Origin of the sequence: Candidatus Terasakiella magnetica (assembly GCF_900093605.1) — a bacterium.
GTDB classification, from domain to species: Bacteria; Pseudomonadota; Alphaproteobacteria; order Rhodospirillales; family Terasakiellaceae; genus Terasakiella; species Terasakiella magnetica.
In genome coordinates this window covers 1-57,671 of sequence record NZ_FLYE01000003.1, presented here as the reverse complement: position 1 = coordinate 57,671, position 57,671 = coordinate 1, and the positions used below count along the sequence as shown (strand labels likewise).

Here is a 57,671-nt window from a genome sequence, read left to right as displayed (position 1 = left end):
ACGCATAGAAAGTTTAACTTTACCACGATCATCAATACCGATGAGTTTCGCCCAAACTTCGTCACCTTCAGACAAGACGTCAGATACTTGAGCAACACGTTCGTTTTTAAGTTCAGAAATGTGAACCAAACCGTCTTTTGTGCCCATGTAGTTAACGAATGCACCGAAATCCATGACTTTTACGACTTTACCGCGGTAGATCTTATTGATCTCTGGTTCAGCCACAATACCTTGGATCCAATCAATCGCTTTTTGACCAGACTCGCCATCAACAGCGGCAACGCGGATTGTACCGTCGTCTTCAATGTCGATTTTCGCACCAGTTTCTTCAGTGATCTGACGGATAACTTTACCGCCTGTACCAATAACTTCACGGATCTTGTCTTTGTTGATCTGGAAAGCTGTGATTTTTGGAGCGTTGTTAGAAACATCTTCACGACCAGATGTAATCGCAGAAGCCATCTCATCAAGGATAAACTGACGGCCACCTTTAGCTTGGTCCAGTGCAATTTCCATGATCTCAGGCGTGATAGACGTAATCTTAATGTCCATCTGCAAAGACGTGATACCCTCGCAAGTACCCGCAACTTTAAAGTCCATGTCACCAAGGTGATCTTCATCACCCAAGATGTCAGACAGAACAGCAAAGCCATCGTCTTCTTTGATCAGGCCCATTGCGATACCCGCAACAGGGCGTTTCAAAGGAACACCAGAATCCATCAAAGAAAGGGATGTACCACAAACAGTTGCCATAGAAGAAGAACCGTTAGATTCTGTAACTTCTGAAACAACACGAACTGTGTAAGGGAATTCTTCCTTAGACGGCATCAAGGGGCGAATTGCGCGCCATGCCAATTTACCATGGCCGATTTCACGACGACCCGGTGACTTCAAGAAGCTTGCTTCACCTACAGAGTATGGAGGGAAGTTATAATGCAGCATGAAGTTTTCACGGTATTCTTTGTCCAAGGCATCGATGATTTGCTCATCTTGGCCTGTACCCAAAGTCGTTACCGCCATGGCTTGTGTTTCACCACGTGTGAACAAAGCAGAACCATGTGCGCGTGGCAACAAACCAACTTGTGCATCAATCGCACGAACTGTTTTTGTGTCACGACCATCGATACGAGACTGTGTTGCAATGATATCACGACGAACGATGTCTTTTTCAAGGTTCTTCAGAACGCCAGCAACAACAACTTTATTTACTTCGCCAGCTTCAACAGCATCAGCGTAGAATTCAGTTACTTTGTCTTTTGCTTCATTTACAGCAGCAACACGTTCTTGCTTGTCTTTGATTTTGTAAGCAGCGCGCAGGCCTTCTTCAGCCAACTCAGCAGCTTTTGCTTCAACATCACCAAGGTAAGCAACTGGCTCTGCCATATCCCAAGGCTCATTTGCACAAGCTTCAGCCAAATCGATGATCGCATCGATGACTGTTTGGAATTCTTTATGACCATAAGCCACAGCGCCCAGCATGATTTCTTCAGAAAGCTCTTGAGCTTCTGATTCAACCATCAGTACACCAGCTTGCGTACCCGCAACAGCCAGATCAAGAACAGAATCTTCAAGTTCTTCTGTTGTTGGGTTGAGAACATATTCGCCTTCGATATAACCAACGCGCGCCGCACCAATTGGGCCCATGAATGGCATACCGGAAATTGTCAATGCAGCAGACGCGCCAACCATGGCAACGATATCAGGATCGTTTTCAAGGTCATGTGCCAATACTGTACAGATAACTTGTGTTTCGTTTTTGTAACCCGGCGCAAACAACGGACGGATTGGACGGTCAATCAGGCGTGATGTCAGTGTTTCTTTTTCAGAAGGGCGACCTTCACGTTTGAAAAAGCCACCCGGGATTTTACCCGCAGCAAACGCTTTTTCCTGATAGTTGACTGTCAACGGAAAGAAATCGATGTCAGTGCGGGCTTTCTTTTGACCAACGGCAGTACAAAGAACCTTTGTCTCCCCATAAGTCACCATTACGGCACCGTCAGCCTGACGTGCGATTTTACCAGTTTCAAATACAAGCGGACGACCGCCCCATTCGATTTCTTTACGGAATTCTTTAAACATATATCTTCCTTACATACGTACTTTAGACCGCTTAAGGGACCTTCCCTTAAAAATTAACCTACGGTCTTATCCGCCAATCTACACCACCTCGACCAACGGTGGTTTGACGGCTTTGTGACAAATGCCACGGGGTCGAAAACGAAGAAAGGCGCGAACACCAAAATCGGTATATCGCGCCTTGCCCCTAAAACCTGTGTCTTAGCGACGCAGACCCAAGCGTTCAATGATGCTCTGGTAACGAGCAACGTCTTTCTTCTTGGCATAATCCAAGAGACGACGACGTTGACCAACCATTTGCAACAGACCGCGACGAGAGTGGAAGTCTTTTTTATGAGTCTTCAAGTGCTCTGTCAGGTTTGCAATGCGCTTAGTGAGAATGGCTACTTGTACTTCAGGTGAACCTGTGTCGCCTTCTTTAGTAGCGTATTCTGCGATAACTTGTGCTTTTTCTTCAGCTGTAATCGACATCGGATACTCCATATATAATATTAATAATTGAAGACCCTGAAGGGTTGAACGATACCGTCTTCCACTTTCGCCAAGGCAACTACTTTACCCACAAACATCAACCGCATGGTTTCTGCATCGGGCTGGTCTTTTTTCAAAGACATGCCATTGCGAATTTTCAAGGTCTCTTCTTCGCTTAAGGCCAGTGCCAAGATGTCGTCTAGCACGGTCTCGATAGGAAGAAGGCTTTCAAAAAGCGCGTCACTATGCACAATCTCTTCTACAGAATCCAGTGAAATCGCGCCTGTTTCATCAAATGGGCCAACTTTTGTGCGCCGCAGGACAGATATATATCCAACCGTGCCCAATTTAAGCGCAATATCACGCCCTAAGGAGCGCACATAGGTACCTTTGCCACAATCAACTTCAAACACTGCCCGATTCGCATCCACACATTCCACTAGCTCAAGGCGATCGATTTGCACTGTGCGTGCAGCCATTTCAACTTCTTCATCAGCGCGTGCCAACTTATAAGCACGTTGCCCATTAATCTTAATGGCAGAATATTTCGGTGGTATTTGCTCAATCTCGCCTAAAAATGAGGGTAAGATGGCTTCAATATTCTCACGGCTTGGGCGGTGGTCTGACGTGGCATTGACTTCGCCTTCGCCATCATCTGTGGTGCGACTTTCCCCCCAGGTGACTTCAAAGCGATATGTTTTCGCCCCATCCATTGCATAAGACACAGTCTTTGTCGCCTCCCCAAAAGCAAGCGGCAAAATGCCTGTGGCTAAAGGGTCCAGCGTGCCGCCATGACCGACTTTTTGCGCCTTGGTTAACCAACGCACTTTACCAACCACATTATTTGAAGAGATTTCCAGCGGCTTATCAATGATCAGCCAGCCGTGAATGGGAATGCCTTTTTTCTTACGGGCCATGATATACACTCTTGTCACTCTGGACTTGTTGCAGAGTCCATGGATGCTGGATCAACTCCAGCATGACGACTTAAAGGTCTTCTTCCTCATCTTCTTGCAGATCCGCCTGAACTTTGGGGTCCTGCAATAAACGATTGATTTTCAAAGCCTCATCCAAGGCATCGTCGCGCTTGAATTTAAACTTGGGAATATATTTTGTTGTGGAAACACGAGAATATTCATGGCGCACATGACCGCTTGCCCGGTTAAGCCCATCCACAACCGCATCGGTATTATCCCCACCAAGGTCAGAGACAAACACAGTTGCGTTGCGCAAATCGGGACTGACGCGTACTTCTGAAACTGAAATAGAGGCATCAATTAAATCGGGGTCACGAAAATCAGCACGGGCGACAATTTCAGCCAATGCATGACGAATTTCCTCACCCACACGCAATTGGCGCTGAGTTGGGGCTTTACCTGAACGTCTGGTCATTTTAACTCATCCTCCACACGTATTATCCCAAAAGAGGGATTTGGTGGAATAGGCCCCTGCTTTCACAGGGGCGCTGATTATTTAAAGTTCTTGTTCGATCTGTTCCATTTCAAAGCATTCGATCATATCGCCCACTTTGATATCGTTGTAATTTTCGAACGACATACCACATTCGAAACCAGACTTCACATCTTTCACATCATCTTTGAAACGCTTGAGCTGGCCAAGGCTGCCTTCATGAACAACAACGTTGTCACGTAGCAAGCGCACTTTAGCACCGCGTTTCACGACGCCTTCAGTAACCATACAACCCGCAATCGTACCGATTTTGGAGATATTGAAGGTTTCACGGATTTCAGCGTAACCGATGAATTTCTCTTGATAGACTGGATCAAGCAGACCAGACATCATACGTTTCACATCGTCCGCTGCATCATAGATGATGGAGTAATAACGAATATCCACACCGTCACGTTTTGCCATCTCACGCGCTTGCGGGTTGGCACGAACGTTAAAGCCGATGATCAAGGCGTTAGATGCACGTGCCAGCGTAATATCTGACTCGTTAATCGCACCAACTGCGCCGTGAAGGACTTTCACTTTCACATCATCACGCCCAAGTTTATCAAACGTACCGGACAAGGCCTCAATAGAACCCTGCACATCACCTTTAATAAGAACAGGCAGTTCCTTAACTTCACCAGCAGCGATCTGGCTAAACAGTTCTTCCAACGTCCCGCGACCAGAAGCGGCTGCTTTTGCTGCTTTGGATTTATTGGTACGATATTCAGAAACTTCACGTGCTTTGGCTTCGGTTTCAACCACAACCATCTGATCACCTGCAGAAGGCGTCCCTTGTAGACCAAGCACCTCAACAGGTGTTGCCGGACCGGATGATTTCACATGGTGACCATGATCATCAACCAAGGCACGTACACGACCCCATTCAGAACCAACAACAAAGATATCACCAATGTTCAATGTACCGCGTTGAACCATCACAGTTGCGATGTTACCACGACCACGTTCTTGACGGGCTTCAACAACCACACCTTCAGCAGCCCGGTTAGGATTGGCTTTCAGTTCAAGAACTTCAGCTTGCAGCAAGATTGTTTCTTCAAGGTTTTCAAGGTTGAGACGTTTCTTTGCGGAAACTTCCACATCCATTACGTCACCGCCCATGCTTTCAACCTGAATTTCATGTTGCAGCAATTCTGTACGCACACGCATCGGGTCTGCACCCGGCTTATCAATTTTGTTGATCGCAACGATGATCGGCACTTCTGCCGCTTTAGCGTGGCGAATGGCCTCAATCGTTTGTGGCATAACGCCATCATCGGCAGCCACAACCAGAATAACGATATCTGTCAGCTCAGCACCACGTGCACGCATGGCGGTAAAGGCCTCGTGACCCGGTGTATCAACAAAGGAGATTTTCGCACCGCTTGCCATGGTCACCTGATAGGCACCAATATGCTGGGTGATACCACCGGCTTCTTTATCCACAACATCTGTTTCACGCAATGCATCAAGCAGAGATGTTTTACCATGATCAACGTGACCCATCACAGTCACGATCGGCGCGCGAGAAACCATATCGGCGGCGTCATCTTTTGGACCTGTCAGATCAACTTCCACATCCGCATCAGAAACGCGTTTTACAGTATGACCAAATTCTTCCACAACAACTTGTGCTGTATCAGCGTCAATTGTTTGGTTGATGGTCACCATTGTACCCATTGTCATCAATGTTTTTACAACAGCTGCAGCACGTTCTGCCATACGGTTAGCAAGTTCCTGAACCGTAATGTGATCAGGCAATGTCACTTCACGTTTTTGCTTGGCTTGTTCTTGTTGGGCACCGCTGTCTTGACGCTTTTGTTTTTGACGCGCACGTTTCACTGAAGCCAGTGAGCGTTGGCGCTGTTCATTACCAAAGCTGTCCACAGACAGTTTACCCTTGCCACGGCGACGGTCATTGCCGCGTTTGTTGTTATCTTGTTTTTTAACTTCTTTTTTCTTCGGCTTTGGAGCAGGTTTTGCTTCAGGCTTTTTCGTTGGTGCCGCAGCACCTTTTTCAGCACGCTGTGCAGCAAGCGAGGCTTCTTCAGCCTGACGGCGTGCATCTGCTTCAACACGTTTCTTTTCTTCAGCATCCGCTTTTGCCTTAGCTTTGGCTTCAGCTTTTGCTTTGCGATCGGCATCGGCTTTTTCTTCAGCACGACGGTCCGCATCTGCTTTCTCGCGCTTGGCGCGTGCTTCAGCATCTTTCAAGGCTTCTTTTGCCGCTTCTTCTTCAGCTTTCTTGGCGTTTTGAAGAACTTGCGCGCGCTTGGCGATCTCACCATTTGTCAGGTTCTGATCTACATCAGAAGGTGCTGCGACAGGTGCTTCCGGCTTCTTAAAGGCTGCTTCAGCCTGTTCTTTAGCCGCTTTTTCCTGAGCGCTTACTTCAGACATGCGTCCTGAAGTTCCCTGAACGAATGTTCGTTTCTTACGCACCTCGACAGCCACAGACTTACTGCGCCCATGGGAGAAGCTTTGCTTAACCTGACCTGCTTCTACAGTCTTCTTCAGTTCAAGTTTGCCGGGTCGATTGAGGCTGAGCTTGTTGCTGTCATCGCCTTTTTTATCTGTCATATCCGAACTGTGCCTGTCTTTCGTACGTTCGCATCTATCAATGTGATAAATGCCTCATTCAATCACTCTTTATGTCGCGAAAACCTTGCAAGCGCAAAGCCTCCACTTGAAAACGCTTAGCCATTCGGCCAGACGCGAATCCCATATGGACCACATGGTCCCGACCTACCGTGCCACCTAATTCCCCAGAATCGAATAATTCGATCAAAGGAAGGTCACCACTTAAGGCCTTAATCTTTGCCCGCCCATCATCAGCGCCATCACTGGCGGCTAACACAACGGTGCATTTACCGTCTCTGAGCCAGCCCCGGGTCTTCTCAAACCCGAAAATCACACCGTTGGTTCTGCGCATCATCCCAATTAAGGAAAGGCAGCGCTGCGCCAACAGGGCTTCAATTCGATCCGCCAAACCTTCCATAGGTTTGACGTTTTGGCGAGCTGCGCGCGAAAATGCGTTCTTCGCACATGCGGTATTTACCACATCTCGCGCCGCAGACAACCACAAACCGCGTCCTGGCAGTTTTTCTCCCACATCCGGTACAACAATACCATCAGGAGAAACCACGCAACGGATCAGTTTTTCTTTAGGTAAAACCGATCCCGTTACGATACAGCGGCGTTCAGGGGTATCCCCCTTATTCGTCTTCATCTTCGAACCAATGTGCACGCGCCGCCATGATAATGTCATTAGCAGCCGTTTCACTGAGGTTCTTCTCGCCAACGTATTCACGCAGCTCGTCACCAGCCAAATCGGCCAGATCGTCAAGTGTCTTCACGTCGTTTTCACCAAGGGCAACAACCATGGCTGCATTTAGGCCTTCAACGTTAAACAACTCGTCACTGACGCCCAGCTCAACACGCTTAGCATCAAGAACTTTGTCTTGTTCTTCAAGATAGGCCAAGGCACGTGCACGTAGCTCTTCAGCCACATCCATATCGAACCCTTCGATCTCAGCCAATTCTGCACGCGGTACATAAGCTACTTCTTCAAGAGAAGAGAAGCCTTCTGTCACCAAGAGGTGCGCAATCACATCATCCACATCCAATGCTTCGATGAATTGAGCCGAACGGGCTTTAAATTCTTCTTGGCGACGCTCTGACTCATCAGCTTCTGTCAGGATATCAATGTCCCAAGTTGTCAGCTGTGACGCAAGGCGTACGTTTTGACCACGACGACCAATCGCTAGTGAAAGCTGATCATCTGGTACAACAACCTCAATACGGTTTGTTTCTTCATCCAAAACGACTTTGGCCACTTCTGCAGGCGCTAAGGCATTTACGATGAAGGTTGCCGGGTCCATGGACCACTGGATGATATCGATTTTCTCGCCTTGCAGCTCAGAAACAACGGCTTGAACGCGTGAGCCACGCATACCCACACATGCCCCAACCGGGTCAATGGAATGGTCCGTTGATTGAACAGCGATCTTGGCACGAGAACCAGCATCACGGGCAACAGATTTAATTTCGATAATACCGTCATAAATTTCCGGTACTTCCTGTGTAAAGAGCTTCGCCATAAATTGTGGGTGAGAGCGTGACAGGAAGATTTGCGGGCCACGGTTTTCACGACGTACATCAAAAATGTATGCGCGGATACGGTCGCCATTTTTCACATGTTCGCGTGGAATACATTCGTCACGGCGCAACAGGGCTTCTGTGCGGCCAAGGTCAACGATAACATTACCAAACTCAACGCGTTTAACCAGACCGTTAACAACTTCGCCGATACGGTCTTTATATTCGTCAAACTGGCGATCACGTTCTGCATCACGAACTTTTTGAACAATAACCTGTTTGGCTGTTTGTGCAGCAATGCGACCAAAATCAATTGGTGGCAGCGGATCGACAAGAAATTCACCGAGTTCAGCATCGGCTTTGCGCCCACGTGCCTGATCAACGGTCATTTGCATATGTTCGTCTTCGACCTCTTCCACGACTTCGATGTAGCGTGCCAGTTTAATCTCACCGGTTTTACGGTCGATATTGGCACGGATATCGTGTTCTTGACCATATTTGGAACGACCAGCCTTTTGAATGGCTTGTTCCATGGCTTCAAAAACCTGATCGCGTTCAATCCCTTTATCACGTGCAACAACATCTGCAACTTGTAGCAACTCAGGGCGAGGCATTCCGCTAGATTGTTCCATCTTTCCTTACAATCCTTGTTCTTTCGACGCTGCAGCAAGCAGGTCATCGGTGAGGACCAATTTGGCTTTTACAACATCTTCAAAAGGAAGATCTTGAGCCACACCGTCCACCAGAATTTGTACATTTCCATCCACAAGCCCCACAAGGCGGCCTGTGAAACGTTTGCGTCCATCGATCAAGTAAGACATTTCTACTTTGGCTTCGAAACCGGCAAAACGTTCAAAATCTTCTGCCCGCACAAGCGGACGATCTACACCTGGAGAACTCACTTCCAAAGAGTAGGGGTCTTCAATGGGATCATCCACATCCAAAAGAGGCGAAATGGCACGGCTGATTTTTGCACAATCATCGACATCCATTATTTTACGATCTAGGCGTTCCGCCATAATCTGCAAAGTCTGGTGACGATCCCCCTGCATTTGCAGACGTACAATAGCGTATCCCAGATCTGTCAGGGTTGGCGCAATGATTTCTTCAATGCGTTTAATCTCTGAAGACATATGGCTTTCCCTTTCCTAACTTTCGAATCCCTTGGACCCATTAACAAAAAAAGCGGGCCAGCGGCCCACTTCAATCAAATCCACATAAGTGGCTATGTATTGAGTTCGCCCTCTTTATACGCTGATTTATTCCAATTGCAAGAAAAAATAATCAGCCGCATTTTCTACAGAGACGACTAAAAAGTCCACTGGCGCAAGATACCGTTTTTCTCAAGCAAGCGATGAAACCGATCGGTATGTTTAATACCTGATAATATCTTTTCAAAATTCTCTACACTGATGGGACCATTTTTGCGCAAAACTGCCTTTAAGTGATAAATTTGTGCAAAGTTTTGCGACACTAGATAGGCGGCAATCTCGTTTGGATTGTCCTTAAAATAGCGCCTTAAAAACGCAAGAGTAATCACCCCTACATCTACTTTTCCCTGTTTTACCCAATCCATGATGATCCTGTGACGATTGGCTAAATCAATATCAAAGTTCGCCTTTAACCATGCTTCATCAGAATTATAGTCAGCAAACTTATAGTGATAGCCTTCATAAGCGCCAATATGCTTATCTTTGATCTGATCAAAATAGCTTTGGTCACGGTCTTTGGTGCGTTTGGTGATATAGACCTCACCGCCCTTCATCAAAAGACGTGAAAACATGACATGATCTGTCTTGTCCTGCCAATCCCACTGCGGCATCTCAAAAAGGATCATATCCTGCTTTGCCGACACTATATTTTCGTATCGTTGCTGTGGTTCAACAACGTGAAGAACAAAGTTATAGTCATTTTGATAATGATTAAGCAAAGACAAGACATCCGGTGTTAAACCGGTTTTCATATCTTCATTCAAATAAGGCGGAAAAGGATAGGCAAGAACGCGCACGCTCTGTGATCCAGCAAGCAAGCTTACCTGACTTAACAGTACAAAACATAAAAACAGCCATACGGCAAAGCTGTTAACGCGGCGCATTTTCAAGAGCTTTCGAAATTATTCTTTTTATGAGTTTACGCCCTTATCTTAACAGAAACTCAATATTATTTTCACAATTATTTGCGTTTAAATCTCAAATATACGCAGGCTTTTCCCTGACGAATGGCTTTTTGCTCATAACGGGTTGGTGGCCAGTCAGCCGGGCGTTCGCGCCAATCTTTTGGACCTTCGCAAATCCATTCAAAATCAGCATGGCGAGTCAAATGCTCCAACGTCCAATCAATATAAGGCATATGGTCACTGCCAACGCGAAACTCCCCACCACTTTTCAGCACGCGCGAGACCAGCTTGAGGTTTTCTTCCCCCACAAAACGGCGCTTGGCGTGACGGCGTTTGCGCCATGGGTCAGGAAACAATAAAAACAAGCGCTCCACACTGTCATCAGGCATCACATCCAGCATTGAGCGCGCATCATCCCCATAAATGCGAATGCGGTCTTGCAAATTACGATCATCCACATGCGTGAGTAAACTCCCCACACCATTAAGGAAGGGCTCGCAACCGATCAAACCGATATCCGGATTATTCTCAACCTGGGCTGCGGCATGCTCACCGCCCCCAAAACCGACTTCAAACCAGACCTGCTTAACAGGCACCTTAAACATCTTGGAAGGATCAAGATAGGAGCCGTCTTGTGAGGGTTCAATCTGCAGCTCTGGCAGTAAATTATCCACCAGCCTTTGCTGACGTGGCTTAAGCTTATAGCCTTGACGCCGCCCAAAGGTTCTTAGGCGCGTTGTATAAAGTTCCGGTTTTTCAGTCATCTTTTATGCCTTACAAAAGAAATGAGCCCCTGCTTGAAAACAGGGGCCCATCAATACCTGTGTTCAACAGGCATCTCAATCGTTTTATTGATTTAGAACTGGCGTTTCAGTTCATCAACAAGGTCTGTTTTCTCCCAAGAGAAGTGACCTTCTGCTGTTGGCGTGCGACCAAAGTGACCATAAGCAGATGTCTCTTTATAGATCGGACGGTTCAGTTGCAGATGTTCACGAATGCCACGTGGGGACAGGTCCATGATCTCAGCAGCAATTTGAGATATTTTTTCCTCATCAACTTTGTTTGTACCCGCTGTATCCACATAAACAGACAATGGCTTGGAAATACCAATGGCGTAAGAAAGCTGGATTGTACATTTATCAGACAGACCAGCCGCCACAATGTTTTTCGCAAGGTAGCGCGCAGCATAAGCGGCAGAACGGTCAACCTTTGTTGGATCTTTACCAGAAAAAGCACCACCACCGTGAGGGGCTGCCCCACCGTATGTATCCACGATGATTTTACGACCCGTCAGGCCCGCGTCCCCATCAGGACCGCCAATAACAAAACGCCCTGTTGGGTTTACATAGATGTTTTCATCAGATGGCAACCAGCCTTCTGGCAAAACTTCTTCAAAATACGGCAGAACAAGTTCACGCACATTATCCAAAGACAGGCTTTCGTCATGCTGTGTTGAAACAACCAGCGAGGTTGCACGAACAGGCTTGCCATTTTCATAAGCCAAAGTCACCTGTGATTTACTGTCAGGACCAAAGCCCTTAACTTTACCAGAGTGACGGTCTTCAGCCATGCGACGCAGGATTTGGTGCGAATACATGATCGGCGCAGGCATCAGCTCAGGTGTTTCGTTGGTTGCGTAACCAAACATGATACCTTGGTCGCCAGCGCCTTCTTCTGTATCGGTGCCGCTACCTTCATCTACGCCTTGCGCGATATCAGCAGACTGGGAGTGGATTTGTGAAGTGATTTCACAATCTTTCCAGTGAAAACCACGTTGCTCATAACCAATATCCTTAATGGCTTGGCGTGTGATTTCTTTGAATTTTTCATGGTTCATTTCATCTGGACCACGAACTTCACCAGCCAGAGCGACAAAGTTTGTTGTAACCATTGTTTCAACAGCAACGCGTGAAACCGGGTCCAGTTCAAGAAATGCATCGATGATAGAATCGGAAATACGGTCAGCAACCTTATCAGGGTGACCTTCAGAAACAGATTCAGATGTAAAAAGATATTTATCGAGAGCCATTTATAGCGCCTTTCGATCAAAGAGTTAAACCAATGGATCAAGGGCACTATATATTAAGCCCACTTAGCGACATTTTTTATCATGGGTGCGCAAGCGATCCAAATCCCCCCATGTTTTCTGCGGATATTGCGCAGAAAATCTAGGCTTCTTCTATCAGATAAAACCTATAGGTCAAGTTTTAAGTTACAAGAGACTTATGCAGATTTGATATCGCAAGCCAAAACTTTGGCCAGCTCAAATAAACGACGGCGCACTGTTGGGTTTGTCACTTTATAATAATTGCGCACCAGCTCTAATGTCTCACGGCGCGTCATGTCATCAACCTCAAACGCACTCACATTGGTGCTGAGTTCCTGACTTACCCCTTTGTATCGGTCTTCACTGATTTCCGCAGGCATATCCTCAAAGAAATAGGCAATCGACACATCTAAAACGCGACTTAGATCATAAAGACGACTCGCGCCAATGCGGTTAGCGCCACGCTCGTATTTTTGGATTTGTTGAAAGGTCAATCCAACCGTGTCACCAAGCTTGCCTTGGCTCATTCCCAACAGGGTTCTGCGCTGGCGCAAACGTGTGCCAACATAGATATCAATTGGGTTTGCTTCTCCCGGCTTCTTCTTTGGTAAGCCTTGAAGTTTTGCAACTTTATCCATTTTTCCGCTTTTCCTTTATGCGTCCCAGCTGAATTTCAGCTCGGCCCGAATCTGAAAAAGACTATAGCAAACTTCGCACCCTAAACACAACTACAGGACTGCTCAAAATGCAAAAAATAACTCGCAGTAGAACATTATCTTTTCCGATAAGTAATAAAGATCCATTGCGCAATCATCATGTAAACAAGAAGTAAACAGATATTTACAAGACCCTGCCAAGTGGCAGCCATTGGTGCTTTCACCAAAGGTTTAGGTAGCTCAACGTCAATGAAACCCTCATTCCCATAAGCTATTTGGTGGCGGATACGTCCAAACCCATCGGTTACAACTGTTATGCCAGTATTGGCACTGCGCACCAAGGGTAAGCCTTCTTCAACGCTTCGCATGCGTGCACTTATTAAGTGTTGATAGGGGCCCGGACTATTTCCATACCAACCGTCATTTGTGACATTGAGCAGCCATTGTGGGCGATTTTCTTCATCTTTAACCGCCCCTGGAAAGATAATTTCATAACAAATCAAAGGGCTAAAAGAAGGTAATCCACCGACCTTGATTGTTTGAGGTCCCGGCCCTGCTGAAAAGTCTACACCGCCTGCCGTTAACTTCTGAAGAGGTAAGATTTTTCGAAACGGGATATATTCCCCAAACGGTACAAGATGGGACTTGTCATAATTTGCAACCACCTGCCCGACTTCATTCACCACCATCAAGGAATTCCAAACCTGAAAAGGCGTCTCGCCCCTTTGTGTCATGCGTGGTGTACCTGTAATCACCGCCCCACCCGTTGGCGCAACCGAGCCCACAGCCCGCCTAACCCGCTCATCCCGATTAAGCGGGAAAGTTACCGCTGTTTCCGGCCAAATCACATGGGTGGGGCTGGCAGCCCCCTCTTTGCGCGCCGCACTTAAATCAAGAAGCTTTTGGAAGTTCTGAATTTTAAGATCTTTTTTCCATTTATCAGCTTGGGCAATATTGGGTTGAACAAGGCGCAGCAGCACCCCGTCATAGGTTTCAACCACTGCATCAGAAAGTCGAACATAACCAAGGGTAAACATTACAATCGGGATTAGCCCAACAAGGAAAGCCGCACCCATTTTCTTGCGTTTTTCCACATAGAAAAAGCCCACAGGCAACACAGCAGCCAAAACCGTAAACAGACTTAAACCATAAGCCCCCATATAAGCTGCAGGTTGAATCATCTCATCACTGAAAGCCCAAATCGTGCCCATCAGATTCCAAGGAAATCCGGTAAATATCCAACTGCGCACCCATTCCAGAACAGTCCATGCCAATGCAAAGAGGATAAGCCGTCCATAAACCTGAGACTGCGCCCTATGCTCACGCCATAAGATAACGCTGAGGACGCAAGTCAGCCCGATAAAGAGCCCCATGGCCGCAGCCAAAGCAGGTACTGCAATAGGTACAAGCCAGCCATGTTTATCAGCATGAACAAAAAATGCGTTGGTCAGCCAGTAAAGCCCGCCACCAAAAAAACCTGCCCCAAAAAGCCAGCCTGTAAAAAAGGCCTGTTTCTTGGTTTCTGTTTTATCCAGATATAAAAAGAGCCCCGACAGGCCGACAAAAGCTAAGGGCCAGATATGAAACGGGGGCAAAGCTGCCACCACACATAAGCCCAATAAAATAAGAAACAGCCTGCGTTTCCATTTGGCCTTATCCATCAACAGACTCTCTTTTGGCAAAATAATCTTCCGCAACGTCCAGCCCTTCAGGGGTGCCCACATGCAACCAGTCCCCGTCATGAACAATGGCTTTGACGCGACCTTGTGCAATGGCTTGCTCATATACTTCGCGCAAAGACCATTTCCCCATTTCACGTCCTTCAAACACACGGCGCGACAGTACTTGCGTGCCGCTAAAAACATAAGGGGCCGTATCTAATTCACCGCGAAAGGCGGGTATCCCATCTGAACTTAAGGTAAAATCCCCCTGCCCCTCATAACCCGTTGCCTTATGGCTGGGTAAAAGCAGCAGCAAGACATCAATCTCATCTTCCCGCGCCCATTTTGCCGCGAGTCGTTCCAAGGCTGGCGTCGGGCCGTTTAACAAAATGGCATCCCCATTCATCACAAAAAAAGCATCACCTTTTAATAGGGGCAAAGCCTTTTGCACCCCGCCACCTGTTTCTAAGGGCTCGTCTTCTTCTGAGAGAGAAATTGCAAGATCACTGCGCTCTTCAAAATGTTTGGCTATCTGGTCACCTAGATAGCTGATATTAAGCACCGCGTTTTGCACACCCGCTTCTAAAAAACGATCCAAGGCACGGTCCGCCATAGTGCGCCCGGCAACCTTTATCAACGGCTTTGGCGTATAAAGCGTTAAAGGGCGCATACGTGTACCCAGACCAGCGGCGAGCACCATACCGAAAGTTATTGCATCAGACATGGTGGTGTTCCTCTTTTTTCTTGAGCGATATGGGTATCGACCCACTCTTTCACGTCTTTTAAAATAGGATGTTCAAGGGAGCGTTCAAACAAACGCCAGACCCGTGGGATATGTTCCAGATAAATCGGCTTGCCATCGCGCATACACAACCGCGCAAAGATCCCGATCACCTTGGCATGGCGTTGCGCGCCCAAAATGGCAAACACCGCCTCAAACTCTTCGCGCTCCATCTCTTTAAAAGCGGCAAGATAGCGTTGTTTCATCTTTTCAATAAGTGCGGGCTCAATATCGCGCCGCGCATCTTCTAACAAACTCATTAAATCATAAAGGGCTGAACCCGCCACCGCGTCTTGAAAGTCCAGCAGCCCGCAAGTTTTCCAGCCTTCACGACCTTTCAGCACCAGCAGATTATCCACATGATAATCGCGCAAGACCAACACATTGGGCTGTTTTTGCACAAATTCAAAAGCAGGTTTCCATGCCGCCAGATATGAGGCGGTCATCCCTTCACTGACATAATCTTCATCAAAGGCCGCCTGCATCCACCATTGTGGCAACAACAAACATTCCCGATTAAGCAAGGCCACATCATAGGCAGGTAAATCGTCTGCCAGGCCAATTTTTTCTTGATGGAGTTCAATCAACACATCGGTTGCCAGTTGATAAAGCGCTTCTTCATCTGCGCCCTGTGCTAAAAGCTGCGTGTAGGTATCATCGCCGAGGTCTTCAATGAGCAAAAAACCGTTTTCCACATCCTGCGCATAAATTTCAGGCGCACTAAAGCCGTGGCCTGTAAGAAATTTGGCAATCTTGATAAAGGGGCGCACATCTTCTTGGGGGGGCGGTGCATCCATCAACACAACGCATTTTCCCCCACGGCTTAATCGATAATATTTACGAAAAGATGCATCTCCGGCCAAAAGCGGACAATCCACATCCCCCCAGCCGTTTTCTTTTAAAAACCCATCGCGCAACTCTATACGATCAACCAAGTGATAACTCCTTTATGCGGACATCCCAATTGCCTTGTGTACTCAGCTCAACATGGCGGCTCATCTCACCAGACTCGCCATGGCTGATTTTAATATTCAAACAATCCCAAGGCAGGTAATTGCCAATTTTGCCCGGCCATTCAATTAAAGACACCCCTTCACTAAAGGCCTCTTCAATACCAAGCTCTAAACAATCATCGGGCTGGTCTAGGCGATACATATCAAAATGATAAAGCTCGCCAAATTCAGCGTCATAAATTTGCACAAGGGTGAAGGTGGGGCTCGGCACTTCTTCATCAGGGGTGGTTAAAGCGCGCACAAAGGCACGGGCAAAAACCGATTTGCCCACACCTAAATTACCATGCAGGGCAATCACATCACCGGGCATAGCCTTGTATGCAAGCTTGCGCGCGAGCTCTTCAGTTTCTAATTGGGAGTGAATTTCTATAATCATGAAAACTTAATACTAGACTTCAAAGGCTTTTTCATCGCATTTTATGCACAATTGGTTTACCGAATACTTAAAGGTTTAAGAGAAATGAGCGAAATACAAAAAACCGACGTTGTCGTTATTGGTGCAGGTCCAACTGGCCTTTTTGCCGTTTTTGAATGCGGCATGTTGAAAATGCAATGCCATGTCATTGATGCACTGGATATGATCGGCGGTCAATGTACAGCGCTTTATCCTGAAAAACCAATCTATGATATTCCGGCCCACCCTTCCATCACCGGTGGTGAGCTGATTAATAAGCTGGAAGAACAGGCCGCCCCGTTTGATCCGGTCTATCATCTTTCCCAGCAAGTGACAAAACTTGAAAAACAAGACGATGGTTCTTTTGAACTTGAAACCAACAAAGGCACCAAGATCAACGCCAAGGCCGTAATTATTGCCGCTGGTGTGGGTGCATTTGGTCCAAACCGCCCACCGCTTGAAGGCTTGCTGCAATATGAAGGCACGTCTGTTTTCTATATGGTGCGCAAACGCGAAGATTTCCGCGACAAGCGTGTGGTCATTGCTGGTGGTGGTGACAGTGCGGTCGATTGGGCTCTCTCCCTTGCCGATGTGGCAAAATCCGTTCAGGTGGTTCACCGCCGTCCAAAATTCCGCGCTGCCCCTGAAAGCGTTTCTCAGATGAAACAGCTGGATGAAGACGGCAAGATCGAACTGGTGGTGCCTTATCAGCTTGAAGGACTTAAAGGCGAAGGCGATCAGATCAGCGCCGTTGTGGTCAAAGATTTTGATGGCAACACACGTGATCTGGAAGCCGATATTTTGCTGCCGTTTTACGGCCTGTCGCAAAACCTCGGCCCGATTGCCGATTGGGGCCTTGAGCTTGAGAAAAAACACCTCAATGTTGACCCGACAACCATGCAAACCTCTGAAGAAGGTGTCTTTGCTGTTGGCGATATCATCACCTATCAAAATAAGCTCAAGCTTATCCTATGTGGTTTTTCAGAAGCCGCAATGGCTGCACGCGCAGCCCATGCCTATGCCCATCCGGGTGAAGAACTCCACTTTGAATATTCCACCTCCATGGGTGTACCAAGCGAGTAAGACCTAAAAAACAAAAAAGCCCCGCACGTTTTAACGGCGGGGCTTTTTTGTGTTTGTTTTTTTATTAAGCAACCAGCGATTTTTCAATGGCAGCACGATCAAGGCCGTGTTTGCCAATGATCACCAATTGGCTGGAGCGCGCTTCATCTTGAGCCCAAGGGCGATCAAAATAACGTTGGAAACGCGGGCCGACGCCTTGCACCACATGGCGCATGGGTTTGCCGGGGATATCCAAGAAGCCTTTTACGCGCAAAATATCGTGGGTATCGACCACTTCTAAAAGCTTGCTTTCTAAAGCCACCGGATCGTTAATCGGACCAAGGGATAAAGAGAAACTTTCAAACTCGTCATGGCTATGATCATGCTCATGATGGTGGTCATGCTCATGGTCGTGATCATGCCCATGTTCATGATGAGAATCACGCCCTGCCAAATCATCTTCAGCTGCGGCATCAAGGCCGAGCAAAATCGCCGGGTCCACTTGACCATGGTCTGTTTTGATAAATTTCACATGGTCGCGCACACGCGATTTTAGATCAGACTGAATGGTGGCAAAACGCGCTTCTTCTACCAGATCGGACTTATTCATCAAAACCATGTCTGCACATTGCAGTTGGTCTTCAAATAATTCTTCAAGCGGGTTGTCGTGATCAAGGTTTTCATCGCTTTCGCGCACTTTTTGAATGGTCGCTTCATCATCGGCAAAACGCCCCATTTCAACGGCGTGGGTATCAATCACGGTGACTACACCATCAACGGTGACGCGGGTTTTAATCTCAGGCCAGTTAAAGGCTTTTACCAAGGGTTTGGGCAGGGCCAGACCGGAAGTTTCAATCACAATATGATCAGGTGGGGTTTCGCGTTCCAGCAAGGCTTCCATGGTGGGCAGGAATTCATCTGCGACCGTGCAACAGATACAGCCGTTTGCCAGCTCAATCACATTGTCATCACCATTTTCATCTTCGCAGCCTTCAATGCCGCAGCCTTTGACCATTTCACGGTCCACGCCAAGATCGCCAAATTCATTAATCACCAAGGCGATACGTTTACCACCGGCATTTTCAAGCATATGGCGGATCAAGGTTGTTTTGCCGGCACCTAAAAAGCCGGTAATGACAGTTGCTGGAATTTTCATCGCTTGTTCTATTCTTTCAAGGTTAGGGGGAGACCTGCGGCGATAAATAGCACACGATCAGCTGTTTGCGCTACTGCTTGATTAAGCCGTCCAGCATGATCGCGAAATTTTCGCGCCAAGGCATTATCAGGCACAATGCCCAGACCCACTTCATTTGAAACCAGCACCACATCATGCTCAGCGCCCCTCAAAGAGGTGCATAATTTTTGCGTTTCCTGATCAATATCAGCCTCTTCATCCATCAGGTTTGACAGCCATAATGTCAAGCAATCCACCAACATGGGCTTATCGGTCTTGGCAATATGATCATGGATATGGACAGGCTCTTCAATGGTGGTCCAAAGCTCGTTTCGGCGATCTTGATGGGTTTGCACCCTCTCTGCCATTTCTGCATCCCACACACGCGAGGTTGCCAGATACATGCCCCCGCCAGCCTCTTCAATAATCTTTTCCGCATAGGCTGATTTACCAGAGCGCGCCCCGCCCAGAACCAACGTAATTTTTGCCATTTTTTATTCTCCTCACAAGAGAAACATTATCCCACACGTACCGCATCAAAATAAAAGCTGGGGTGAAGATATTCAGCCTGTGCATCAATAAGGCGAAGTTCATCACTATCATGACGCACCGTATCATCAATGATACCGAAAATGGTTGAGGTTGCCAGCTCCAATGCCGATCGGGTTCGCTCCCCACGCAACAGATGGGCAAGAAACAGGGCGGCAAACACATCACCCGTTCCTTTGGCGCGAAGCGGGCATTGCGGCACAGTCACGCGCCACGCCCCCTTATCACTGACCACCACATTGGAAACCGTTGGGGTACTGCCTTTGCGCCCTTTAACAGAGGTAACCAAAACCGTTTTGGGACCACGGCTGCGCAACATATCTGCTGCAAATAAGGTATCATCCAAAGTTTCTTGTTTGCGCCCAGTCAGATATTCCAGCTCAAAAATATTAGGTGCAATAATATCAGCCAGGGGCAACAGCTCATCGCGCACATATTCAGCCGCGGCATTTTCCACATAAAGCTGGCGGGTCATATCACCCACCACCGGATCACAAAAATAAACTGTCTCTTTATTGCTGTTTTTCACCCGCTTGACGGTTTCCACCACAAATTGTCCGGCCTCTACAGTGCCAAGGTAGCCAGAAAGAACCGCATTACAATGATCAAAATGATCGAGCTTATCAATGCCATCGACCATGGCGCGCATGGTCTCAATCGGGACAGGGGCCCCGCCATGAGAATCGTAGCCCGGATGGTTTGAAAATAGCATGCTCGGCACGGCCCAAACCTCAAAACCAAGGCGCTGCATGGGAAACATGGCCGCAGAATTACCCACATGCCCAACAGCTACAGATGATTGAATCGACAGAATACTCATGGTTTTACACTCTTCATGGCGTCTCAAACCACTTATAAACCATCATGCAGGCTTGCCAATGAGAAACTTTTGTTTATATTTTGCCGCAAATGCGAAACAAATTAATTCTGACTTAAACATAAGGAAATTGTCCAATGGCTGCCACAGCACGTCCTCGCCGTAGTGTACTTTATATGCCGGGTTCTAATGCGCGCGCTCTTGAAAAGGGCCGCAACCTCCCTGCTGACGGTTTGATCCTTGATTTGGAAGACGCCGTAGCCCCAGACGCCAAAGAACTGGCGCGCCAACAAATTGTCGATGCCGTGAAAGAAGGCGGTTACGGCATGCGTGAAATCCTCATCCGCACCAATGGTCTGAACACCCCATGGGGCTATGACGATATTGTTGCAGCTTCCACATCCGGTGCAGATGCGATCCTTTTACCAAAAGTGGAAAGCGCAGATACGGTTCGCCAAGTCGAAGCGATCATGGATGCCTCTGGTGCGCCTGCTGAGATGAAAATCTGGTGCATGATGGAAACACCACGCGGCATGTTGCGCGCAGAAGAAATCGCCGATTCTACCGATCGTATGGGCGGTTTTGTTATGGGCACGTCTGATCTGGCAAAAGAGCTGCGTTGTTCACACACCATGATGCGCCTGCCGTTTATGATGTCTTTAAACATCTGTGTCTTGGCCGCGCGCGCTGCCAACATCGCCATTTTGGACGGTGTTTATCTTGACCTGTCTGATGACGAAGGTTTTGTTGAACATTGCCAACAAGGCTTTGAGCTTGGCTTTGATGGTAAAACACTGATCCACCCAAAAACTGTGGGTAAAGCCAACGAGATTTTCGGCCCATCTGAAAAAGAAGTCGATTGGTCTAAAAAAATCATCGCCGCCCACGCTGAAGCCGAAGCCGAAGGTAAAGGCGTTGTGGTTGTGGATGGCAAGCTGATTGAAAACCTGCATGTGGTTACAGCCAAACAAGTTGTTGCCCAAGCTGAAGCCATTACAAAAATGGAAGCTGAAGCCTAAGTCCGGCTTTTTAAATTCCATCTATGTGACTATCTTAAAAGAGTCCCTGTTTATGCAGGGGCTCTTTTTGTTATGATAAACATACAAATATTTTAGTTAGGGCAAATGATGCAAAAGACATTCACGCAAGATCAGGCTGTTGATTTTGCATTAAGCCGTTTGCGCCATCAAAAAATTGGGGAAGCACAAAAAATCCTTGAAAGCCTTGAAGCCAGCTCAAGCAAAGTGATCTTGGCACAAGCGCGTCTTGACTATGCTTTAAAGAATAACCAACAGGCCTTTGAAAAAGCCTCCGGCCTGCTCAAAAGCAATCCGGGTAATGATGAAGCCATTGCCTTTTTATGTATGATCTGGGCGCGCAGTGGCGAGATTGAAAAAACCAAGCCCCATCTCTTTCGCCTTGAAGGTGTTGAAATTGCCTCGCCACATTTCTGGCATGATCTGGCCCATGTGTTTTATGCCGGCAAAAACCAGATCGCTGCGCAAAGCTGTAGCGACAAGGCCCTACAATATGATGCTGAATGGGTGGCGAGCTGGATGTTAAAGGGCCGTATTGAACATGACCAAGGCACACCTGATAAGGCCATTCATTCGTTTTTGCGCGCCCTTTCCATCACGCCCAATGACGGGCAGATTTATCTCCACCTCCATGTGTGTTTTTATCAAATCGCCCAATATGAAAAAGCCCTGCATTTTTTAAAACTGGCAAAATCCTGTGGGCTGGATAGTCCCTCACTTCAACTGGGGGAGGCTCATTGCTTACTAAAGCAAGGATTCTTGCAAAAAGGTTTTCGAAAATATAAAGCCCGCTATGCTGAAAATAATGTCTCTCTCACCAAACCCGACAGCACCTTGCCTTTTTGGAAAGGCCAGCCCGTAAAGGGCCGCAAAATTCTGGTTTATTGTGAGCAGGGCTATGGCGATGTCATCCAGTTCTCGCGCTTTCTGCTTGAGCTCGCTGACAAAGGCGCAGAAGTGACATTTGTCTGTCGCAAGGCCCTGATTGACCTGCTCGCCCATAGCCTGCCGCAAATCAATGTGTGTGATAAAGTTAGCGATAGCTCAGCCTTTGATTTTCAATCCTACCTGATCGATCTTGCCGCTTATCTGGAGGTGAGCATTGACAATATGCCCCATCGCGAGGCCTACCTCACACCACCAGCGCCCTTTGCCCACAGCTTTCCAGAAGATGGCAAACCCAAGATCGGGCTGGTTTGGGAAGGCTCAAACCTTCACATGCGCAATCACTTGCGCTCTTTACAGCTTGATCAACTAAAGCCCTTATTAGAACAGGAAAAATTTGATTGGGTATCTTTACAGCTTTCACCCAGCCAAGAACTCCCAAACGCAAACCATATCTTTATCTACACCAACGAGATTGTCAGTTTTGCCGATACAGCTGCCCTTATTGACCAGCTTGATCTCATCATCACCATTGATACCAGCGTAGCCCATTTGGCAGCAGCCATGGGCAAGCCTGTATGGATTATGGTGGATAAAAGTGCCGATTGGCGATGGATGGATGAGCGCACAGATTCTTATTGGTATCAGTCCGTGCGCCTGTTTCGGCAAAAAACATTTGGCGATTGGGACGGGGTGATTACGGATATCACCCAGACTTTGCGTCACTATTTCCCAACGTGAAAAAGCTCTTTAAGCTTTCACTGTCACTTTCTTTTTCTTCTCATGCCCACTGAGTTTGCGAAATTCAAGTTCAACTTCAGGAGAGGCAAAAGCGCCAAAGCGTTCATAGAACTCTTCACGCACCTCAACCTTTCGCCGCATAAAGCCTTCCACCAACACCCCCATGGACATAAAGACCTGCGGGCGGTTCTCACCAGCACTCATCATCTGAGTTGAGTAATCATTTAAGGCCTCTGCCTGCACATCCAAATCTTGAAAATCACCTAGGTTCTGCTGAAGCCCTTTTAAGGATTTCACCAAAGCTGTGACTTGTTCGCTTGGATAAAGCGAGACAAAAAACTCTAATAAATAACGCAGTTTTTTGCAGGTCTTGCGCATATCATGTAAGGCCTCAGCAGGTGTTTGAGGGCCAATGGCTTTGCCTTCCGTCATGACACGGCGATAGGTCTTCCATATCCGTTTATCCGCCACACCTCCCACAGGAAGGATTGCCGCAAGGGCCGTTGGGCGTTGAGGAACTGGTTTTTCAAGGTAAGTGCGCCATTTGACTAAAAAGTCTTTAAACCGACGGCTCTCAATCTCTTTAATCAATTGCGTGCGCGCCATTTTATGTTGGCTACAAAGAAACTCATAAAGCGGCTGGAGGTTTTCTTGTTGTTCAACCGATAACTGCGCGCGGTATTTTGGAAAATCCAGCATATAAACATCAAGGTCGCGCACCGGGGTGGTAATGGAGCCAATCCATTGTAGCTCTTGTGAAAAACGATCCTGCATTGTTTGGGGCAAGACCCCTTTCATGCGGCTTAGCGCACTGCGTGAGCGACGCACTGCCACGCGCAAATCATGCAAAAATTCCGTATCAATATTCTTCATTGTGCCCTCAAGCGTGCACTCAATCTTGATTAATTGATCTAACAAGATGGTTTTCAGCGCCTCATCACTGCGCATATCGCGCTCAAGCTTGATATTAAGCTTGCTGGTATAATCTTTGGGCGTTTTGCCCGCATTGCTCATAATCAGGTTAAAATGCTCTTGCTGACTAGAAGCCGTTAAGCCTTCAAAGATGGGCCATGTCTTGGCAAAATCTTTCTCGTACCCTGCCAGACATTCAATGCGCAAACGACAGCCCAATTCAATCATCTTGCGCCGTGGGGCGGGGCGTTGAAAATTACATTCCACAATCAGGCGCACACGCACGCGGCCCTTTTTATCTTCCACCGCTAAGATAATCTGTTCAGACTTTACCTGTGCCAAGGCCATAAAACTGCGTAAACCTGCAAGCTTTGCCAACTTATTTTGCATTTTTCCAGCAGGGATGTCACTGGGCCAAACAGGGGTTTTCTCAACAGGCAAGCAATTGGGGTATTTCCCGCGCTTGCCATCTTCCATAAGATGCAGGCTTAACGCCCCATCATTTTCAGTAATGATAGTGATGCCCGCGCGACATGCCGCCCAGTCAAAGGTATCAAGATAGGTCTGTTCAACAACGCGTTCACCCATTTTGCGCCCATGGGCCAAGGTCGCAACAATGCTGCCCCATTCCTGTGCACTATGTTCATCCCCGAGTTTATAAAACTTGGTTTGAGCAACCATTGTTTCTTTACCTATCTTTTAGCGACGCCTCAAAACTATCCTATTCTAGGGTTAATCAGCAAAAAGTCATGTTACAAAATTAGGCAGATAAACCTATTGGGCGCGTTTCTCGCGCAACTGCTGCTCTTTTTGCTCATCTAACCACCAAAAATCCCATGCGCTATAGCCCGGGCTGTATTTCGGATAGGTCGCAGGCCTGCCGAATCGATCCCACGCCACAATGCGGGCTACTTTAAGATGCCAGTTTGGAATGACATAATGGCCCCATAACAAAACACGATCCAGCGCGCGGGTTCTCATCACCAGTTCTTCACGGCTTGGTGCATTGACTACCATTTGAGTAAGTTCGTCAATTATATCATTACTGATACCGATGTAATTGCGGCTTCCTTGGCGTTTTGCGGCATCACTGCTCCAATAATTCAGCTGTTCATTACCCGGTGACTGGCTTTGCCCAAAGACACTGACAATCATGTCATAATCAAACGTGTCCACACGTTGTTTATATTGTGCGCTATCAATGATGCGCACTGAAACCTCAATACCAAGGCGAGATAGGTTTTTCTTAAAGGGCAGCACAATGCGCTCCCATGCAGGTGAGGTATTGATGATGATTTCAAAATCAAGATTGGCCCCTGTTTTTGCATGGACCAGCTTTTTGTTTTTAATGACGTAGCCCGCTTTTTTTAACAACATAACGGCCTGTTTCAGGTTCTGCCTGATCTTGCCGCTGCCATCGGTTTTTGGCGCCATATAGCTTTTGCTAAAGACTTCTTCGGGGATTTGCCCGCGGTATTTTTCCAAAATCTCCAGCTCGCGCCCAACAGGCAACCCGCTTGAAGCCAGTTCTGAATTTGAGAAATAACTATTGGTGCGGCTATATTCATTATGAAACAGGTTTTTATTGGCCCAATCAAAATCAAAACCATAGGCCAAGGCTTGGCGTACCAACGGGTCTTTGAACTTGTCTTTGCGCAGGTTAAAGACAAAGCCCTGCATGCCTGTACCAACCTCATGTTTAATGCGCAGTTTATTGATCAAGCCGTTTTTAACTTCTGGGATTTCATAAGCTGTCGCCCAGTTTTTTGCGACATTTTCATAGCGATAATCAAACGCCCAGCCTTTAAAGGCCTCCACCGCCACGGTCGCATCGCGATAATAATCAAAGCGGATTTCATCAAAGTTATTCTGGCCTTTATTAACCGCTAAATCCTTCCCCCAATAGTCTTTCACCCGCTCATAAACCACATTGCGCCCAGACTCATACGACTTCACCCGATAGGGCCCACTGCCAAGCGGCGCTTCAAGTGTGGTTTTGGAAAAGTCTTTTCCCTGCCAATAATGTTTTGGCAAGATCGGGATTTGCCCCATGATCAAGGCGAGCTCCCTGTTTTCACCATTCTTAAACGTGAATTTGACAGAACGCTTATCTAACACCTCAGCCTTAACCACATCAGCGTAATAAAAACGATAACGCGGATGACCTTTTTCCATCAAAGTATTAAAGCTAAAAACCACATCCTCAGCCGTAACCGGCTTGCCATCATGCCATTTAGCTTCGCTACGGAGATGAAACGCGACCCAAGAGCGATCCTCTGGCATTTCAATGGTTTCTGCCAACAAACCATAGGCCGTGAACGGCTCGTCAAGAGATTGAGTGGTGAGGCTTTCAAAAGCCCGTCCTGCCCCCTCAGCCGTAATGCCTTTTAAGGTAAAGGGGTTAAAGGTATCAAAGGTGGAACCCAAAGCAGAAAGGCGGATTTTGCCGCCTTTGGGCGCGCTTGGGTTGGCGTAGTCAAAATGGTTAAAACCAGCGCTATATTTAATATCCTCATGCATGGAAACCGCATGTTTTTTCTCTGCGGCAAAAGCTGCAAAAGACACACTTACGGTGAGTAATCCACCAAGAAGTAGCTGTTTAAAACCCATTTTTATGATCCTGTTCTTAATAAATGATCCTTGTATCGCCAAGGATGACGTTTACTTGATATTGGCGGGGATGTATGGTTTGCGCAAGAGGTTCAGGTCCATGCATTTCGTTTTTTTCATTTTTACCCTTCTTTTCATCCCGTCTGCCCATGCCGCCATGGAAGATGCCATTCGCGCCGTGCAAGAAGGGCGCAATGAAGATGCTTTGCGCGAATTTCACCAATATGCACGCCATGGCAACCCGCTGGCTGATTATTGGATTGCCACCATGTATATGCAGGGCCGAGGCGTTGAAAAAAGCATGGAAAAAGCCATGGTCTTTCTCCATAAATCCGCCAAACAAGAACATGCCCCCGCCATGGTGGTTTTGGGCAACATCCATCTTGAGGGACGAAACGGCAAAGTAAATGTGAATTTGGCGCGCGGCTGGTTTAACAAAGCAGCCAAATTGGGCGATCATTACGCCATGATGCGCATGGGGGAGATGTATATTTCCGGCATTGGCATAAAGGCCAACCCCGTTATTGGCATTCGCTATATCCGCCAAGCAGCAAAAACAGGCTCACTCAAAGCCAAACATATCTTGGGGCTGACCTATCTTCAGGGCATTGGTGTGAAAGTGGATGAACAAAAAGGCCTATTCTGGCTTAAAAGCGCCGCCCAAGCAGGTTTTGGCCCAGCCCTGGAAACCTTACAGAATATAAAATAAGCCTCGAGGCTTTAAGCATGGCCTGCTTCATCAAGAAGCAATCTTGGATCAATACCAAGCTGACCAAGCGCGCGTTCCCACTTGGTATCAAGCACATCATCATAAACAATGGCATCATTGGCAGGCACATTAAGCCAGCCATTTTCCAATATTTCCTGATCAAGCTGCCCCGGCCCCCATCCGGCATAGCCAAGGGCGAGCATGGTTCTATTAGGGCCAATCCCGCTTGCCATATCGCGCAAAATATCCACCGTGGCGGTTAAGGCATAGTTAGAACCAACAATGACGGTGGAATCTTTCATATAATCGGGACTATGCAGCACAAAACCACGTTCTTCATCAACAGGCCCACCCACATGCACGCGGATTTGGTCTTCCATGCCATAGCTTTCAATATCAAGCTGATTAAGCAAATCGGGAAAGCTTAACGATTGCACAAGGCGGTTCACCACCAGCCCCATGGCGCCTTCTTCAGAATGTGAGCACACATAAATCACCGCTTTTGAAAAGCGCGGATCAGGCATATTGGGCATGGCCACCAGCAGCTGGCCTGTCAGGTCATTGGATATGGTATTGTTATCATTCATCTCTATCACATATGGCCCAATTCACGTTTGTGCAAGTCTTGTCCCTAATTCTGACATATTTTTCACCGATACCAAAGGTCGAAAGGTCACAATATGTATCAACTCGCTAAATATATCACATTCGTGTTTCTCTTTACCGTCTTCACATGGGGGCAGGCCGCCTTTGCCCAATCCAGTGAATGGAAAGGTATTGATAAAACCCAAGTGCGCCTGATCTCCGCCATGAGTGCTGTGGGCGAAAGCGATCAGATTATTCTTGGCCTTCACTTTAAAATGCAAAAGGGCTGGAAAGTTTATTGGCGCAGCCCCGGTGATGCGGGCTATCCCCCTGAAGTGGATTGGAAAGACACCCCTGCCATTACCAATGCTGAAATGCGTTGGCCTTTGCCGGAGCGTTTCGTCGTTCTTGGTCTTGAAACTGTGGGCTATAAAAAGGAAGTGGTTTACCCCCTTCACCTTAAAATCAACCCGACAGACCAGCCCCTTGATATCAACGCCAAGGTGCGTTTTCTCACCTGTGCTGAGGTCTGCATTCCCGTTGAAACCGATCTTTCACTTACCCTGCCAACAGGTCCGGCCCAAGCCAGCGAACATGCCCAGCTGATTAATAAGTTTGAAAGTCTGGTCCCAACGAAAACCACCACATACGGTGTTGAACTCCATTCTGCAGTTCTTTATAGCGATGCGGACCAAAAAAATGGCACCCTGCGCGTTAAGCTGACGTCGCCCACACCGTTAAGCGCGCCTGATGCCTTAATTGAAGGCCCCATTGAGCTTGCCTTTTTCAAACCAGAGCTCAAACTTTCCAAAGATCAAAAAACCGCCCTGATTGATACGCCTCTTGATGGCTTGCAGTTTTTAGAAAATGGGTTTGAGACAGCGGATTTCACCCTAACCTTTAATGACGGGCAAAAAGCTTTTGAAACAACCACTAAGGTAAGCGCAGGTGCAGGCCTTCTTCCGACCACAAAAGGCTTTGCTCCTTTAGGTGAAACGGCCTTAAACAACTTACCGCTTATCACGGTCTTGTTGCTTGCTGTGCTGGGCGGCTTGATCCTCAATCTCATGCCCTGTGTCTTGCCTGTTCTTTCCCTTAAGGTCCTTGGCCTTGTCAGCCATGGTGGGGGCAACCCAACGACTGTGCGCCTAAGCTTTCTTGCATCCACTGGCGGCATCCTCTTTTCTTTTTGGGTCTTAGCAGGCGTGTTGATCGCCATGAAAGCGGGCGGGGCCTCAATTGGTTGGGGGATACAGTTTCAACAACCACTTTTCCTCATCGCGCTTAGCCTGATTGTTATTCTCTTTGCCTGCAACATGTGGGGACTGTTTGAAATCAACCTGCCAAGCTGGCTGTCAAACGTAGGTGAACGCTCCTCCCACGTCCATGGTTTGGGTGGACATTTCATGACAGGTGCCTTTGCCACCTTGCTCGCAACCCCGTGCTCAGCCCCTTTTTTAGGCACCGCTGTGGGCTTTGCTCTGTCCCAAGGCACCGTGGAAATCCTGCTGGTTTTTAGCGCCTTAGGTTTGGGCCTTGCGCTACCTTATATCCTCATTGCCCTGTTCCCCGCCCTTGCCACGCGCTTGCCCAAACCCGGTCAATGGATGGTAATTTTGCGCAAAATTCTTGGTCTTGCCTTACTCGCCACGGCCCTTTGGCTGCTCACTGTGTTATGGGCGCAAGTGGGGCTAAATGCTGCATTGGTGCTCTTGGCGCTTATGGGTAGCGTGATCTTTGTGCTACTCTTTAAAGCCCAGCTTAAAACCCTCACCACCCCGATTGTCTTAACCCTCTTTATCGCGGCATTTGCCGTGCCAAGCTTTGCGCAAAAAGAAGCGATTGATCAAGAGGTCGCCGAAAAACTCTGGACAAAGTTTGATCTTGCCAAAATTGATGAGCTTGTGGCCCAAGGCCATGTGGTGTTTGTAGATGTAACCGCTGAATGGTGCATCACCTGTCAGGTCAATAAGAACCTTGTGCTTTATCAAGGTGAGGCTTTTGAAACATTATCAACAGAAAACGTCATTGCCATGAAAGCCGATTGGACCAATCCAGACCAAGTGATTGCGGATTACCTGGCAAGTTTTAAACGCTACGCCATTCCTTTTAACGCGGTTTACGGGCCAGCTGCACCAAATGGCATTGTTTTGCCAGAATTGCTTAGTGAAGATGATGTTTTAGGGGCAATTAACAAGGCAAAGGGTTGAAACCCGTCTAAACCATCCCCATCTCTATTCTTACAAACCCCACTGAGGACAAAAATGTCTTTAGTGAGAAAATAAAAAAGCCCTCAAAAGGGGGCTTTTTTCTTGGGATACATGTCATATTGGACCTGAACCAATATCCATAGATACAAGCCTTACATGATCAGGCTATTCTTGATCTTTTCCACACCTTCGCGCGCTAAATCATCTGCGCGTTCATTACCTTCATGACCATCATGGCCTTTGACCCAATGCCATTCCACCTCGTGGGGCTTAAGGGCGGCTTCGAGTTCCTGCCAAAGATCAGCATTTTTCACAGGCTTTTTCGCCGCTGTTTTCCAACCGTTTTTCTTCCAATTAAAAATCCACTTGGTGATGCCGTCTTTCACATAGGTGCTGTCGGTATAAAGCGCGACTTTTACCGGACGTTTTAAATTGCGCAACCCACTAATCGCTGCCATCAATTCCATGCGGTTATTGGTGGTCTCTTCTTCCCCGCCGCAAAATTCTTTTTCCACACCCTTAAAGCGCATCAACACCCCCCAGCCTCCAGGGCCGGGATTACCACTACAGGCACCATCGGTGTACATTTCAACAACGTCATTGCTCATTTATTGTAATCCATATTCAGCAGCGGAACGAACCGACTGGTGGAATTTGAGAATTTTAAAATATTCCATAGGGTCTTTAGGTTTTACCAACGCATCCTTGGGCGTATTGACCCAATCATAAAGACGTGTGAGCAAAAACCGCGTAGCCGCCCCACGTGCAACCATGGGCAAAGCATCCACTTCTTCAGTGCTAAAATCACGCACCTTGCGATAGTTTGATAATAACAAACGTGCCTTGGTGACATTAAAATCACCATCTTTTTCAAAACACCATGCATTCATACAAATCGCCAAGTCATAGGCAAAAATATCATGACAGGCGAAATAAAAATCAATCAGCCCGCTGCATTTCTCGCCGCGAAAAAACACATTATCGGGAAATGCATCGGCGTGGATAATGCCTTTGGGCAAACCAATGGGCCAGCGCGGCTCCAGATAATCCAGCTCGGCACTTAACTTTTCACCAAGGCCGACTTGCACATCATCTGCATGTTCCAAACATTGGTTTAAAAGTCCGCGCCAATCCATCACGCCCAAATCATTGGCCCGCTTCATGGGGAAATCACGCCCTGCCACATGGAGTTCTGCCAAAGCGCGGCCCAGCTCCCCACAATGAACTGGCTTAATCTTGCGCGGCCACATGCCTGAAAGGAAGGTGAAAATTGCAGCCGGGCGACCTGCCAAAGTGCCCAAAGCTTGTCCCTTATCATCTTTAAGCGGGACCGGACAGGTAATCTCGCGCTCACTAAGATGTTCCAGCAAATTTAAGAAGAAGGGTAAATCCGCTTCATTCACGCGCTTTTCATAAAGGGTGAGGATAAAGGGGCCTTGTTCGGTCTGGATAATATAGTTGGAATTTTCCACCCCTTCAGCAATGCCTTTATATGACAGCAAAGCCCCAATGGAAAACCGCTCCACAAAGGTTGAAAGTTCGTCATCACTGACTTCTGTATAAACAGCCATTTCTTTTATGTACTCAAACTGGCGGGAAGTTTGAAAATCACGTCTTCTTTCGTGAAGGTTTCAAACTTGACGCTTACATCAAACTTTTCTTTACAGGCAGTGACCACTTCTTCAACCAACACTTCGGGTGCAGAAGCCCCGGCGGTGATGCCAAGGGTTGTTACCCCGTCAAACTGGTCAAAATCAATCTCGCTTGCGCGTTGGACCAACATGGATTTGGGACAACCATTTAATTTTGCCACTTCTACAAGGCGCTTTGAATTAGATGAATTTGGCGCACCAATTACCATGACCATATCGGCTTTATCCGCGATCAGTTTTACCGCTGTCTGGCGGTTTGTCGTGGCATAACAGATATCTTCTTTTTTAGGCATTTCCAAATTGGGATAACGCTCTTTTAAAATAGCCAGAATGTCTTTGGTATCATCAACAGACAAGGTGGTTTGCGTCACCAAGCCTAAGGGCACATCGCTTGGCAGTTCAACCGTTTTTGCCTGATCAACACTTTCCACCAGCTTAACTGCGCCGTCCGGTAATTGCCCCATGGTACCAATTACTTCAGGGTGGCCTTCATGACCGATTAAAACCACCGGATGGTCTTTATCATAATAGCGCTCAGCTGCACGGTGGACTTTGCTCACCAACGGGCAGGTGGCATCCACATAGGTCATTTCACGGCGTTCGGCCTCTTTTGGTACCGTCTTTGCCACCCCATGGGCGGAAAAGATCACAGGCTTATCATCAGGCACTTCATCAAGTTCATCCACAAAGATTGCGCCCTGATCGCGCAAATTATCCACGACAAATTTGTTATGCACAATTTCATGGCGCACATAGACGGGCTTGCCAAATTTTTCAAGCGCACGTTCTACAATATGAATAGCGCGGTCCACACCAGCACAAAAACCGCGCGGCCCCGCAAGTAATATGGTCAAAGAAGGTTTCATGCCCTCAATATAGAAAGCCTCAACAAAGAGTAAAGCCAATCCTGAATAATCATGCTAGAATTTTTTCATGATGCACGTTTTGACCATATTTATCTGTATGTTGCTCAGCTTTACAGCTTTTGCAGCCAAGCCCAGTGGCCTGTCTAAACCGGGGGCCACACCTGAAGTCTATCGCCTGAAAAACCCGATTCAGCAAGTCCAAGAACTTTTAAAAGCCCAAGGGCTCTATATCGGTACCATTGATGGGCTGATGGGGGCAGACCTTGAAAATGCCATTAAACAGTATCAAAAAAACCATGGGGTCAAACAAACAGGGAAGGTCAATTCAGACCTGATTAAACATATTGAAAATATCGGGCGTGTGCGCGCATTGATCAATCGTCTTGATCAAGTCCGACAGGCCCGGCGCGAAGAAGCCCGCCAAGCTTTGCTGGCAGACCCACGCACACGCAAATTGCTGGAAGATAAAGAGACAAAAACCGCTGATCCAACCCGCGATGTTAGCGCATGTTTTAAAAGCCCCACGTCAAACTGCCTGTTGCAAGAAGCCGTTGAAAGTTCGCGCGCCGTTTTTGAAGATGATATGCGCGATTGGGCCTTGGGTGAGATACTGGCAGCCCAAGTGCGCGTCGGGCTTGAAGGTGACGCGATGAAGACAGCTGCACGCATTAAAGACAGCCGTTTGGTCATTGCGGCCCTGACCAATATTGCCAAGGCCCATGTGCGTGAAGGCAAGGTCAGAGAAGCCATTACCAGCCTATCTCTCATTCCTGTGGCAGAACGTCGCTTGGCTGTTTTGCTTAAAATCGCTGAATTTTATCTTCATGACAAACAGAACGACCGATTGGTCAATACGGTTAATAAAATCCTTGCTGGCGCCCAAGCTATTGAAGCTATTGAAGACAGCCTGCCCATTCAGGTAAAGGCAGTTGAGCTCCTTTCCCATGTGGATAAAAAACGCGCGCTTGGGCTCTTAGATGAGCTTGCTGAGCAAGTACGTAACTCTGCACGCAATGGCTCTGCCATCACCTTGCTGCGCCAAAGTGCCAGTGCCATGGCAAAAATCGGATATCCGGAATGGGCTTTAAAAGCGGTTGAAGACCTCCCCGATGATGAAACCCGCATTCCCATTTTAATGGAGGCCAGCCGTGCCTTTTTAAAGATGAAACGTTTTGAAGCGGCCCGCACGACCATTGAGCGAATTTCAGCCAAACGCTATCGCAGTGTCATCCTTTCTGATATGGCGCGCGCCTTGTGGCTTGCGGGCCAATCAGCCCAAACCTTTCAGGTCTTGGATGAAGCTTTCATCATTGCCAAGGCCGTTAAACTGCCTTTTGCCAAAAACTATGCACTGTCTAATATTGCCCAGACCTACATTCAGATTGTGAGTGATACACGCCAAAGCAAACATGCTGATCAAGCCTATCAAATCCTTGATATGATCAGTGATGATCGTATCAAGGCGCGCAATCTGTGGGATTTGGCCTATGCCTCAAAGCAACATGATTTTGCCTCTTCTTCTGCAGATTTACAACGCGAGGCCGATGAGGCTATGGAAGAGATCAAAAGCGTTTTTTCACGGGTCTGGGTATTAGGCGATCTGGTCAAATTCCACCAAAAGGCCGGAGATATAAAACAAGCCCAAAAAGCCTTTATGATCGGGCTACAATCCGCCAAGAGCTTGACCAACCCATGGGCAAGATCGCGCGCCTTGGCAAAATTTGGTGCATTAGCCCATAGCTTGGATTGATTGATCGATCTTTTATGGGTATGTTGCCCTGAAAGAATAGTTACTTCATGGAGTCTTTAAGTCGATGAAATTTGCAAAATTCACGCTAGTGGCATCAATCCTGTGCCTTGGCCTTACAGCCTGTGACTCCATGAAAATCTGGCGCGCAGAAAAACCAGAACCCTGCCCGCGTGTCACCGTCTTAAAAAATGCAGCTGAGCTGACTAAATTTAAAGAAGGGCCGGGTCGTGATTTGATCGACGTTCTTTTTGAAGCCAAAGTCACCAATGTGCTGAGCCAATGTTATTATGATGTGGATTATGACACCCGCGCCGGTGCCATCACCGCCCAAGTTGCCCCTGTCATTGCCGCAAAACGCGGGCCTGCTGATCAGTCACGCTCAGCTGAGCTCAGCTATTTCATTGCCGTGATTGATGATAATAAAAAAGTCCTGCAAAAAAGCACCTTCCCCATGAAACTAGCCTTTCCCGGTAACCTGACCCAAAACGAAGTGCGCGATGAACCTGTTGATCTGACCATCGTTACCAACGGCGCAACCGATGGATCGAACTACGAAATCTATATCGGTTTTCAGCTCAGCCGTGAAGAAATGGCCTATAACCATCGCCAAACACAACGCTAAATGGGTTTGCAATAATTCATTAATTGACCCTTGCCCTGCCCGTCTGTAGAATAAGCCCACATCATATGACCCCATGCGGGAGAGAGGCGACAAGATATGGTCGCCCGCCGAAGGAGCAAGCGCCCCTGCTAAACTCTCAGGCATTTGGACCGCTGGGCGATGAGACTCTGGAAAGTGGATTGCACGTTTATATGCCATCCCACCGACGAGGAAACCCTACACGCATAGGCTCGTGTATTTGAGCCAAGCTGTGGGGGAATCTTTCAGGTTCCATGACAGAGAGGGGCCAAGTGCTGGCGCATTTTTGCCAGTGTGAATTGGTCTCGTCTCTTCAAGAAAGGAACCTCCCTTGAGCGATGATTTAAAAACAACTCCTTTGCACGCGCTTCATATTGAGCTTGGCGGCAAGATGGTGGCTTTTGCAGGTTATGATATGCCTGTGCAATATCCCCTTGGCGTTAAGAATGAACATCTCCATACCCGCAAGGCTTGCGGCCTTTTTGATGTCTCCCACATGGGTCAAGCCCTCTTAAAAGGCGATGATGTTCAAAGCGCGATTGAAACACTCACGCCTAGTGAGATTAAAGCCCTGCCTGTTAATGGTATTCGCTATTCATTACTGATGAATGATGAGGGTGGCATTCGTGATGATTTCATGGTGACCAATCGCGGTGATCACCTTTATTTAGTGGTTAATGCCGCCTGTAAAGAAGCCGATTTCGCCCATATTGAAAAAAGCCTGCCCAACCATAGCCTTGAGCTTTTAGAAGACCGTGCGCTCTTGGCCTTACAAGGACCAAAAGCGGCTGAAGTGCTTAACCGTTTTGCTCCCGGTATTGATCAATTGATCTTTATGAATATGGCGGAAGTTGAGGTTGCAGGCATCCCGTGCTTGGTGTCTCGTTCCGGCTATACGGGTGAAGATGGGTATGAAATTTCCGTACCTGAAGCACAATGTGAAGAACTGGCGCGCAAACTCTTAGGGGAAGATGAAGTCGAAGCCATCGGCCTTGGTGCGCGTGATTCCTTGCGCCTTGAAGTGGGCTTATGCCTCTATGGCTCAGACATTGATACCACGACCTCCCCCATTGAAGGGTCCCTTAACTGGGCCGTGGGTAAACGCCGCCGTGAAGAAGGCGGTTTTCCCGGTCATGACGTGGTGATGAAACATCTGAATGAAGGTGTTTCGCGCAAACGTGTGGGTATCAAACCATTGGGTCGTGCGCCTGCACGTGCACATACCGAAATTGCGGATCAAGACGGTAACATCATTGGTGAGATCACCTCAGGCGGCTTTGGGCCGAGCTTTGAAGGGCCGATCGCCATGGGGTATGTCAAAAAAGAATTCTCAAAAATTGGAACAGAAATTAATCTGATCATCCGCGGCAAATCTGTGCCTGCAGAGATCGCAAAGCTGCCGTTTGTGCCGCAGCGTTACTTTAAGGGGTAATCCCATTTGTGTCCCTGCGATAGTAAGGGATCTTTTACATCAATCGACTTCCTGCTTTTTGTAGGAACACACATAGGAAAGAATATTATGGCTGTTAAATATACTGAAGATCACGAATGGGTCCTTGTTGAAGGTGACACGGCAACTGTCGGCATTACGGAATATGCTCAAAACGCGCTTGGCGATATTGTTTTTGTTGAAACACCAGAAGTCGGCCGCGCTGTTGATAAGGGCGAAGATTGCGCCGTTGTTGAATCTGTTAAAACTGCCTCTGACATCTATGCGCCGATCACAGGTGAAATCACTGAAGGTAACGAAGCCCTTGAAGATGCACCTGAGCTTGTCAACTCTTCGCCTGAAGGTGACGGCTGGTTCTTTAAAATGACCATTGGTGATGCGTCTGAGCTTGATGAGCTATTGGACGAAGCAGCTTATAAAAAGTTCTGTGAAGACCTTGATTAAGGGCTCTCTTTCGCAAGCTTGAATAATGTTAGAACGCCCGTTGATGAAATATCGGCGGGCGTTTTTATTGCCCTATATCTCCCCCCAAAAGTCAGCCAAAGAACTGTATCAAGCACAGCCCAATGGCCAACCTTGGTCCCGGAGTTTACGCCATAATGGAAATAAAACTTCCATTTTGGGTATGACCGGACTCCGTCCACTTTTGTGTCATTTCATTAAGCGTATTAGCGTTCATTTCTTGACCCTGATACTGCTCAAGTAAATCCAGAAAAGCATCAACTGTTTCTTCGCTATCAGCTTCTTGAGGGGGCGGTGGTGGTGGAGGATTTCCACCGCGTTGCCCACCCTTAGACCTGAGATCTTCGGCCTTGAAACCAGCGGCTTCAACTGCGGCCTTAAGATCAGCGGAAGGAACAATTCCTGCCTCTCTAAAAGTGTCGTTGATCTCCTGTATATCCGCTTGCTTTAACGCATTGGCGTTATAGCCAGACAAGACAGATTGAACGAGTTCATTCTGACTTGGTGACAAGCGTTGAGGATCATACAGTTGCCCAACATTGGAGTATGAACTAGAAACAGGACCAATCATGATAATTCTCCCTTCCTCTAGTTTGGAGTATGGCCGACAGCCATAAGAGGAAGTAAAGCAAAGAACAGGCCAGAATCAAAAACAACTAACTTGTTGATTTTATTGAGATTGATTCATTATAAAGCCCGGCAACGATTGCCTGAATGGGAAAAAAATACCCCGTGAAACATTTTTTAACAAATATCTCACAGGGTGTTTGTAGAGGAACTGAATTTCTTATGGGTCTTAATCGTATGTGCGAATATCGTCGATGACTTTACCGTCATTTGCCAGTGTGCCCGGCTCAACAAATTCAATAAACCCGCGCAATTTACAAATGGTCTGAACAGACTCGCCAATCGCTTTTGCCAAATCATCAGAGCCCGCACTCACTTCACACTGAAGTGTCATGGCATCACGGTTATCATCATTACTGACAACAAGGCGGCCTTTTTCAATTTGATCAAACTGCTTCACCACTTGGTTCACCTGAGCGGGGTGGACAAACATGCCTTTGACCTTTGTGGTCTGGTCTGCACGGCCCATCCAGCCTTTGATGCGCATATTATTGCGCCCACAGGGGCTTGCGCCTTCTAAAACCGCAGAAAGATCACCTGTGCCAAAACGGATCAAGGGATAGGCTTGGGAGTTCAGGTTTGTCACAACAACTTCACCGACTTCACCTTCTGGTAGCGGATCGTTCGTGCCCGGGCGCACAATCTCAACCAAAACGCCTTCATCCACAATCAGGCCTTCTTTAGCTGATGATTCATAGGCAATAGAGCCCAGATCAGCCGTGGCATAGACTTGACCCACATTAATTCCACGCTCAACAAACCAGTCGCGCACAGAAGGGGGCAAAGCCTCACCTGTCACCAATGCTTTTTCAAAACAGCTTGTCTCAATGCCTGCATCATCCGCTTTTTCCAACAAGATGCGCAAGAAAGACGGCGTGCCGCAATATCCGTTTGGCTTAAGATCACGGATGATTTCAAGCTGTTGTTCCGTATTGCCCGGGCCTGCCGGGATCACGCTACAGCCAAGGGCGTGCGCGCCACCATCAAGGATAAAACCACCCGGTGTCATATGATAAGACAAGGTATTCAACACCACATCACCACTGCGAAAACCTGCGGCATGAAAGGCACGGCTTGTACGCCAGTAATCAGCTTCTCGGCCTTCTGGATCATAAATCGGACCCGGTGATTGGAACAAACGCCCCATCAAACCGTTTGCAGAAACGCTCATACCGCCAAAAGGAGGAACCTCGCGTTGCTGGGTGACAAGATCAGACTTGCGTGTCACAGGGATAGAGGCCAACAGATCACGATCAACTTTTACTGGATCAATTTCTTTTAACAGATCACTAAAATAAGCCGCATTGCTTTTGGCATGCGCAAGCTGACTGGCCAACTGCGAAAGCTGTTCTTCTTCGCGTTGCGCCTGCCCGCGTGTTTCCAATGGATCGAAATATTGTTGGTCGCTCATGGCTCTACCCTGTTCTTTAATCTTGTTTTATTTTTTGGCTCAAACTTCTTACAACCAACGCTTACGACGTTTGTAAGATTTCAGGTTTTTGAACGACTTACGTTCTTCACCACCGCCACCAAGATAGAATTCTTTCACATCTTCGTTGCTCAGCAGCTCTTCACGGGTACCATCAAGCACGACCTTGCCTGACTCCATGATGTAACCGTAATCACAATGTTTTAGGGCCATGTTGGCGTTTTGCTCAACCAGCAGCATTGTAATACCGAGTTCTTTATTCAAGGTGCGGATGATTTCAAACACTTCTTTCACCAAAAGCGGCGACAGACCCATTGAAGGCTCATCCAGCAAAATCATATCCGGCTTAGACATAATCGCACGACCAATCGCCAGCATCTGCTGCTCACCACCAGAAAGGTAGCCCGCAAGACCTGTGCGTTCTTTAAGACGTGGGAAATAGTGGAAAACCTTTTCGATATCAGCCTTGATCTCGCTTTGGCTATCGGTACGTGTATATGCACCAAGACGCAGGTTTTCGATCACTGTCATATCTTCAATGATACGACGACCTTCCATCACCTGAAACAAACCGTCTTTTACGGTTTTGTCTGGGCTTCCGTTTGCAATGTTTTGGCCTTTATAAACCACATCACCACGGGTAACTTCACCGTCTTCTGTACCCAAAAGACCGGAGATGGCTTTCAAGGTTGTTGATTTACCGGCACCGTTTGGACCGAGCAAAGTGACAAGCGCTCCTTTTGGCACATCCAAAGACACGCCGCGAAGTACCAAAATAACCTCGTTATAAACAACTTCGATGTTGTTTACGCTTAGCATCAGGTCTGCGTTTTCTTGCGCTAAAGCTGCCTCTGCCATTGGTATTTTCCTTTTCCCTGTGCCCTGAAAAAAAGGGCGGATTGTTTCTTTAAAAAATGGATAAATAAATAATTTTTAATGAAGGGGGCTGGAGGCCCAATCGTTCGTCTGATCGGGTCCCCAACACGCCTCAGGAAGGTGATCCTTAGAGGCCAAGCCACTCAGCTTTACGCTCGAGCTTCGCATCAAACAGTTTAGTCATGCCAATTGTGCCGTCTTTCAGCAATTCTGGAACAGACTTAGATGGATCTGGGTTACCTTTTACGTTTGCTTGGTAAACATAAACATCCATGTGACCGCGGTGGTCAGTGTTTGTCCATGTCCCAGCTGGGCATACGCCTTCAAGGCCAGCAGGGATCCAGTCTTTTTTCTGGTACATGCCTTCCTTGATGTTTGGACCTTTAATGCCACCATTTGCATTAGCCCATTCCATTGCTTCTTTCATGTAGAAGAATGAACATACGCCACGTACATAGTGAACATTGTGGTGTGCTTGGTTAGAACCAGCAGCGTTAATCGCTTTAACCATTTTCATGCCAGGTACGTCTGCGTTAAAGGCAGCAGCGCCCATTGGGAAGACAACGCCATTGGCTGCAGAACCGGCAGCTTTCATTACGTTTTCGTCCATACCCCAAACGTTTGTGATGAACTGAACTTCAGCACCAACAGACTTACATGATTTAAGCAAAGAAATGCCTGAACCACCCGTGTTTGCAAGGTAAGCATACTGAGCGCCAGACTCTTTAAGTGTCAGACACTGTGCTTTAAAGTCACCAGCTTTCATAGAGTACACGATGTTGTTGCCAACCTCGAAACCAAGGTCAGCTGCATAGCCTTGAGCCGCTTTTTTCGCAGCGTTCGGGTAGGGGTGGTTATCGCCCATGAATACGAACTTAGGCTTAGCAATGCCTTTTTCTTTCGCATCAGCCGCAGCCCACTGGATTACAGCACGTGCGCCATCAGAATAAGATGGGCCAGCGAAGAAGTTGTAAGGTGCGCCTTTTTTCACATGCTCGGATTTACCAGTTGGGTCTTGCAAGTGAGCTGAGTAAGAAGCAGAGAAATATGGGATTTTGTCGCGACCAACAAAGCCAACGAGAGCTTCTGTATCAGCCGTACCCCAACCTTGGATAGCAACTGCGCCAGCAGACTTCCATTTTTTGTACTGACCAATTGCTTGTGGCGCTTTATAGCCATAATCAACTGTATCAAGTTCAACCATTTTACCTGCAATACCGCCATTAGCGTTAACATATGCAGCAGCATCTTTTTTACCTTGTGTAAAAGGCTTTGATACAGATGCTGTTGGGCCTGTCAGATCAGCCAAGTTTGCAATAAGAAGCTTGTCAGCAGCCAATGCAGAACCGGCAAAAGCAACTGCCGTTGATGTAGCCAAAAGGCCTGTAAGTAATTTGCGCATGTAATGCGTCTCCCTTAATTAAAAGTTACCTTCCTGAAGAGGTGATCCGGGGCATTTAGTATTGCTTTTATCGCCCCACATTTTTCGAATTCACTCGAATTAGTAAGAGAATGGATAAAGCTTCCAATAAGCCTTAATCATCCGCCAGCGGTGAGCCAGCCCGTCCGGTTCAAACATAAGGAACAGGACAATTGCTAAACCAACCGTCATTTCTTTTAAGAAGTTGATGCCGTCCATAAAGCTGGAACCAACACCTGGAATGCCTGCTGCAAGACCTGCAGCACCCTGCATAATTTCTGGCAGCAACACCATGAAGATAGTCCCCATCAAAGAGCCCATAACGCTACCAAGACCACCGATAATGATCATGCCGATAAACTGGATCGACAAAAGCAGGTTGAAGCTTTCAACAGATACATATTGTAAGTAGTGAGCGTAAAGTGCCCCGGCGATACCTGCATAGAACGAGGAAATGCCGAAAGACAGAACACGATACCATGTCAGGTTAATCCCCATGACTTCTGCAGATAGATAGTGATCACGCACGGCAACAAACGCACGACCATCGCGTGAACGCATCAGGTTTGCCGCCACGATGAACATCACCACCATATAAGCGAGAACCACATAGTAGTAGCTGCGATCACCATCAAGCACTAAGCCAAAGATTTCAAATGGGTTTGCAAGTGCACCAGCAGAACCACCTGTAAACCATTCTGCACGGGCAAAGAAATCTTCCAAGATGAACTGTGACGCAAGCGTTGCGATGGCAAGGTAAAGCCCTTTAATACGCGCAGCGGGCATCCCGAACATCATGCCTACCGCCATTGTCAGAACACCTGCCAATGGAATAGAGAAGAAAACCGGAATTGAGAATGAGTTACTCATCCACGCAGATGCAAAAGCACCAAAACCAAAGAATGCCGCGTGCCCCAATGAAATCTGGCCTGTAAAACCAACCAGAATATTAAGACCAAGTGCACCAATTGACATGTAGCCAATCTGGATCATCAAAGACAACATAAAGTCGCTGACGAATTCAAATTCACCGATTTGCAAAGGGGCTACGATGCAAAGCAACACACCCAAAATTGCAAACTTTTTAGACATAGGGGTCGGAAAGATGGTTGTGTCTTTCTCGTAGGTGGTGCGGAATTCACCGCACCGCATCATGTTATAACCAGCCATCTAATTATACTCGCTCAATATCTTTTGTACCAAACAGACCGTATGGTTTGATCATCAAGATGATAACCAACACATAGAACGGCGCGATTGTGTAAAGGTTGCCGACTTGGAACCATTGACCATCTGCATATTCTGCAAAGTTTTCCAACAGACCGATGATGATGCCACCGACAATGGCACCGATGATGGAGTCAAGCCCACCCAGGATAACGGCCGGGAATACTTTAATCCCGATAAAGGCCAGCGTATCAGAGACGCCGTTTACAATACCGATAACCACACCAGCGACCGCAGATACAACAGCGGAGATCGCCCATGCCATGGCAAATACATGCTTAACCGAAATACCCAGTGACTGTGCCACTTGTTGGTCAAAGGCTGTTGCACGCATGGCCAGACCGTGTTTTGAAGATTTAAAGAACCATGCAAAACCGACCATGATGAAGAGTGAAATCACCAAACTCATGATATAGGCCGTCTGGATCATCATGCCGAAGATCTCGACATTTTCCTGTTCAAACACTTGTGGGAAAGGCTGTACATCAACCCCGAACATCCATTTCATACCCGCTTGGAAAAACAGGCTCAAACCGATGGTTACCATGATCACCGAAATGATCGGCTCGCCAATCATCGGGCGCAGCACCACTGTTTGTAGGATAATCCCAAAGACCGTCATAAAGGCCAGCGTGAAGAGGAAGCCGATAACAAACGGTAATTCCCATGTGGTTAAGAACCACCAGCACACCCATGCACCGATCAGCAGGAATTCACCTTGGGCAAAGTTCACAATTTGTGTGGATTTATAAATAAGAACGAAACACATCGCGACAACGCCGTAAAGGCAGCCAATGATCAGCCCGTTCAATAGCAGCTGGCTAAGTAGATCCCAGTTCATTTCAATCGTCTCCCTTATTCAGCCGCAGCTTTATTTGTTGAAATTGCGGAAGCTGTATTCATTGTTTCCACTTTAAGGTCGGTTACGATGCGTGACTTCGAACCATCCTGGAACGTAATCATGGTATCGATGTGAACTTTCTCATCACCGTTATAGATCGCATCAATAACTTCTTCGTATTTCTCAGCAACCACGTTACGACGTACTTTACGTGTACGTGTCAATTCGCCGTCATCCGCATCCAGTTCTTTATAAAGCAGTACAAATTTCTGAATTTGTTGGGCTTCTGGCAAGCTGGCGTTGACCTTGGTAATTTCATCTTTCACAGCGGCATAAACTTCCGGCAATGCAGAGATGTTCGTGTAGTTGGTAAACGCGATTTGTTTTTGCTCACACCATTTTGAAACGATGGAGAAACGGATACAAATCAAAGCAGCCAAGTCTGGACGGTCTTTACCAAGGATCACAGCTTCAGCCACAAATGGTGAGAATTTCAGTTTATTCTCAATAAATTGTGGGGAGTAGCGCACACCTGTGGATGTTTCAGCCAGATCTTTGATCCGGTCAATCACAACCAGATGGCCGTTCTCTTTCTTGAAGTAACCTGCATCACCTGTATGCATCCAGCCATCACGAACGTCTTCTTGTGTGGCTTTTTCGTTTTTATAGTAACCAAGGAACATACCCGGCGTTTTAGAAACGATTTCACCGACACCTTCTTCGTCCGCATTGATGATCTTCAGATCAACATCTTCAAACGGTACACCTACACTATCAAAGTCAATATCATTGCCTTTGTGGATGGTGTAAGCGCCAGACATTTCTGTTTGACCATAAAGCTGTTTGAGCGGCACACCCATGGCAAGGAAGAAGCGGAATGTATCAGGCCCCATCGCCGCACCACCTGTGGCAGCAGATGTCAGGTTGGTAAAGCCAAGACGGTCACGCAAAGCGCGGAACAAGATAAAGTCAGCCAGTTTAGAGCGCTCACCACGATCCAAAGCTTCCATACCCAGCTTCATGCCCCATTCAAACATTTTCTGTTTAAACTTGGTGGAGTCCATCATACGTGCACGAACGTCAGCAGCGATATTTTCCCACACACGCGGCGCAAGAAGAACAAAGCTTGGGCCAATTTCGCGCAAGTCAGCCATCATTGTTTCTGGTTCTTCAACGAAGTTCACCACAACACGTGCGATCAACGCCTGAGACACCACATAAACCTGCTCCATAATCCATGGCAGCGGCAAAACAGAAACATAGTTATCGCCCGGTTTCTTTGGATCGGCATTCAAGTAAGAAAGCGAGTGCTCCAAGAAAGGACCAGACTGCAACATGATCAGTTTCGGGTTGGACGTGGTCCCAGATGTTGTACATAAAATGGAAACATCATCCGGCTTGCCTTTTTCCAACATCTCATCATAAGCGTTTGGATTTTTAGCTAAGGCTTCACGTGCAATTTCTTTAATTTTCGCATGGTCGATCAGGCGTGGGTCATCATATTTACGCATGCCACGTGGGTCACAGTAGATGATGTGCTTGATAGAAGTGACATCTTCCAGTTCCAGCAGCTTATCAACCTGTTCTTCATCTTCTGCAATCACGATTTTCGTTTCTGCATAGTTGATCAGGTAAGCCGCTTCTGGACCCAATGAATCTTCATAAATACCCATGGACATGGAACCGATTGCCTGTGCAGCAACCTCACCCCAAACCCATTCCGGGCGGTTTTTACCAAGCAGGCCGACCGTATCGCCCTTACCGCAACCCAATTCATGCATGCCAACAGAAAGAAGTTTCACTTCTTCATGATAGTCAGCCCATGTAAATTCATTCCAGATACCGAATTCTTTTTCGCGCATCGCGACTTCATTCGGCCAGTTTTGTGCATTATGGCGCAAGATCTTTGGAAAAGTATCATGCACTTTAATGTCGCAATAAGTACTGCTCATCTTAAGCTACCTCGCCCGCAGATTCTTCATCTTCTTCGTCAACACCCAAATAAGCGCGTTTAACGTATTCGTTACTCATGATTTCATCAGGCAGGCCTTCAGCAATATTCTTACCGAAATCCAACACCATCACACGCTCGGAAATATCCATGACAACACCCATGTCATGCTCAATCATGACAACCGTCATGCCCCATTCCTCGTTGAGATCACAGATATAGCGCGCCATATCTTCTTTCTCTTCAAGGTTCATCCCCGCCATTGGCTCATCAAGCAAAAGGAGGTCAGGACGAAGTGCAACCGCACGGGCGAGCTCTACGCGTTTGCGCAGACCATAAGAAAGCGTACCGGCTACGCTTTTGCGAATATGGGAGATTTCCAAAAAGTCGATAATGTCTTAAGCTTCGCGACGGTGGATCAATTCTTCTTTTTGCGCACCGCCAAACCAATACATGCCACCTGTGAGGAAATTATTTTTCATCAAGTGGTGACGACCAACCATAATGTTATCCAAAACATTCATATGCGCAAAAAGCGCCAAGTTCTGAAACGTACGGCCCATACCTAATTCAGCACGGTGGTTCGGAGTCATCTTTGTGACTTCTTTGCCATTGAATTTAATTGAGCCTTCTTGCGGCGAATAGCGGCCAGAGACACAGTTCAAAAGTGATGTTTTCCCCGCACCGTTTGGTCCGATGATGGAAAACAGTTCACCTTTTTTCACATTGAAGCTGACATTGCTAAGCGCGCGCACACCGCCAAAACGCAATGAAATGTCATCGACTTCCAAAATGGGCGTATTTTGCCCTGTCATCTTTTTTCTCCCCGTCAGATCGGCCTTTTATATTAAAGACCCTACTAGTTGTCGTTTACGTCAACGTAACATCAATCCGTTTCCAATGAAACAAAATACCTTACGTTTACGTAAACGTCTGTTTTGACTGTAGGCAGAGTAGACCATAACTGTGAAGGGCCAATGCAGAGACATTCAAGAAGCCGATAAACATTGTAAAGGAATGTAAAGTTGCCCCAGCGATGCGCTCTTTTCGCTAGCCTCTTTATAGGTTACAAACAGGTATGGTTATGGGAAAGACGTTTAAAATACTGGATAAAAAAGGGGGTATCCCCCTTGATGGGCCATCGCTTGACGCCCAGCAGTGGGCTTTTGTGCAAACAGGCCTTGAACATCTTGATGACGGCTTTTCTATCTTTGATGCCAATCTTAAACTGGTGGCATGGAATTCTAAATTCTTTGAATTAACTGATTTTCCCATCGATCAATTTGGCTATTTTGGTGCGCCTTTTGAAATTTTCATCCGCTATAATGCAGAGCGCGGCGAATATGGACAGTTTCCCGTTGAAGATATTATCGCCGATACGGTCGCTGAAGCCCGCAAGTTCCTGCCCCATACCATGGAGCGCGAACGCCCCAACGGCATGATCCTTGAAGTGCGCGGCAACCCCATGCCCGGCGGCGGGTTCGTCACCGTTTATAAAGATATTACGGAGCGCAAAACAGCTGAGCGCGCACTCAGACAAGCCAATGACGAGCTTGAAGCCCGCGTTCAAAAACGCACAGCCGAGCTTAAAAACGCCCTTGATGCCCTTAAGATTTCAGAAGAGCAAATCCGCCTGATTGCCGATACGGTTCCCGCCCTCATTGGCTATGTCAATAAAGACCAGATCTATACCTTTGCCAATAAACAATATGAAGACTGGTTTGGTCATAAGCCTAAACAACTTATCGGGCGCACGGCCCGCGAAGTTTTGGGTGAGCGTATTTATCATGACCAAAAATCCTGCATTCGCGCAGCCCTGAATGGCGAAGAAGCCTCGCGTGAATTTGTTTTACAACTCACTGATGGGCGCGAAATTCACGCGCTTGTGTCTTACATTCCCCATATCAGTGAGGAAGGTGAGGTCTGGGGCTATTTTGTTCTCGGTCAAGACGTCACAGATGTGCGCACCGCAGAATTTAAATTCCGCCAAGCCCAGAAAATGGAAGCCATCGGCCAGCTTACGGGTGGGCTGTCCCATGATTTTAACAATTTACTGACCATCATCATTGGTAACCTTTCTGTCTTACAAGAAGATGGCGAAGATGATCCTGCCATGCAGGAAATGATCAACCCCGCTCTTGATGCGGCGCGCCGTGGTGGTGAGCTGGTCAAACAACTGCTTGCCTTTGCAAGGCGCCAACCTTTAAAGCCCCATTTAAGCGATCCGCGCAAATTGGTCTTGGGCATGCGTGATATTTTACAGCGCGGGGTCGGCTCTCAAGTTGAGCTCAGCCTGCATATTAACAAGAATGTCTGGCCTGTTCTCATTGATCCCCACCAGTTTGAAAATTCTATCCTTAATCTCTGTATCAATGCGCGCGATGCCATGCAAGGGGTGGGAAAGGTCAGTATTTTTGCGGAAAATGTCACACTTAAAAGCGTCTTTTCCGATCGCAATGTGGATGTGACCCCGGGTGATTATGTGGTGATTTCAGTTGCCGATAACGGCACAGGTATGCCCCCTGAAATTATGGAACGTATCTTTGAGCCGTTTTTCACCACCAAAGAAAAAGGCCCAAACAGTGGGCTTGGGCTTTCCATGATCTATGGCTTTGTGCGCCAGTCCCAAGGCCATCTGCAAGTAGACAGCCAAATGGGCGAAGGCACGCGTTTTCGCATTGTCTTACCGCGCAGCAAAGAAGAACAGGCTATTGACGCCCCACAGGTGCGCACAGGTAAAATTCCACAAGGTAGCGAACGTATCTTGCTGGTAGAAGATGACCCGGGCGTGCGTGGTTTTACCACCAGCAGCCTGCGCCGCCTTGGCTATGAAGTTATTGCCGTTAGTGATGGTCATGAAGCCATTGGCATTTTAGAGATAGATCAACAGTTTGATCTGATTTTCTCTGACATTGAAATGCCCGGCGGCTTAAACGGGATTGAGATGATGGAACAGATCAAAGAAACCCTGCCCCATATCCCCGTTCTCTTCATGTCAGGTTATCCTGATAAGGTAATGGATCAGACCGGACAGAACCAAAAAGAAATTGATCTCATCGCCAAACCGTTTGAGCGTTTGGAGCTTGCCAATCGGGTGCGCAAGGCCTTGGATAGAAACCCTTGAAGAAAAATGGTTTTTTCAGCTTCCAACAACAGCTAACTTCAGGTAAAATTTTATTAATAACAAAATGAACAGGGATTTGAATGACGGATACGGGCCACATTCTGGTTGTCGATGACGAACCACATATCTGTTCGCTGGTGGAGCGCTGCCTCACCGGTGTAGGTTTTCGCGCAAGCTCTGCCTCTAGTGGTGCAGAAATGAAAACCGCCCTTGCCAAAGGTGATGTGGATATGGTCGTGCTTGACCTGATGCTCCAAGGTGAAGATGGCCTCGATTTGTTGCGCGAAATCCGCACTGAAAATCATATTCCTGTGATTATCCTCACAGGTATGGGCGAAACTGCCGATATGGTCATTGGCCTTGAATTAGGTGCCGATGATTATATCTCCAAACCGTTTGAGCCCCGTGAATTGCGCGCACGTGTGCGCAGTGTCTTGCGCCGTGCTAAAGGTAATATCCAAAATGAGCCCAAAGGCGATGATATTTCTGAAATGCGCTTTGCAGGTTGGACCCTTGATCGCATGGCACGCAAGCTGATTGACCCTGAAGGTAATGAGTCTCCCCTAACAGCGGCGCAATTTGATCTTTTATGCGCCCTTGCCAGCCATCCAAACCGGGTTTTATCGCGTGATCAATTGCTCGATTTAGCAAGGGGGCGCGAATCTTCACCCTTTGATCGCTCCATTGATGTCCATATTGGGCACTTGCGACAAAAAATCGAGCTTGATCCCAAAGACCCCACCATGATTAAGACCGTATATGGTGCCGGGTATATCTTTACACCAAATGTAACTGTTAGCTAATAGTCGCAAAAGTATGAAATATTTTTCATACATCTTTTCAACAGCTTATTGTGCATATCCTTCTTATGATAAATAAGAGGTAAAACCGCCAATATTTCATAAAATTTTAGCGACCATTTTACATATTAGATAAACTTGATAATTACACATTTCTGCCTTATTCCAAGCTCATAACACGTCGATTAATGACCGCATATGACAACCGGAAAAGGAATCTGGGTAATGCAAGATGATACGTCGCAACTGATTGATTTTTTTCAGATTACATCTCAGGACAAAGCCAATTTAAGCAACCTGAAACAAAAAATCGATCCTCACCTGACTAAAGCCTCCACCACCCTTTATCAGCATATTACCAAACATCCCATGTCGGCTTCCCTGCTCAATGACCGCACCATTGAAGAGCGCGCAAGCTATCAAAGCCAATATTGGCAAGAAATGGTCAATGGGCGCATTGATGAGGGTTTTTTCAGACGGGCCCAGCAAATCGGTAAAATCCATAATGACAATAACATCGATATGGAAAACTATATCGGTGCCTATGCTCATATGATTTCAAACATTGTCTCAGACCTGATGACAAAAGAACGTATGCGCCCTCAACAAATGGCCGATCATGTCAGCTCTCTCATCAAGGTATCCCTGCTTGATCTTTCCCAAGCCCTGACCTCTTATGTGGATAGCCAGAACGCAGATGATATGCGCGATAATGCGCTGCAAAACCTGCGGGTCATCGTTAATATCGCCAGTGAGACCAATGAGGCGATGATCACCATTGCCGAGCTGTCAAATGACCTTAATCACTTGCGCGAGCAAAGCCAGGAAATTGCCTCAGCCGTTGAAGAACTGGTGGCTTCTGTTGGTGAGATTGCGCGCAATACCGAAGGGGCCTCAAACGATGCCCATGTGGTTGAAGATACTGCAACAGCAGGTGTAAGTGCGGCAAACAGCGCGGTTTCCACCATGACGGAAATTTCCACAACTGTAGCAACGGCTGGCAGCGAAGTCGGTGAATTGCAACAGGCCTTTTACAGTATTAATGATATTGTTAAAGCCATTGACGATATTGCCTCACAAACCAACCTGCTTGCCCTAAACGCCACAATCGAGTCTGCACGTGCAGGTGAAGCCGGAAAAGGCTTTGCCGTGGTTGCCAGCGAGGTGAAAAACCTTGCCAACCAAACCGCGCGTGAAACAGAAAACATCCGCGCTCAAGTTCAGACACTGGGCTCTGATATTGATCGCATTGTCGATTCCATGCAAGTTGGGGGCAGAGCCGTTGATGAGGGCCAATCCATCATTAACGAGACCGGACAAGAAATTAATGCCATTGGTGAGCAAATCCGCGCCCTGACCGGAAAAATGGCTGAGGTCTCTACCATTTAGAGCCAGCAAACCGCTGCCACCAGCGAGATTTCTTCCAATGTGTCCCAAGTTGCTGAAATGAGCTCGCGCAATAAAGATAAAGTCGATGAGGTTTTCAGCGCTGTTGATAAATCCAACACTCTCATCAACAACCGGGTGGAAGATTGGGCCAAGGTTGAATCAGACCGTGCCTTGGTGGAAGTTGCCCGTCTTGATCACATTAAATTTAGAAAACATGTGACTGATGCGGCCCTTGGCCGTGTTAGCGTCAAGCCAGAAGAGCTATCCACCCATACCAACTGTCGCCTTGGGAAATGGTATTATTCCATCCAAAGTGAAGTGGTGAAAAATATGAAGGTCTATCGCGATCTTGAAGCCCCTCATGCGCGTGTCCATGACCATGGTAAGGCCGTATTACAAGCCGTTGCCAACCATGACCATGACCAAGCCATGCGTGAATTAGATATCCTCAACCACGCCGCCCATGACGTGCTTGATCTGCTGGAAGAGCTCAGCGATGAAATGCTGGCTCAAGGTATCGTCTAGGCTATAATTCGCACAAACAAAAAGCCCCGCCGGATCTCTCCGACGGGGCTTTTTTGTGTCAGCTTAAAGCTTAAACTTCAACTGTCGCTGCTTTTTCAACAAAAGCAGGGATCTGATCAAAGTTCATGTAACGATATACTTCGTCAGCCTGAGATTCCAAAGGCTTCACTTTAGCTTGATACTCTTCATTTGTTGGGATCTTACCTGTCATGGCGCAAACCGCAGCCAATTCAGCAGAACCCAAGTAAACGAGGGTATCAATACCCAAACGGTTCGGGAAGTTACGTGTTGAAGTTGACATCGCAGTTGACCCTTTACGGATTTGCGCTTGGTTACCCATACAGAGTGAACAACCAGGTGTTTCCATACGCGCGCCCGTTTTACCGAGAATTGAGTAATAGCCTTCTTCTGTCAGGATTGCTGCATCCATCTTCGTTGGTGGGGCAACCCACAAACGTGTTGGAAGATCAGACAGACCGTCAAGAACTGTACCAGCCGCACGGAAGTGACCGATATTTGTCATACAAGAACCAACAAAGACTTCGTCGATTGCTGTGCCAGCAACGTCAGCCAATGTTTTCACATCGTCTGGATCGTTTGGACAGGCTACAAGCGGCTCAGTGATTTCGTTCATGTTAATTTCGATAACGGCAGCATATTCTGCATCGTCGTCACGCTTCATCAGGCTTGGGTTCGCAATGAACTCTTCCATAGCTGTGATACGGCGCTTCAGCGTACGTGCATCATCATAACCTTCTGCGATCATCCATTTCATCATGGTGATGTTAGAACGCATATATTCGATGATTGGCTCTTCGTTCAGATGAACGGTACAAGCCGCTGCAGAACGCTCAGCCGCACTATCAGAAAGTTCGAACGCTTGCTCAACCTTCAGGTCAGGCAGGCCTTCAATCTCAAGGATTTTACCAGAGAAGACGTTAATCTTACCGGCTTTTTCTACTGTCAGCAGGCCTTGTTTGATTGCGTAGTAAGGAATGGCGTTAACCATATCACGCAATGTGATGCCTTCTTGCAGCTCACCAGAGAATTTAACCAAAACTGATTCAGGCATATCCAACGGCATAACACCTGTTGCAGCACCAAAGGCCACGAGGCCAGAACCAGCAGGGAAAGAGATACCCAGTGGGAAACGTGTGTGTGAATCACCACCTGTACCAACTGTATCTGGCAACAAAAGACGGTTCAACCAAGAGTGAATAACACCATCCATTGGACGAAGCGCTACACCACCACGTGTTTCAATGAAATCAGGCAGAGTCTGGTGTGTGTTCACATCAGCAAGCTTAGGATAAGCAGATGTGTGACAGAAAGACTGCATCACCAAGTCAGCAGAGAAACCAAGACAAGCCAAATCTTTCAGCTCATCACGTGTCATTGGACCTGTTGTATCTTGCGAGCCAACAGTTGTCATCTTAGGCTCACAATATGTGCCCGGACGAATGCCTTTGCCTTCATCAAGACCACAGGCTTTACCAACCATTTTCTGTGCAAGCGTATAGCCTTTACCTGTATCTTCCGGCTCAGCAGGAACGCGGAACAGATCAGATGCCGCCAGACCCAGTGCTTCACGTGCACGAGCTGTCAAACCACGACCGATGATCAGGTTAATACGGCCACCAGCGCGAACTTCATCAAAGATCACGTCTGATTTTACAGTAAATTCAGAAACGACTTCGCCGTTCTTCAGTGCTTTACCTTCGTAAGGGCGAAGTTCGATTTCGTCACCCATATCAAAGTTAGTACAATCCAGCTCAATCGGTAGCGCGCCAGAATCTTCCATTGTGTTATAGAAGATCGGTGCGATTTTAGAACCAAGACATACACCGCCAAAACGTTTGTTTGGTACGAATGGAATGTCTTCGCCTGTCCACCAAAGAACAGAGTTTGTTGCAGACTTACGAGAAGAACCCGTACCAACAACGTCACCAACATAAGCAACCAAGTTACCTTTTTCTTTCAGGTCTTGGATGAACTTAACCGGACCGCGCACACCGTTTTCTTCAGGTGTGATGCCATCACGTGCGTTTTTCAACATGGCCAATGCGTGCATTGGAATGTCAGGACGTGTAAAGGCGTCCGGTGCAGGTGACAGGTCATCTGTGTTTGTTTCGCCAGTTACTTTGAAGACAGTCAATGTCATGCTCTCAGCAACTTCGTCGCGTGATGTAAACCACTCAGCGTCCGCCCAAGACTGCATAACTGCTTTGGCGTTTGCAGAACCTTTTTCAGCGCGCTCTTTGATGTCGAAGAAGTAATCAAACACCAACAGAGTTTTCTTCAGGCCTTCAGCAGCAGTTTCACCAACTTCAGCATCATCGATCAACTCGATCATCGGCTCAATGTTGAAACCACCAAGCATGGTACCAAGAAGTTCAGTTGCTTTCACGTTGGAAATCAATGAACAAGCGACTTCGCCTTTTGCAACTTGTGCAAGGAAGCCCGCTTTAACGCGCGCTGCATCATCAACACCAGCCGGAACACGGTTTGTCAGAAGCTCAACAAGTGTGTCTTCTTCACCAGCCGGTGGGTTTTTCAACAGTTCAACAAGCGCCGCAGTTTGTTCAACTGACAATGGCAGGGGTGGGATACCGAGAGCAGCACGCTCTTCGACATGTTTGCGATATTCTTCTAGCACTTAACTTCCTCCGCTCATGCAAGAGTGAATAAAGAGATAGCCGATTTTGTTTTTATTCGGATATCTCGTAAAATAACGTGGGCTATATACACCACAACTTTATGCAAATGTCCAGCCTCTAAACCCTTGAAAAGTCGCAGAAATACAGGAGTCTGGTATTACCATGCAATGTCACTAAAATGACTATGGGAATTATAGTTTATAAAGAGTCTGACAGCTCAGAGCCTTAGCTGCCATTTCAACGCGCTCTTTGGGCCAAAAAACCATGTCTTCACGCTGTTACATAGATAAGAATTATTCTTAAAAACTTCAAGGAAAGCAATCCCCTTCATTTTTTATGGGATTGCAAAACAGGGGATTCGACAAAAAAAGAGCCCTCGTTTTCACAAGAGCCCTTTTGCGTCGTCAAAATGTCTTTTTAGACTTACACATTAAAGCGGAAGTGGAAAACATCACCGTCTTTGGTGATATATTCCTTACCTTCTTGACGCATTTTACCGTTTTCTTTGGCCCCATTTTCACCGTCGAACTCGATATAATCTTCATAGGCGATGGTTTCCGCCTTAATGAAGCCACGCTCAAAATCCGTATGAATGACACCTGCGGCTTGCGGTGCTTTTGAGCCCACCAACACCGTCCAAGCGCGCGCTTCTTTTGGGCCAACCGTAAAGAAGGTCAAAAGATCAAGCAGCTTGTAGCCTTCACGAATGATACGCGCGAGGCCCGTTTCTTCCAGACCTAAGCTTTCCAGAAACTCTGCTTTGTCTTCTTCACTATCAAGTTTGGAGACTTCTTCTTCGATCTGAGCAGAAATCACAACCGCGCGGGCATTTTCAGCCGCTGCTTTTTCAAACACCTTGGCAGAAATGGAATTGCCTTCAGAGGCGCTATCTTCTTCAACGTTACAGACATAAAGAACCGGCTTTGAGGTTAAAAGCTGCAACATTTGGAAGAATTTTTCTTCATCTTCATCACGGCGCTCTACAACACGTGCAGGCTGGCCTTCGCGCAACACTTCAAGGCAACGCTCAACAATTTTTAAGGTCGCAGCAGCTTCTTTATCATTGCCACGGGCTTTTTTGACCAAGGCCTGTTCGCGTTTTTCAAGGCTTTCAAGGTCTGCCAGCATCAATTCCGTTTCAACGGTTTCAGCATCGCGGATCGGGTCAATACTGTCATCAACATGGGTGATGTTTTCATCTTCAAAACAACGCAGCACATGGATGATGGCATCCACTTCGCGAATATTTGCCAAAAACTGGTTACCCAGACCTTCCCCTTTTGAAGCCCCACGCACCAAACCGGCAATATCAACAAATTCCAACTGGGTGGGGATAATCTTTGCCGAACCGGCAATATCAGCCAATTTATCTAAACGATCATCGGGCACACCCACACGGCCTGTGTTAGGCTCAATCGTACAAAACGGGAAGTTTGCCGCTTCTGCCGCTGCCGTTGAGGTCAGCGCATTGAACAAAGTTGATTTACCCACATTTGGCAGGCCGACGATACCGCAGTTAAAACCCATAAGACTACTTCCAGCAAAAATTAAAAACCTTGTGCATGCGCATACCCTTATGCGAGCCAAAGGTCAAGTGATCACATGAGCGTCTATCCTCCTTTTATGAATTTATCCTTTTCATATTCAATCAAGAGTGTAAAAATAGACGATAATAAAAATCGAGAAACTTTATGAAACGACTCGCGTACCTTTTATCTACGCTTTGCCTTTTGTTTGCCGCGCCTGTACAGGCATCGAAGGTAGACGTGTTAAGCTATTATGATTCACCGCCTTTTCATTATTCTAATGAATTCGGGCTGGTGAAAGAAGTCATGTCGCTCCTTGATAAGCATATTGAGGAGATGGATTTCAAATATAAAGTTGTTTCGCGCCCGCTTCTCAATAAACTCATCAGCAATATTCAAAGGCCATTTATCATTCCTTTGGTGAATCCGGTTTGGTTTGGAGATAGTAATCGACAGAAATACCAATGGAGCATCCCGCTATATGCGGACTCCAACGCGCTCCTGTCTCATCCAAGCGATCCTGTTGAGTTTAAAGGCTATCAGTCGTTTCTCAATCAAACAGTTGCTGTGCCCAGCGGATATCGCATCCATTTTCTTGATGATCTTGTCAATAAAAACAAGGCCCTGCGCCTAGATGTGCCAACGATTAAAACCTTGGTTGAAAAGGTCGCCCAGAAAAACGCCCGCATGGCTGTGGTGCCTTATGTGCTCGCCTATCATCAGGTTCAAACCAATGGATGGCAGGACCGGGTTCATTTTTCAAAACGCCCACACCAGAGCTATAAGCGCTTTTTCATGTTTAAAAATGCATCTAAACAGCAGCTAGAATTCTTCAATACTGCCATTCGCGAAATACAGGAAAATGGTCAGTTAGAGCGTGTTCTCAAGAAATACGGATATTAAAGATCGCTCGGTTTAATCTTTAAGCTTTTGCAAAACCGCAAAAGGGTTAGCCTCATCTGAGGCTGAGGGGGCAGGCTTTTCTTTGGCCTGCACGGTTTTCTCTTTCGGCTTGGCCTTATTGGGGCGCTGTGGGCGCATATCAAGGGCATAACGGTTCATAAAGTCCGTATCCTCCCCATTGGCAATCAAACCAATATGCTGACAGACCGTATCGAGCATTTTATCAAGCTCAGGCACTTCTGCCTTGGCAAAATCCCCTAGCACGTGGCTGTGGACTTTTTCTTTAGAGCCGGGATGACCGATCCCTAAACGCACGCGCTTATAGTTTTTACCCATATGGGCATCGGTGCTGCGCAACCCATTGTGCCCCCCATGACCACCACCTGTCTTGACTTTAATTTTTGTAAAAGCCAGATCAAGCTCATCATGCATCACAATGATATTTTCAGGATCAATTTTATAAAAACGCGCCGCTGCGCCAATGGAACGACCGGACTCGTTCATAAAAGTTTCCGGCATGAGGGCCAGAACTTTAACACCATCAATGGTGCCTTCACACATTTGGCCTTGGAATTTGGTACGCCAGGGTCCAAAGCAATGGCGCCGGACAATCGTGTCCAGCGCCATAAACCCGATGTTGTGTCGGTTTTTGGCATATTTCCCACCGGGGTTACCTAATCCGACCAACAAAATCATCGTCAAAGAACCTTACTCTTCAGCAGCTTCTTCTTCGTCACCTTCTTCTTCTGTCTCTACAGCCGCTTTCTCACCAGATGATGGTGCCGCGATAGAACAGATTGTGAAGTCACGATCAGTAATTGACGGCTCAACGCCTTTTGGCAGCGTAATCGCAGAAACGTGAATAGAATCACCAATATTTGTACCGGACAGGTCAACAACGATCGCTTCAGGAATAGAGCTTGCAGGAACGATGGCTTCGATCTCGTGACGAACAACGTTCAAGACGCCGCCGCGTTTCAGACCTTCAGAAGCATCTTCGTTAATGAAGTTAACTGGGATCGCAACAACGATCTTCGCACCTTTACCCAGACGCAGGAAGTCAGCGTGCAAAGGTTGGTCCGTTACAGGGTGGAACTGAACGTCACGGCAGATAACGGTTTCTTTTGACTTACCAATGGCGATTTCACCAGTAGAAGCAAAGAAAGTCTGACCAGTGTGCAGTTGAATCCACAATTCTTTTGGATCGATGGAGATGCTTACAGGGTCTTTTTTGTCGCCGTATACAACGCCAGGTACGAGACCTTCACGACGGATTGCGCGGGCTGCCCCCTTGCCGGCTGTCTCACGCTTTTGTGCAGTTAGAACATAGCTCATAGCTGTTTCCTTAAAATTCTCTATAGATATAATGCATGGAGCCTCCAGGGGTGCTCCACAACTCAAGACGCGCGTGATACAAGAATTCCCCAAACGAGTCAATGGACAAAGCTTATTTCACGTAAATCCCGCGTCATACTGGAGTTAATCCAGTCTCCGTGGACT

Annotated in this window: 50 protein-coding genes, 1 pseudogene and 2 riboswitches (1 of these 53 running past the window's edge); of the genes and pseudogenes, 14 read left to right on the top strand and 37 right to left on the bottom strand. The window is 47.3% G+C overall.

The window, feature by feature from the left end; translation table 11 throughout:
* The 16 genes from pnp to tsaE form a co-directional block, all read right to left on the bottom strand.
* A protein-coding gene (gene pnp, locus MTBPR1_RS04290) for a polyribonucleotide nucleotidyltransferase (RefSeq protein WP_069186334.1) crosses the window boundary here: on the bottom strand, positions 1-2,079 show its 5' portion. The gene continues 129 nt to the left of window position 1, outside the view; the window shows 2,079 of its 2,208 coding nt (coding positions 1-2,079); its start codon is at positions 2,077-2,079; the stop codon falls past the left edge of the window.
* Positions 2,080-2,277: 198 nt separating this feature from the next.
* Positions 2,278-2,547 carry a 30S ribosomal protein S15 gene (gene rpsO, locus MTBPR1_RS04285; protein ID WP_069186333.1) on the bottom strand — a complete coding sequence of 90 codons (270 nt, stop codon included), beginning with the start codon at positions 2,545-2,547 and terminating at the stop codon, positions 2,278-2,280.
* A 20-nt stretch (positions 2,548-2,567) separates the two neighbouring features.
* Positions 2,568-3,464: a tRNA pseudouridine(55) synthase TruB gene (truB, locus tag MTBPR1_RS04280; RefSeq protein ID WP_069186332.1), complete on the bottom strand. Its 897-nt coding sequence runs from the start codon at positions 3,462-3,464 to the stop codon at positions 2,568-2,570.
* A gap of 70 nt (positions 3,465-3,534) precedes the next feature.
* On the bottom strand, positions 3,535-3,939 hold the full coding sequence (gene rbfA / locus MTBPR1_RS04275) for a 30S ribosome-binding factor RbfA (RefSeq protein WP_069186331.1): 405 nt from the start codon (positions 3,937-3,939) through the stop codon (positions 3,535-3,537).
* Between the two features lie 81 nt (positions 3,940-4,020).
* Entirely contained in the window at positions 4,021-6,579 is a 2,559-nt protein-coding gene (gene infB / locus MTBPR1_RS04270) for a translation initiation factor IF-2 (RefSeq protein ID WP_069186330.1), read from the bottom strand.
* Positions 6,580-6,637: 58 nt separating this feature from the next.
* On the bottom strand, positions 6,638-7,228 hold the full coding sequence (locus MTBPR1_RS04265) for an RNA-binding protein (protein WP_069186329.1): 591 nt from the start codon (positions 7,226-7,228) through the stop codon (positions 6,638-6,640).
* Positions 7,215-8,729, bottom strand: a complete 1,515-nt coding sequence (gene nusA, locus MTBPR1_RS04260; RefSeq protein ID WP_069186328.1) for a transcription termination factor NusA — start codon at positions 8,727-8,729, stop codon at positions 7,215-7,217. The genes MTBPR1_RS04265 and nusA overlap by 14 nt, the downstream gene beginning before the upstream one ends.
* A 6-nt stretch (positions 8,730-8,735) precedes the next feature.
* Positions 8,736-9,230 carry a ribosome maturation factor RimP gene (gene rimP / locus MTBPR1_RS04255; protein WP_069186327.1) on the bottom strand — a complete coding sequence of 165 codons (495 nt, stop codon included), beginning with the start codon at positions 9,228-9,230 and terminating at the stop codon, positions 8,736-8,738.
* 176 nt (positions 9,231-9,406) lie between these two features.
* Positions 9,407-10,192 (bottom strand): substrate-binding periplasmic protein, encoded by a 786-nt coding sequence (locus MTBPR1_RS04245; RefSeq protein WP_069186325.1) that lies wholly within the window; start codon positions 10,190-10,192, stop codon positions 9,407-9,409.
* A 77-nt stretch (positions 10,193-10,269) separates the two neighbouring features.
* On the bottom strand, positions 10,270-10,977 hold the full coding sequence (gene trmB, locus MTBPR1_RS04240; protein WP_069186324.1) for a tRNA (guanine(46)-N(7))-methyltransferase TrmB: 708 nt from the start codon (positions 10,975-10,977) through the stop codon (positions 10,270-10,272).
* Positions 10,978-11,069: 92 nt separating this feature from the next.
* On the bottom strand, positions 11,070-12,242 hold the full coding sequence (gene metK / locus MTBPR1_RS04235) for a methionine adenosyltransferase (RefSeq protein WP_069186323.1): 1,173 nt from the start codon (positions 12,240-12,242) through the stop codon (positions 11,070-11,072).
* 194 nt (positions 12,243-12,436) lie between these two features.
* Entirely contained in the window at positions 12,437-12,898 is a 462-nt protein-coding gene (locus MTBPR1_RS04230) for a helix-turn-helix domain-containing protein (RefSeq protein ID WP_069186322.1), read from the bottom strand.
* Positions 12,899-13,032: 134 nt separating this feature from the next.
* The gene (lnt, locus tag MTBPR1_RS04225; RefSeq protein WP_069186321.1) at positions 13,033-14,577 is read right to left on the bottom strand and encodes an apolipoprotein N-acyltransferase; all 1,545 of its coding nucleotides are present in this window, start codon (positions 14,575-14,577) and stop codon (positions 13,033-13,035) included.
* A complete protein-coding gene (locus MTBPR1_RS04220) occupies positions 14,570-15,301 on the bottom strand; it encodes a nucleotidyltransferase family protein (protein WP_069186320.1) in 732 nt (243 codons plus the stop codon). Before MTBPR1_RS04220 ends, lnt begins: the two co-directional genes overlap by 8 nt.
* A complete protein-coding gene (locus MTBPR1_RS04215; RefSeq protein WP_069186319.1) occupies positions 15,286-16,293 on the bottom strand; it encodes an aminoglycoside phosphotransferase family protein in 1,008 nt (335 codons plus the stop codon). Before MTBPR1_RS04215 ends, MTBPR1_RS04220 begins: the two co-directional genes overlap by 16 nt.
* The gene (tsaE, locus tag MTBPR1_RS04210; RefSeq protein ID WP_069186318.1) at positions 16,286-16,747 is read right to left on the bottom strand and encodes a tRNA (adenosine(37)-N6)-threonylcarbamoyltransferase complex ATPase subunit type 1 TsaE; all 462 of its coding nucleotides are present in this window, start codon (positions 16,745-16,747) and stop codon (positions 16,286-16,288) included. Before tsaE ends, MTBPR1_RS04215 begins: the two co-directional genes overlap by 8 nt.
* Positions 16,748-16,831: 84 nt before the next feature.
* On the opposite strand from tsaE, the gene MTBPR1_RS04205 reads away from it, so the two are divergent.
* Positions 16,832-17,848, top strand: coding sequence for an NAD(P)/FAD-dependent oxidoreductase (locus MTBPR1_RS04205; RefSeq protein WP_069186317.1), 1,017 nt, complete (start codon positions 16,832-16,834; stop codon positions 17,846-17,848).
* Positions 17,849-17,912: 64 nt separating this feature from the next.
* Here MTBPR1_RS04205 and cobW read toward each other — a convergent pair whose 3' ends face one another.
* Genes cobW through pdxY form a run of 3 tightly spaced genes read right to left on the bottom strand, consistent with a single transcriptional unit; the run spans position 17,913 to position 20,370 of the window.
* Entirely contained in the window at positions 17,913-18,983 is a 1,071-nt protein-coding gene (gene cobW, locus MTBPR1_RS04200) for a cobalamin biosynthesis protein CobW (RefSeq protein WP_069186316.1), read from the bottom strand.
* A gap of 8 nt (positions 18,984-18,991) precedes the next feature.
* Complete coding sequence (gene cobU, locus MTBPR1_RS04195) at positions 18,992-19,492, bottom strand: bifunctional adenosylcobinamide kinase/adenosylcobinamide-phosphate guanylyltransferase (RefSeq protein WP_069186315.1); 501 nt, start codon at positions 19,490-19,492, stop codon at positions 18,992-18,994.
* Positions 19,493-19,518: 26 nt separating this feature from the next.
* Positions 19,519-20,370, bottom strand: a complete 852-nt coding sequence (pdxY, locus tag MTBPR1_RS04190; RefSeq protein WP_069186314.1) for a pyridoxal kinase PdxY — start codon at positions 20,368-20,370, stop codon at positions 19,519-19,521.
* Positions 20,371-20,504: 134 nt separating this feature from the next.
* Here pdxY and MTBPR1_RS04185 point away from each other — a divergent pair, with 134 nt between their 5' ends.
* Both MTBPR1_RS04185 and MTBPR1_RS04180 read left to right on the top strand, forming a co-directional pair.
* Entirely contained in the window at positions 20,505-21,386 is an 882-nt protein-coding gene (locus tag MTBPR1_RS04185) for an HpcH/HpaI aldolase/citrate lyase family protein (protein WP_069186313.1), read from the top strand.
* Positions 21,387-21,491: 105 nt separating this feature from the next.
* On the top strand, positions 21,492-23,030 hold the full coding sequence (locus MTBPR1_RS04180) for a glycosyltransferase family 9 protein (RefSeq protein WP_126465012.1): 1,539 nt from the start codon (positions 21,492-21,494) through the stop codon (positions 23,028-23,030).
* A gap of 9 nt (positions 23,031-23,039) precedes the next feature.
* Here the strand turns inward: MTBPR1_RS04180 and MTBPR1_RS04175 are convergent, their stop codons facing one another.
* Together MTBPR1_RS04175 and MTBPR1_RS04170 are read right to left on the bottom strand one after the other, a co-directional pair.
* Entirely contained in the window at positions 23,040-24,623 is a 1,584-nt protein-coding gene (locus MTBPR1_RS04175; protein WP_069186311.1) for a CHAD domain-containing protein, read from the bottom strand.
* A gap of 93 nt (positions 24,624-24,716) precedes the next feature.
* The gene (locus MTBPR1_RS04170; protein ID WP_069186310.1) at positions 24,717-26,552 is read right to left on the bottom strand and encodes an extracellular solute-binding protein; all 1,836 of its coding nucleotides are present in this window, start codon (positions 26,550-26,552) and stop codon (positions 24,717-24,719) included.
* Positions 26,553-26,652: 100 nt separating this feature from the next.
* On the opposite strand from MTBPR1_RS04170, the gene MTBPR1_RS04165 reads away from it, so the two are divergent.
* Complete coding sequence (locus MTBPR1_RS04165; RefSeq protein WP_069186309.1) at positions 26,653-27,261, top strand: tetratricopeptide repeat protein; 609 nt, start codon at positions 26,653-26,655, stop codon at positions 27,259-27,261.
* A gap of 11 nt (positions 27,262-27,272) precedes the next feature.
* Here the strand turns inward: MTBPR1_RS04165 and MTBPR1_RS04160 are convergent, their stop codons facing one another.
* Entirely contained in the window at positions 27,273-27,848 is a 576-nt protein-coding gene (locus tag MTBPR1_RS04160; RefSeq protein WP_069186308.1) for a YqgE/AlgH family protein, read from the bottom strand.
* Positions 27,849-27,941: 93 nt separating this feature from the next.
* Between MTBPR1_RS04160 and MTBPR1_RS04155 the strand changes: the two genes are divergently transcribed.
* Positions 27,942-30,056 carry a protein-disulfide reductase DsbD family protein gene (locus MTBPR1_RS04155; RefSeq protein ID WP_069186307.1) on the top strand — a complete coding sequence of 705 codons (2,115 nt, stop codon included), beginning with the start codon at positions 27,942-27,944 and terminating at the stop codon, positions 30,054-30,056.
* 152 nt (positions 30,057-30,208) lie between these two features.
* Here the strand turns inward: MTBPR1_RS04155 and rnhA are convergent, their stop codons facing one another.
* The 3 genes from rnhA to ispH are packed head-to-tail and all read right to left on the bottom strand — an operon-like array spanning position 30,209 to position 32,574.
* Entirely contained in the window at positions 30,209-30,664 is a 456-nt protein-coding gene (gene rnhA / locus MTBPR1_RS04150) for a ribonuclease HI (RefSeq protein WP_069186306.1), read from the bottom strand.
* A complete protein-coding gene (locus MTBPR1_RS04145; RefSeq protein WP_069186305.1) occupies positions 30,665-31,627 on the bottom strand; it encodes a homoserine kinase in 963 nt (320 codons plus the stop codon).
* Positions 31,628-31,632: 5 nt separating this feature from the next.
* Positions 31,633-32,574 carry a 4-hydroxy-3-methylbut-2-enyl diphosphate reductase gene (gene ispH, locus MTBPR1_RS04140; RefSeq protein ID WP_069186404.1) on the bottom strand — a complete coding sequence of 314 codons (942 nt, stop codon included), beginning with the start codon at positions 32,572-32,574 and terminating at the stop codon, positions 31,633-31,635.
* A gap of 67 nt (positions 32,575-32,641) precedes the next feature.
* Between ispH and MTBPR1_RS04135 the strand changes: the two genes are divergently transcribed.
* From MTBPR1_RS04135 to gcvH, 4 genes are all read left to right on the top strand, one after another.
* Complete coding sequence (locus MTBPR1_RS04135) at positions 32,642-34,324, top strand: peptidoglycan-binding domain-containing protein (RefSeq protein ID WP_083222880.1); 1,683 nt, start codon at positions 32,642-32,644, stop codon at positions 34,322-34,324.
* A gap of 64 nt (positions 34,325-34,388) precedes the next feature.
* On the top strand, positions 34,389-34,946 hold the full coding sequence (locus MTBPR1_RS04130; protein ID WP_069186303.1) for a hypothetical protein: 558 nt from the start codon (positions 34,389-34,391) through the stop codon (positions 34,944-34,946).
* Between the two features lie 66 nt (positions 34,947-35,012).
* A riboswitch (glycine riboswitch) is annotated at positions 35,013-35,108 on the top strand.
* Between the two features lie 3 nt (positions 35,109-35,111).
* Positions 35,112-35,227, top strand: a riboswitch (glycine riboswitch).
* 68 nt (positions 35,228-35,295) lie between these two features.
* Positions 35,296-36,396 carry a glycine cleavage system aminomethyltransferase GcvT gene (gene gcvT / locus MTBPR1_RS04125; RefSeq protein WP_069186302.1) on the top strand — a complete coding sequence of 367 codons (1,101 nt, stop codon included), beginning with the start codon at positions 35,296-35,298 and terminating at the stop codon, positions 36,394-36,396.
* Between the two features lie 87 nt (positions 36,397-36,483).
* Entirely contained in the window at positions 36,484-36,858 is a 375-nt protein-coding gene (gene gcvH, locus MTBPR1_RS04120) for a glycine cleavage system protein GcvH (protein ID WP_069186301.1), read from the top strand.
* 145 nt (positions 36,859-37,003) lie between these two features.
* Here gcvH and MTBPR1_RS04115 read toward each other — a convergent pair whose 3' ends face one another.
* From MTBPR1_RS04115 to MTBPR1_RS04080, 8 genes and pseudogenes are all read right to left on the bottom strand, one after another.
* Positions 37,004-37,447, bottom strand: coding sequence for a hypothetical protein (locus tag MTBPR1_RS04115; RefSeq protein WP_069186300.1), 444 nt, complete (start codon positions 37,445-37,447; stop codon positions 37,004-37,006).
* A 225-nt stretch (positions 37,448-37,672) separates the two neighbouring features.
* A complete protein-coding gene (locus tag MTBPR1_RS04110) occupies positions 37,673-38,914 on the bottom strand; it encodes a phenylacetate--CoA ligase family protein (RefSeq protein ID WP_069186299.1) in 1,242 nt (413 codons plus the stop codon).
* Positions 38,915-38,962: 48 nt separating this feature from the next.
* Positions 38,963-39,790, bottom strand: coding sequence for an ABC transporter ATP-binding protein (locus MTBPR1_RS04105; protein WP_069186298.1), 828 nt, complete (start codon positions 39,788-39,790; stop codon positions 38,963-38,965).
* A 145-nt stretch (positions 39,791-39,935) separates the two neighbouring features.
* Entirely contained in the window at positions 39,936-41,210 is a 1,275-nt protein-coding gene (locus MTBPR1_RS04100; protein ID WP_069186297.1) for an ABC transporter substrate-binding protein, read from the bottom strand.
* 99 nt (positions 41,211-41,309) lie between these two features.
* Positions 41,310-42,398 carry a branched-chain amino acid ABC transporter permease gene (locus tag MTBPR1_RS04095; RefSeq protein ID WP_069186296.1) on the bottom strand — a complete coding sequence of 363 codons (1,089 nt, stop codon included), beginning with the start codon at positions 42,396-42,398 and terminating at the stop codon, positions 41,310-41,312.
* A 4-nt stretch (positions 42,399-42,402) separates the two neighbouring features.
* On the bottom strand, positions 42,403-43,296 hold the full coding sequence (locus tag MTBPR1_RS04090) for a branched-chain amino acid ABC transporter permease (RefSeq protein ID WP_069186295.1): 894 nt from the start codon (positions 43,294-43,296) through the stop codon (positions 42,403-42,405).
* A gap of 14 nt (positions 43,297-43,310) precedes the next feature.
* On the bottom strand, positions 43,311-45,248 hold the full coding sequence (locus MTBPR1_RS04085; RefSeq protein ID WP_069186294.1) for a long-chain fatty acid--CoA ligase: 1,938 nt from the start codon (positions 45,246-45,248) through the stop codon (positions 43,311-43,313).
* Between the two features lies 1 nt (position 45,249).
* Positions 45,250-46,062: pseudogene (locus tag MTBPR1_RS04080) on the bottom strand (ABC transporter ATP-binding protein).
* Positions 46,063-46,331: 269 nt separating this feature from the next.
* Here MTBPR1_RS04080 and MTBPR1_RS04075 point away from each other — a divergent pair.
* From MTBPR1_RS04075 to MTBPR1_RS04060, 4 genes are all read left to right on the top strand, one after another.
* Positions 46,332-48,371: a PAS-domain containing protein gene (locus MTBPR1_RS04075; RefSeq protein WP_165602610.1), complete on the top strand. Its 2,040-nt coding sequence runs from the start codon at positions 46,332-46,334 to the stop codon at positions 48,369-48,371.
* 80 nt (positions 48,372-48,451) lie between these two features.
* On the top strand, positions 48,452-49,174 hold the full coding sequence (locus MTBPR1_RS04070; protein WP_069186293.1) for a response regulator: 723 nt from the start codon (positions 48,452-48,454) through the stop codon (positions 49,172-49,174).
* Between the two features lie 222 nt (positions 49,175-49,396).
* Entirely contained in the window at positions 49,397-50,560 is a 1,164-nt protein-coding gene (locus tag MTBPR1_RS04065) for a globin-coupled sensor protein (RefSeq protein ID WP_069186292.1), read from the top strand.
* A gap of 39 nt (positions 50,561-50,599) precedes the next feature.
* Positions 50,600-51,085: a CZB domain-containing protein gene (locus tag MTBPR1_RS04060; protein WP_069186291.1), complete on the top strand. Its 486-nt coding sequence runs from the start codon at positions 50,600-50,602 to the stop codon at positions 51,083-51,085.
* 70 nt (positions 51,086-51,155) lie between these two features.
* Here MTBPR1_RS04060 and acnB read toward each other — a convergent pair whose 3' ends face one another.
* Complete coding sequence (acnB, locus tag MTBPR1_RS04055) at positions 51,156-53,741, bottom strand: bifunctional aconitate hydratase 2/2-methylisocitrate dehydratase (protein WP_069186290.1); 2,586 nt, start codon at positions 53,739-53,741, stop codon at positions 51,156-51,158.
* 424 nt (positions 53,742-54,165) lie between these two features.
* The gene (gene ychF, locus MTBPR1_RS04050; RefSeq protein WP_069186289.1) at positions 54,166-55,269 is read right to left on the bottom strand and encodes a redox-regulated ATPase YchF; all 1,104 of its coding nucleotides are present in this window, start codon (positions 55,267-55,269) and stop codon (positions 54,166-54,168) included.
* Positions 55,270-55,433: 164 nt separating this feature from the next.
* On the opposite strand from ychF, the gene MTBPR1_RS04045 reads away from it, so the two are divergent.
* Positions 55,434-56,171 (top strand): substrate-binding periplasmic protein, encoded by a 738-nt coding sequence (locus MTBPR1_RS04045; protein WP_083222877.1) that lies wholly within the window; start codon positions 55,434-55,436, stop codon positions 56,169-56,171.
* A gap of 12 nt (positions 56,172-56,183) precedes the next feature.
* Here MTBPR1_RS04045 and pth read toward each other — a convergent pair whose 3' ends face one another.
* Both pth and MTBPR1_RS04035 read right to left on the bottom strand, forming a co-directional pair.
* Complete coding sequence (gene pth, locus MTBPR1_RS04040) at positions 56,184-56,867, bottom strand: aminoacyl-tRNA hydrolase (RefSeq protein ID WP_069186287.1); 684 nt, start codon at positions 56,865-56,867, stop codon at positions 56,184-56,186.
* Positions 56,868-56,879: 12 nt separating this feature from the next.
* Positions 56,880-57,506, bottom strand: a complete 627-nt coding sequence (locus MTBPR1_RS04035) for a 50S ribosomal protein L25/general stress protein Ctc (protein ID WP_069186286.1) — start codon at positions 57,504-57,506, stop codon at positions 56,880-56,882.
* Positions 57,507-57,671: the final 165 nt, after the last annotated feature.

Bases quoted from the DNA above. Each gene is read 5' to 3' on its own strand.
- rpsO (WP_069186333.1), bottom strand. From the start codon at position 2,547: ATGTCGATTACAGCTGAAGAAAAAGCACAAGTTATCGCAGAATACGCT.
- truB (WP_069186332.1), bottom strand. From the start codon at position 3,464: ATGGCCCGTAAGAAAAAAGGCATTCCCATTCACGGCTGGCTGATCATT.
- rbfA (WP_069186331.1), bottom strand. From the start codon at position 3,939: ATGACCAGACGTTCAGGTAAAGCCCCAACTCAGCGCCAATTGCGTGTG.
- infB (WP_069186330.1), bottom strand. From the start codon at position 6,579: ATGACAGATAAAAAAGGCGATGACAGCAACAAGCTCAGCCTCAATCGA.
- MTBPR1_RS04265 (WP_069186329.1), bottom strand. From the start codon at position 7,228: ATGAAGACGAATAAGGGGGATACCCCTGAACGCCGCTGTATCGTAACG.
- nusA (WP_069186328.1), bottom strand. From the start codon at position 8,729: ATGGAACAATCTAGCGGAATGCCTCGCCCTGAGTTGCTACAAGTTGCA.
- rimP (WP_069186327.1), bottom strand. From the start codon at position 9,230: ATGTCTTCAGAGATTAAACGCATTGAAGAAATCATTGCGCCAACCCTG.
- MTBPR1_RS04245 (WP_069186325.1), bottom strand. From the start codon at position 10,192: ATGCGCCGCGTTAACAGCTTTGCCGTATGGCTGTTTTTATGTTTTGTA.
- trmB (WP_069186324.1), bottom strand. From the start codon at position 10,977: ATGACTGAAAAACCGGAACTTTATACAACGCGCCTAAGAACCTTTGGG.
- metK (WP_069186323.1), bottom strand. From the start codon at position 12,242: ATGGCTCTCGATAAATATCTTTTTACATCTGAATCTGTTTCTGAAGGT.
- MTBPR1_RS04230 (WP_069186322.1), bottom strand. From the start codon at position 12,898: ATGGATAAAGTTGCAAAACTTCAAGGCTTACCAAAGAAGAAGCCGGGA.
- lnt (WP_069186321.1), bottom strand. From the start codon at position 14,577: ATGGATAAGGCCAAATGGAAACGCAGGCTGTTTCTTATTTTATTGGGC.
- MTBPR1_RS04220 (WP_069186320.1), bottom strand. From the start codon at position 15,301: ATGTCTGATGCAATAACTTTCGGTATGGTGCTCGCCGCTGGTCTGGGT.
- tsaE (WP_069186318.1), bottom strand. From the start codon at position 16,747: ATGATTATAGAAATTCACTCCCAATTAGAAACTGAAGAGCTCGCGCGC.
- MTBPR1_RS04205 (WP_069186317.1), top strand. From the start codon at position 16,832: ATGAGCGAAATACAAAAAACCGACGTTGTCGTTATTGGTGCAGGTCCA.
- cobW (WP_069186316.1), bottom strand. From the start codon at position 18,983: ATGAAAATTCCAGCAACTGTCATTACCGGCTTTTTAGGTGCCGGCAAA.
- cobU (WP_069186315.1), bottom strand. From the start codon at position 19,492: ATGGCAAAAATTACGTTGGTTCTGGGCGGGGCGCGCTCTGGTAAATCA.
- pdxY (WP_069186314.1), bottom strand. From the start codon at position 20,370: ATGAGTATTCTGTCGATTCAATCATCTGTAGCTGTTGGGCATGTGGGT.
- MTBPR1_RS04185 (WP_069186313.1), top strand. From the start codon at position 20,505: ATGGCTGCCACAGCACGTCCTCGCCGTAGTGTACTTTATATGCCGGGT.
- MTBPR1_RS04180 (WP_126465012.1), top strand. From the start codon at position 21,492: ATGATGCAAAAGACATTCACGCAAGATCAGGCTGTTGATTTTGCATTA.
- MTBPR1_RS04175 (WP_069186311.1), bottom strand. From the start codon at position 24,623: ATGGTTGCTCAAACCAAGTTTTATAAACTCGGGGATGAACATAGTGCA.
- MTBPR1_RS04170 (WP_069186310.1), bottom strand. From the start codon at position 26,552: ATGGGTTTTAAACAGCTACTTCTTGGTGGATTACTCACCGTAAGTGTG.
- MTBPR1_RS04165 (WP_069186309.1), top strand. From the start codon at position 26,653: ATGCATTTCGTTTTTTTCATTTTTACCCTTCTTTTCATCCCGTCTGCC.
- MTBPR1_RS04160 (WP_069186308.1), bottom strand. From the start codon at position 27,848: ATGAATGATAACAATACCATATCCAATGACCTGACAGGCCAGCTGCTG.
- MTBPR1_RS04155 (WP_069186307.1), top strand. From the start codon at position 27,942: ATGTATCAACTCGCTAAATATATCACATTCGTGTTTCTCTTTACCGTC.
- rnhA (WP_069186306.1), bottom strand. From the start codon at position 30,664: ATGAGCAATGACGTTGTTGAAATGTACACCGATGGTGCCTGTAGTGGT.
- MTBPR1_RS04145 (WP_069186305.1), bottom strand. From the start codon at position 31,627: ATGGCTGTTTATACAGAAGTCAGTGATGACGAACTTTCAACCTTTGTG.
- ispH (WP_069186404.1), bottom strand. From the start codon at position 32,574: ATGAAACCTTCTTTGACCATATTACTTGCGGGGCCGCGCGGTTTTTGT.
- MTBPR1_RS04135 (WP_083222880.1), top strand. From the start codon at position 32,642: ATGATGCACGTTTTGACCATATTTATCTGTATGTTGCTCAGCTTTACA.
- MTBPR1_RS04130 (WP_069186303.1), top strand. From the start codon at position 34,389: ATGAAATTTGCAAAATTCACGCTAGTGGCATCAATCCTGTGCCTTGGC.
- gcvH (WP_069186301.1), top strand. From the start codon at position 36,484: ATGGCTGTTAAATATACTGAAGATCACGAATGGGTCCTTGTTGAAGGT.
- MTBPR1_RS04115 (WP_069186300.1), bottom strand. From the start codon at position 37,447: ATGATTGGTCCTGTTTCTAGTTCATACTCCAATGTTGGGCAACTGTAT.
- MTBPR1_RS04110 (WP_069186299.1), bottom strand. From the start codon at position 38,914: ATGAGCGACCAACAATATTTCGATCCATTGGAAACACGCGGGCAGGCG.
- MTBPR1_RS04105 (WP_069186298.1), bottom strand. From the start codon at position 39,790: ATGGCAGAGGCAGCTTTAGCGCAAGAAAACGCAGACCTGATGCTAAGC.
- MTBPR1_RS04100 (WP_069186297.1), bottom strand. From the start codon at position 41,210: ATGCGCAAATTACTTACAGGCCTTTTGGCTACATCAACGGCAGTTGCT.
- MTBPR1_RS04095 (WP_069186296.1), bottom strand. From the start codon at position 42,398: ATGGCTGGTTATAACATGATGCGGTGCGGTGAATTCCGCACCACCTAC.
- MTBPR1_RS04090 (WP_069186295.1), bottom strand. From the start codon at position 43,296: ATGAACTGGGATCTACTTAGCCAGCTGCTATTGAACGGGCTGATCATT.
- MTBPR1_RS04085 (WP_069186294.1), bottom strand. From the start codon at position 45,248: ATGAGCAGTACTTATTGCGACATTAAAGTGCATGATACTTTTCCAAAG.
- MTBPR1_RS04075 (WP_165602610.1), top strand. From the start codon at position 46,332: ATGGGAAAGACGTTTAAAATACTGGATAAAAAAGGGGGTATCCCCCTT.
- MTBPR1_RS04070 (WP_069186293.1), top strand. From the start codon at position 48,452: ATGACGGATACGGGCCACATTCTGGTTGTCGATGACGAACCACATATC.
- MTBPR1_RS04065 (WP_069186292.1), top strand. From the start codon at position 49,397: ATGCAAGATGATACGTCGCAACTGATTGATTTTTTTCAGATTACATCT.
- ychF (WP_069186289.1), bottom strand. From the start codon at position 55,269: ATGGGTTTTAACTGCGGTATCGTCGGCCTGCCAAATGTGGGTAAATCA.
- MTBPR1_RS04045 (WP_083222877.1), top strand. From the start codon at position 55,434: ATGAAACGACTCGCGTACCTTTTATCTACGCTTTGCCTTTTGTTTGCC.
- pth (WP_069186287.1), bottom strand. From the start codon at position 56,867: ATGATTTTGTTGGTCGGATTAGGTAACCCCGGTGGGAAATATGCCAAA.
- MTBPR1_RS04035 (WP_069186286.1), bottom strand. From the start codon at position 57,506: ATGAGCTATGTTCTAACTGCACAAAAGCGTGAGACAGCCGGCAAGGGG.